Origin of the sequence: Kineosporia sp. NBRC 101677 (assembly GCF_030269265.1) — a bacterium.
Lineage (GTDB): Bacteria > Actinomycetota > Actinomycetes > Actinomycetales > Kineosporiaceae > Kineosporia > Kineosporia rhizophila.
Map to the genome: position 1 here is coordinate 56670 of NZ_BSTA01000010.1, position 57671 is coordinate 114340.

Here is a 57671-nt window from a genome sequence, read left to right on the forward strand (position 1 = left end):
GTCCCCCGTCTGCCCAGCTCGTCCCGCACGAAGACGCCCACGCACCGTTTCTGGACGCGCACGGACTCCGGCAGCTTGCATCGTTATGCTATCTCACCTGGCATTTCCCGCCCGGCAGCCGGAGGAGGCTCATGACCGACGTCGCTGGTGGTCACGGGGTCGCGGCTCTGCGGGCGGCCACCCGCCCGGCGCACGAGCGGCTCGACCGCCTGGTCGACCTGCGCAGCTGGGACCGGGCCACCCACCAGTGGTGGCTGCAGCGCATGCTCGGCCTGCACGAGCCGCTGGAACGCGAGCTCGCGGCCGAGGGGCCGATCGCCCCGGCCCGTCGGCGCAGTACCCAGATCGAGGCCGATCTGCGCAGCCTGGGCCTGACCGCGGCTGCGGTGCGGGCGCTGCCCCGTAGCCCGCTCCCGCCGGCCCCGACCGGCCCCCGGGCCCTGGGGCAGCTCTACGTGCTCGACGGTTCCGCCCTGGGCGGCGCGGTGATCGCCCACCACGCCATCGCGGCCGGAGTGCCGCAGAGCGCCTGCACCAGCCTGGTCCACTCCAAGGCCCGGATCGCCTGCTGGCGGGAGACCCGGCAGCGGCTGGACGATCTCGGCCCCGAGGCGCTGACCCACGCGGTCCGCGCCGCGGTCGAGCTGTTCGCCGTGTTCGAGGCCTGGCTGCACACCCCGGCCCCCGGCCGGCCCACCCTTCCACCGAGGTAAGGCCCTTCCCCGACCGTGAGCGAGCAGATGATCAGCCCGGCCGACCTCGACCAGTGCGCCCAGGAGCCGATCCAGTACCCCGGCTCGGTGCAGCCCCACGGCGTGATGGTGGTCGTGCACCCCGGCCACCAGACCCTGCTGGCCGCCTCGGAGAACCTGGGCCGGTTCCTGCCCGGCGCCGCTGCCACCCCCGGCGTCGGCGCGAGCGAGGTGTTCGGCCCGGATCTGTGGGCCACGATCGCCGAGCGGGTCGCCGACGACGACCTGCTCGAGCCGATCCGCTGGCGGGGCCCGGCCGGCGGCCCCTGGGCCGGGCGCGCGGTCGACGTGCTGGTGCACTTCGCGGGCGAGAACCGGCTGGTGGTCGAGCTGGAGGCGGTGAGCGACGCCTCGCTCGGCCGGTCGGTCTCGCTGTCCGCCACCAACAACCAGATCACCCGGCTGCGGGCCTGCACCACCGCGGAAGAGGTGCTCCAGCGGCTGACCACGGCCGTGCAGCGGGTCACCGGGTTCGACCGGGTGATGGTCTACCGCTTCGACCGGGAGTGGAACGGCGAGGTGATCGCCGAGCACCGCCGTCCCCACCTGGAACCGTTCCTGGGTCTGCGCTACCCCGAGTCGGACATTCCTGCCCAGGCGCGAAAGCTGTACACCCTGAACCGGCTTCGGTTCATCGTCGACTCGCACGCCACCGCCGCCCGGCTCCTGCCGCGCACCCCCGAAGACGGCGGCGGCGAGCTCGACCTGTCGTTCGCACCGCTGCGCAGCGTGTCGCCGGTGCATCTCGAATACCTGCGGGGCATGGGGGTCCGGGCCTCGATGTCGGTCTCGATGATGCGCGAGGGGCGGCTCTGGGGGCTGGTCGCCTGCCACCACTACGACGGCCCGCTGCAGCCCTCGCACGACGAGCGCGCCGCGGCCGACTTCCTCACCCAGGCGGCGATGGAGATCGTCACCACCCGCCAGGCCGGCGCCGACGCGGCCCACCTGGCCGCGGGACAGAGGCGTCTGGAACAGCTGCTGCCGATCCTCGACCAGCCCCAGCTGTCCCCCACCGAGGCCCTGGCGCGGACCGACCTCGGCCCGGTGGCCGCGCTGGCCGACGCCAGCGGGGTGGTCGTGCGGGCCGGTTCGGTGCAGGCCACCTGGGGTGAGGTTCCCGGGCCGGAGGTGGCCGAACGCATCGTGCAGGCGCTGGCCCGCACCGACGGCGTGCCCGCCTTCACCGACGACCTGCGGGGGCTCGGGCTGGGCAGCGACGCGGTGGCCGGGGCCCTGGTGCTGCCGGTCAGCCCCGGGCACTGGGTGCTGTGGCTGAACCGGGCGGTGGAGCGCACCGTGCGCTGGGCCGGCGACCCGGACGACAAGACCATCACGATCCGCGCCGACGGCAGCGCCCGGATCGGGCCGCGCCGTTCGTTCGAGGCCGCCGAGCAGAAGCTGCGCGGCCGCAGTGCCCCCTGGGACTCCTGGAAGGTGCAGGCAGTGACCGCGCTCGGCAGCGCGGCGACCACCCAGCTGCGCCGTTACGAGCGCGACGCGGTGAGCATCGTCGAGGACTTGCACGACTCGCTGCACCCCACCCGTCTGCCCCACCTGACCGGCGTGGACCTGGAAGTGCGTTACGTGCCCGCCCCCGACGGGCGCTTCGCGGGCGACTGGTGGGACTGCTTCGAGCTCCCCGGAGGCAAGCTGGCGCTGGTGGTCGGCGACGTCACCGGTCACGGCAGTGCGGTCACGGCCACCATGACGCAGCTACGTACGGCCCTGCGCGCCTACCTGCTGGAGGGTGCTCCCCCGGCCGAGACCCTGGGCCGGCTCGACGCGCTGGCCCACATGATGTTCCGGCCCACCCTGGCCACCGTGGTCCTGGCCCTGTACGAACCGGCCACCGGCGCGCTGGAGATCGCCCGGGCCGGTCACCCGCACCCGGTGCTGGCCCGCGCCGGAGAGGCCGGGCCGGTGCTGATCGACGCCCGGCTGCCGATCGGCCTGGGTATCGACACCCCGGCGACGTCCTGGTCGGGCACCCTCGAGGAGGGCCAGACGCTGATCCTCTACTCCGACGGGCTCAGCGAAGACCGGGCGCTCTCCCCGGAGGAAGGCATCCAGCGGCTGGCCGGCATCGTGGCCGGAGTCAGCCAGGAGCCGCTCAAGGTGATCGCCGACACGCTCGTCGAGGCCGTGCCCCCGCCGCGTACCGACGACACCACGCTGCTGATCGTCCGCCGCCCCGGCGTTCAGGACCAGACGCAGTAGAGGGCGGCCAGGGCCAGCAGCACGGTCAGCAGGGTGCCGGTCAGCACCGCCCGCGGGTGGTGCACCGGATCGGCCTGGTTGAAGTCGGCCACCCGCTCGCGGTGCCGGGCGCGCTGCGCCAGGCCCAGGGCGGCCGCGGTGACCACCCCGGTCAGGGCCAGGACGATGGCCACCACGATGGTGTCCGGCCGGCCCGCCCGGATCATCAGCAGCGAGACCACGGCGAAGGCCAGGGCGGTGCGGATCCAGGCCAGCGTGGTGCGTTCCACCTGCAGGCCCGGGTCCTCGGAACGGGCCACCGGCTTCAGCCGGTGAGCAGGACGACGCCCACCAGCACCAGCGCCGCGATGCCCACCCCGTAGCCGAGCAGCCCGGCCAGCCCGAGCAGCGGCAGCGGCTCACCCGCCCGCATCGCGCGCTCGCTGGCCCACCAGCGGCGGTAGGCCGCGACGCCGAGGGCGCCGCCCATCAGCAGCAGCAGTGAGCTGATCAGCTCCCGTTCCAGGTCGGGGACGTCGGTCAGGAAGGCGTCCGCACCGATACCGCCGGCGATCAGGCCGAGCGACGTGCGGATCCAGGCCAGGAACGTGCGTTCGTTGGCCAGGGTGAACCGCGGGTCCGGAGCCTTCCCCTCAGAGAGGAGCCTGCGCTCCCAGGAAGGCACCATGAGACCCATGGTCGGCGCTTAACCGTGCGTTCACAAGCCGCCGGACGAGAGTGAGACGGACGCAATTCCATGCCGTTTCGACCGGTTCTGGCTTGCCGACAGGAACACTCGACAAGCTCGGCAAGGGCTCGCGAGCTGCGGCGGGGGCCTTCTGACAGGCTGTGCCCATGCGTCTGGCCATTTTCACCGAGCCCCAGCAGGGCGCCTCGTACCAGGATCTGCTCGCGGTCGCCCAGACCGCGGAGAACGCCGGGTTCGACGGCTTCTTCCGTTCCGACCACTACCTCACCATGGGCGGCGACGGCCGGCCCGGCCCGACCGACGCCTGGGTGACCCTGGCCGGCCTGGCCCTGCAGACCTCCCGCATCCGGCTCGGCACGCTGGTCACCTCGGGCACCTTCCGCTACCCGGGCCCGCTGGCGGTCAGCGTGGCGCAGGTCGACCAGATGAGCGGCGGCCGGGTCGAGCTGGGCCTCGGCGCGGGCTGGTTCGACGCCGAGCACTCCGCCTACGGCATCCCGTTCCCCTCCGTGGGCGAGCGCTTCGACCGCCTGGAGGAGCAGCTCGAGATCATCGACGGCCTGTTCCGCACCCCGGTCGGCGAGACCTACGACTTCACCGGCAAGCACTACCGGTTCGCCGACTCGCCGGCCCTGCCCAAGCCGGCCCAGGAACGCCTGCCGTTCATCGTCGGCGGCAAGGGCGCCAAGCGCACCCCCGCGCTGGCCGCCCGGTTCGCCGCCGAGTTCAACACCCCGTTCGTGAAGCAGGCCGAGGTGGCCCCGCTGTTCCAGCGGGTGCGCGAGGCCTGCGCCGCGGCCGGCCGCACCGACCTGCCGGTCTTCTCCTCGGCCGCGGTGCTGTGCGTGGGCCGCGACGAGGCCGAGGTCAAGCGCCGGGCCGCGGCGATCGGGCGGGACGTGGAGGAGATGCGCGAGAACGGCGGCATCGTCGGCACCCCGGACCAGGCGGTCGAGGCGATCGGCCGGTACGCCGAGGCCGGCGCCACCCGGCTGTTCCTGCAGACCCTCGACCTGTCCGACCTCGACCACGTCGAGCTGGTCGCCTCCGCGGTGGCCCCGCAGCTGGCCTGAGCCCGGTGATCATGCACCTCCGGCCGGCCCGGAGGTGCATGATCACCCGCGGCCGCCTAACATCTCTCCCTCTCGGAGGGTGGGTGGTACGGCGATGAAGTCGGTCCGGCTAGAAAAGGACGGGCCGGTGCGGCACATCGTGCTGGCCGCGCCCAAACGGCGTAATGCGCTGTCCGCCCAGATGCTGGACGAGCTGGCCGAGGCGGTCGCCCGGGTGGCCACCGACGACGCGGCCCGGGCCCTGGTGATCCGGGCCGAGGGCAAGGCGTTCTGCGCCGGGGCCGACATCCACGGCCTGTTCGGCGACCTGAACCGGCCCACCGCGCAGATCCGCGACGACCTCAAGCACATCTACGCCAGCTTCCTCGGGGTGGCCGACCTGCCCATCCCGACCATCGCCGCGGTGCACGGGGTGGCCGTCGGGGCGGGCATCAACATCGCGCTGGCCTGCGACATCGTGATCGCCGGGCGCAACGCCCAGTTCGCCGTCACGTTCGCCGACATCGGTCTGCACCCCGGCGGCGGGGCCAGCTGGTTCCTGACCCGCCGGATGGGCGCCGACCGGGCCCTGGCGGCGATCATCGCGGCCGAGACCATCGACGCCGACAGTGCCCTGCGGCACGGCCTGGTCACCCAGGTCGCCGACGACCCGGCCGAGGTCGCCACCCGGCTCGCCCACCAGGCCGCCTCCCGCGACCCGGGCCTGATCCGCGACGCCAAGCGGGCCGTGCAGATCGCCGAGACCTCGGAACTGCCCGAGGTGCTGGAGTTCGAGTCCTGGGCCCAGGCCGCCACCGTGGGCCGGCCGGACTTCGCCGAGTTCGTGGAGCGCTTCACCAAACGCTGAAGCCCCGGCCGTCCCACCGCCGGCAGCCTTCAGTGAACCTTCATCGGCCGCCTGCACTCTTCATCCCGTCAGCACGAGAACGACGGGCGCAGGAGGAGGCAGACCGTGCCGGTGACCATCAGCAACGCCGCCGAGAACGGCACCACCCGGCTTTCCGGGGCCGAAGGGCCCCGGGCGGGTGACCTGACCGCACACCTGATCGCCACCGACGTCTGGTCCGACCACCTGCTGGTGCGGGCCGGGATCGCGGTGGTGGACGCCCGGCTGGTCACCGTGGGCGGTGGCCTCGGCTCGTTCCTGCTGGCCGACCGGCTGCTGATGGCCGGAGCGCCGGCCGGGGACGTGCGGGTGCTGTCCAACCTGGACGTGCCCTGGCAGACCTACGAGCACCTGGCCCGGGTCTCCCAGGTGCCCACCCCGGAACGCGAGCAGGTGCTCGAGGGCCTGCGGCGTGAGCACGACCGCATCGGATACCCGGAGCTGCTGGCCCGGGGCATGGTGCGGATGGTCCGGCGGCGGCAGGGCGGCGGGTACTTCACCGTGCTCACTCCCCCGGCGGGCACCACGCCCACCCCGCGGGTGGTCTACCGCAGCCAGTTCGTGCACCTCGCACTGGGTTACCCGGGCCTGCGGTTCCTGCCCGACCTGCAGCGCTACCGCGCCGACACCGGTGACCACCACCGGGTGGTCAACGCCTACGAGGGACACGAGCACGTGTACCGCGAGGTGGCGACCCGGCCCTGCACCGTGGTGCTCAGGGGCACCGACCCGGTCGGTGACCGGATCGTGAAAAGGCTTACGGACGATCGTGAGCGCCTGCGTACAGGGGTCCGGATCGTGCGGGCCGGGTTCGGGCGGCCGCGCACCCAGACCGACCGCCGGTTGCACCACCAGTTGCGTCAGGGCACCCAGGAGGGCTGGTACCAGCTCGTGAACGGGGAAGCCCAGCTGCTGCGCCGGCACGGCGACCGACTGTCGATGATGCTCACCCCGGGCGGGCTCGAGCTGGGGTGCGACTTCGTCATCGACTGCACCGGATTGGAGACCGACATCGCCCAGCACCGGGTGTTCGACGACCTGCTCGGGCACAGCGGGGCCCGGCGCAACCCGGTGAACCGGCTGGCGATGGAGCGCAGCTTCGAGGTGCACGGCACCCGCAACGGCATCGGCCGGATCTACGCCAGCGGTGCCGCCACCCTCTCCACCCCCTCTGCTGCCACCGAACCGGACAGCATCACCGGCCTGCAGGCAGCGGCCCAAGAGATCACCCGTGACCTGGTCCGGCAGGGCTTCGCCCGGCGCTCCGGGCCCGGCCGGGCGGCCCGGCAGTGGTGGCGCCGCACCCGCAACCAGCGACCCTGACCAGGAAGGACGAACCGAGATGAACACCATCGAGAGTAGTTGCACGGCAGTCCTTCCCGGTGACGGGCTGGTGCATCGTGGCCCCGGCGCCGTGGTCGTCCTGCCGCACCTGACCGAAGAGCAGCTGCCGCAGGCCCGGACCATCCTGGCCGCCTGCGCCCGGCTGACCGACGACCTCACCGGGCGCACGACGGTGCTCGCCATCGCCGAGATGGCCACCCGTTGCCCCCGGCCGGGCCTGCCCGCTTTCGGGCTGGCCCTGGACACCGACCTGGGTCTGGTCGTGATGCTCCACGACCAGACTGCCGCCGAGATCCACCGGCCCGGCCAGGAGGTGGCGCGACTGAGCGGCACCGACTCGCTGGCCTGGGTGGAGCGGCGATTCACCGGGCGGGTCGACAGTTTCGGACTGTGGACCGGCTCGCACCAGACGTACCCCGGGACGGGATCAGCGGCAATGGAGGGGATTCCGCTGAACCTGTCCCGGGGTACTCTCCCCGGCGCCGGGGTGTTCCTGACGAACGGTGAAGAAGACTCTGCGGAGGCGCCTTTCGCCCACGCCGAGCCGATCGCGCACCAGGCCGTCGTGGTGGAGCAGGACCTGCTGGAGACCGCCGAGCGCCGGGTCGAGATCGCCCGCACCAGCGAACAGCCGGTGCCCCCGCCCTACGCTCCGAGCGCCCCCACCACCTATGCCCGCGTGCCCTACGCCTTTCCGACCCGCGCCGGCACGCCTTCGCCGACCCGAGGGGGACCAGCAGGGCAGCCGGACCCTGCCTCCGGACCGGCGTCGGACGCGGCACCAGGCTGGGCCTCGGACCAGGCCTCGGACCAGGCGTCGGACCAGGCCTCGGACGCCGCACCGGACTGGGCCTCGGACCGAGCCTCGGACCTGACGCCGGACTCGACGCCGGACCTGGCCACCGAGCCTCTGACCCACGACGCCGCACCCGAATCCACTGGCCGGCGCGCCGGACCCGGCGACCTTGAACAGGCCGACTCCTCTGCCCCGGCCGACTTCTCAGCCCTGGCCGGCCCCTCTTCGCCGGCTCATCAGGCTCACCTCACTGACTCCTCCGCGCCGACCCACCAGGCTCACCAGGCTGTCCCAACTGCCCCGGATGACCAGGCCGATCCAGCCGGTTCGGCAGGTCAAGCCGGTGCCGGTCCAGCCGGTGCCGGTCGCGCCGGGGGCCAGGACGCCGACTCCTACCTCCTCGACGACGCCGACCCGGCCGACGACGAGCGCGGCTACGGCTCCCAGCTCCCCTCCACGCCCCACCTCGGCCAGGCGCAACTCCCCATCCAGGCCCACCTCCAGCCGTTCGCCGAGACGGCCGCCGTGCAACAGCCGCGCAAACCAGTTCCCCCTCAGCCTCTTCGCACCCCCGGCGGCGGTGTCTCCGTCCCCCGCCCGAACGTGCCCCCGATCGAAGGAGTGCTCTGCGCGCGCGGGCACTTCACCGACCCCAAGGCCACCTTCTGCGCGATCTGCGGCCTGTCCATGCAGCAGGTCACCCGCCGGATCACCTGGCGGCCCCGGCCCACGCTCGGGGTCCTCGTGCTGGACGACGGCACCTCGGTGACCGTCGACCACGACCTGATCATCGGCCGCGACCCGACCGCGCACCCGGCCGTGGTGGCCGGGGACGCCAAGCCGATGTACCTGAACGACGAGCTCAACGGCGTCTCCCGGGTGCACGCCCGGATCACCCTGGTCGACTGGTCGGTGTGCCTGACCGACGAGGAGTCGGCCAACGGCACCTTCCTGATGGACGCCAACGGCACCCACGCGGTGCACGGCGAGGACGCGGTCGAGCTGGCCGGCGGCTCGGTGATCCGGATCGGCCGCCGGACGCTCACGTTCGACGGGTATCACAGTGCAGGCGAATAATCGGCAAGGGTATGTCGGCTATGTCACGACCACCGATACTCTCCGGAGGGAACCGAGGAGGCAGGAATGAGCGTGCGCCCCAGCCAGCGCGGCAACCGCCGACGCCGCTTCGCCGTTCTCGCGCTCACCCTCTCGGTGCTCGCCGTCGTCTGGAGCACCCAGACTGCCGCCGCGCCGCACCCGGCCGCCCCGGCGTCCACCTACCCCGAGCCCACCGGTGGTCACGACTCGCACGGCAGCAGCGGCAACGCCTCCCCGGCCCCCGGCTCCTCGCCCACCGGCACCGAGCACGACGCCGATGCCCACGTCGACCTGCCGCAGGGCGGGCAGGAGTGGTCCACGCCCGACCTGGTGGCCCAGGGCGCGCTGGTCCGGATCGAGACGGCGGCCGACGTCTACGTCGCGCTGCACCACTTCCACGTCGAGAAGTACAGCTACACCGAGGTCAGCGACCCGCAGGCGGTGGCCACCGGCACCTTCGTCAACGCCCAGGGCCTGGTGATCACCAGCAAGGGCGCCCTGCACGACGACGCCGAGCAGGTCGAGCGGTTCGGCACCTGGGGCGTCAACCGGGCCTTCGTGCAGGCCGAGTTCATGAAGGAGATGCCGGCCGACCCGTTCGCCCGCACCGAGATCACCGAAAGCACCAAGGGCCGGCTGGCCGACACCCCGCCCACCGACCCGGAGATGAACGACCGGCTGCAGAACTGCTACGAGTGGGAGACCTCGCACCACTGCGCGGTCTTCGTGGTCATGCACCAGCGGGTCGTGCCGAGCGTGCAGGACAAGGACAGCACGGCACTGGAAGGGCTGCCCCAGTCCGACGCCCGGGTGGCCGCACTGGCCACCCAGCCCCGCGGGATCACCCCGCTCACGCTGCAGTTGGCCAACCCCGAGCCGGGCAGTAAGTACTGGGTGGTCAGTTCCCGCGGGGTGAACGAGGAGCCGCTGGTCGGCACCGGCACCCTGACCGACTCCGAGCGCGACCCGCTCTCGGCGCAGGACCTGGCCAAGTGGCAGGAGGAGTTCGGCGACCTGGCCGAGGGCTCACCGGTGATCTCCGAGCGCGGTGACCTGGTGGCCTTCCTGGGCACGGCCGAGGGCAGCGACGAACTGGCCGCCGTCTCCTCCTCGCACATGTCCAACGACCTGCGCACCTTCGGCCTGACCCGCGACTCCAGCCCGGTCGACGCCCAGTTCCAGGACGGGCTGGAGCTTTTCGAGGCGGACCAGTTCGCCGCGGCGGTGCCCAAGCTGAAGGTGGCGGCCGAGGCCACCGGCGGGCAGCGGGTGGCCCGCGAGCTGCTGGCCCAGGCCGAGGAGAAGTCCGGCACCGCCGAGGACCTGTCCGACGAGGCCGACGTGCTGGCCGCCACCGGTGAGCCGGCCTCGGGGTGGAGCGGACTGGCGATCGCCGTCTTCGCCGGCCTGGTGGTGCTCGTGCTGATCGGGATCGGTATCGCGGTGGCCACCGTCCGGCGGCGCAGCTGGCCGAGCGACGAGTCGGCGGAGGCCGGCGCATCGGGCCAGGCCAGCGGGTCAAGCACGCTTGGCGGTTCAGGAGGATCTGGCGGATCAGGCAGATCTGACGGGTCAGGCGGGCCTGGCGGGCCTGGCGGGTCGAGCAGGCCCGGTGGCTCAGACGGCCTGGGCGGGCCAGGCGGATCTGGCGGTCCCGGCAGATCAGACGGACCAGGCGGGTCTGGTGAGCGTTCGGTGGGCGAGACCGATCAAGTGGTGGCGTTGGCCGGCAGGCCGGGTTCGGCCGGGCACGGCGCTCCGGCTGGGTACGGCGCTCCGGCCGGACTCACAACTCCGACCGGGCACGCCGCCTCACCCGATCACACCGCTCCGGCCGGGCACGGCACTCCGCCTGGGCGAGGCGCCGTCGGCAACCGCACACCGGACGGGTCGGCGAGCACCTACGTAGGCAACGCCACCGGCGCCCAGCACCAGGCGGGCCGCACCTCGGACCCAACTGGCCGACCCGGCAACCCCTCCGGCGTGTACCCGCCCCTCGGCAACGCGTCTGGTTCAAACCAGCCGGCCGCCCAGGCTCCCGGCACCCAAACGCCCGCCGACAACGGTCCGGGCCCACAGACGTCCGCAAACAACCACCCCGCCGGCCCCCCAAGGTTCGGCGACAATGCCGGGGGCTCACCGGCGTCTTCAAACAGCCAGCGCATCGGCATCCCGACCACCCTGTTCGCCACCGGCACCACCGACCCGAAACCAGACCCGGGCGAAGCACCCACCCTGAAACGCGGCGAAACCCCGCCCATAGCACCGCCGCCACCCCCGGCTCGCCCGTCGGGCGGTTTCTGCCGCCAGTGCGGGGCGCAGCTCTCCCCCGGAGACCGGTTCTGCTACTCCTGCGGCGCACCGTCGGGCTCCCCCGCGAGCAAGGGGTGAGGGCATGGACGCGCGTGGACAGATGATGCTCTCCCCCGGAGACATCCTTGCGGGGTACGAGATCGAGGGGTACATCGCCCGGGGCGGGATGGCGGTGGTCTACCAGGCTCGTGACCTGTCCCTGGGCCGGCGGGTGGCGCTGAAGCTGATCGCGCCGGAACTGGCCGACAACGACAAGTTCCGGCAGCGGTTCATCCGTGAGTCCGAGCTCGCCGCCTCGCTCGACCATCCCAACGTGCTGCCGATCTACGCCGCCGGGGAGTCCGAGGGCCTGCTCTACATCGCCATGCGCTTCGTGGACGGGCAGGACCTGGGCCGGCTGATCGCTGCCCGGGGGCGGCTCGACCCGGCCGACGTGCTGCCGATGTTCACCCAGGTGGCGGCCGCTCTCGACACTGCCCACGCGCACGGCCTGATCCACCGCGACGTCAAGCCGGGCAACATCCTGATTGCCCAGACCCCCGAGAACCACGTCTACTTGACCGATTTCGGCCTCACCAAGCGGTCCACCAGCCTGTCCGGCTTCACCACCGCCGGACACTTCATCGGCACCATCTCCTACGTTGCGCCGGAGCAGATCGGCGGCCAGGAGGTCACCCACGCGGCCGACGTGTACGCCATGGGGTGCGTTCTCTACGAAGCACTTTCCGGCGCACCGCCGTTCCAGCGCGACGACGACGCGGCCATGCTGTGGGCGCACATGTCGGCCGACCCCACGCCGCTGGCCGGTTTCGTGCCGGACATCCCTCCGGCGGTGGACGAGGTGATCGCCCGGGCGATGGCGAAAGACCCCACGCAGCGCACCGTTTCCTGCCGCGCAGTGGTCGCCGAGCTGCGTGAGGCGTTCCGCACCGGCCAGGCCCCTCCGGTCGAGACGTCGTTCGCTCTGGGCCAGCGCCGTCCGCCGGCCGACTCGATGGACGACCAGCCCGGCCTGGACGAGCCCCTGCTCACCCCGCCGGCCCCGATCGTGGTGCCGGCCAACGCGGCCGAGCCCGGCCGCAAGGTGCTGCGCAAGGCCCCCTGGATCATGGCCGCGGTAGCCGTGGTGGCCCTGCTCAGCTCCGCCTTCTTCGCCCTTCCGCGCTGGCTGCAGCCGGATTTCGTGAGCTACCGGGGTGAGGACGAGTCCACCTCCTGGCTTGCCTTCGACCGCCCGTCGGACTGGTCGCTGCACCCGAACCTGAGCAAGACCTGCTTCTGCACGAACCAGTACGGCGCGGTGCTGGAGACCGGTGACTGGGGCAACGTGATCGCGGCGATCAAGAACGACGTCAGCGTGGAGGGCCTGTACGCGGAGCAGACGCCGCGTCTGGACCTGGAGGACGCGAGCGCGGTCAGCCGGCACCTGGACACGTTCCTGGCCGAGAACAAGAAGGAACTGAGCACCCCCGTGCGCACCACGGTGGACAACCGCTCGGCCTGGGCGGTGGAGGGCACGCTGATCGCCAGCAAGGACCCGAAGCTGCGGCTGAGCATCCGCTACCTGATGGTGATGTCGGCCTCCGGCCGCAGCACCGACCACATCGTGATCTTCACCCGCGACCAGGACCGTGAACGGCTCACCGACCGGCTGGACCGGGTGGAGCAGTCGATCCGCCTGCTCGAGAACGGCTGAGCCGGTTCAGGGCTTCTCCGGTTTGACCGCGGTGACGGTGTGCTGCCGGGAGCCGATCCGCTCCGAGGGGGCGCGCAGGAAGAGTGCCGTGTCGCCGACCTGCACGGTACCCCGCAACCGCAGCGCCGCAACGTCTTCCACCCGCGTACCGTCGACCGTCACGCCGTTGGTGGACCCGAGGTCGCGCACCTCGAACCCGTCGGCCGTGCGCACGATGCTGGCGTGGCGGCGTGAGACCAGCGGGTCCCAGTCGATCCGGATCTCGCAGTCGGCCGAGCGCCCGATCACCACCGGCGACCGGTCGAGCATCGGCCGGGCCTTGAGCATGCCCGCCGCATCGAGCCAGACCAGGGTGGGCGCGGTGCTCACCGGCAGCACCGGCGGGGCCGATCCGCCGGCCACCGACTGCCCCACCGAGTCGGCCTGGCGCAGGATCATCGTCTCCAGCTCGCGCAGGGCCGGGCCCGGGTCGAGCCCGCCCTCCTCGGCCAGTACCTCACGGGCGCGGCGGTAGGCGGCCAGCGCCTCGCTCTGCCGGCCGCCCACGTTCAGCGCCAGCATGAGCTGCCCCCACAGGCGTTCCCGCAGGGGCGCGGTGGCCAGCAGTTGCTCGATCCGCTCGGGCAGGTCCGGGGCTCCGCCGCCCTGCAGCTCCGCGTCGAACAGCACCTCGGCCGCGGAGATCCGCAGCTCTGCGTAGTAGGCGCGGCGCCCCTCCAGCGCGGGCACCGGTACGTCGTCGCAGAAGTCGCCCCGCCAGGCCTCCATGGCCACCCGCAGGCGTTTCACCGCCCCCGGGGTGAGATGGGCCCGCAGTGCAGCCAGGGCGTCGTCGAGGGCGGCCGCGTCGGTGGCCACCACCGCGCCGTCGAGCCGGTAGCCGGCCCCCACCCGTTCGAGCGCGGTGCCGTAGGGCGCCAGCAGCGACCGCAGCTGCGAGACGTGCACGTGCAGCGTGTTGGGGGCCGGGTTCTCCACGTCGAAGAACGCGTCTTCGAGCAGGGCACTCGTGCTCACCGTGCGCCCGCCGGCCGCGGCCAGCTGAGCCAGGATGGCCCGCCGGCGCCGGCCCATCACCTTCACCGGGCGCTCGTCCACCCGCAGCTCCAGCGGCCCCAGCAGGCCGATCTGGACGGGCTGGACGGGCTGGACCGGGTGCCCGGTCACAGGTACGGGGCGATCTCGGCGAGGATCAGCTCACGCGGTCTCACGCCCTTGATCCGGGCGGCCTCCTGGCCGGCCCGGAACAGCACCAGCGTGGGCATGGCGGTGACCTGGTAGAGGTCGGCCACCACCGGGTTGTCGTCGACGTCGAGCACCACCACACGCAGCCGCCCGGCCTCGTCGGCGGCGATCTGCTCGAGCACCGGCGCGATCATCTGGCAGGGCGGGCACCAGTCGGCGGAGAACTCGACCAGCACCGGCAGCGGGCTGGCCAGCACATCTGCGGCGAAGGAGGCCTCGGTGGTGGCGGTCAGGGACACATCGCCCACGATAACGCTCAGCGGGCCGGCACAGCCTCCGGCTCCGCGGGCTCCACGGCCTGCTCCCGGTTCGGGGAGGTGCCGTTGACCAGGTACGACCCGGCCAGCACGAGGACGAATCCGAGAACCGTCCAGGCGGTGACCTTCTCGTCGAGGAACACCGCTCCGGCGATCACCGCGACCACCGGGTTGAAGTAGACGATGGTGGTGGCCCGCACCGGGCCGACCTCGCCGATCAGGGCGAACAGCAGCAGGAAGGCGGCGGCGGTGCAGATCACGGTGAGCACGGCCACCGCCACCAGCACCTCGCCCGAGGGCACGGCGGTGGGCAGGCCCGGCCCGAGAAGCACCAGCGGCAGGTAGATCACCGCGGTCACCACCACCCCGGAGGTGACCACCGGCAGGCCCGGCAGGTCGCCCAGGTAGCGCGCCAGGATCACCGGCCCGATCGCGTAACCGACCACCACCACGCCCATCTCGGCCACCGCACCAAGGTCGGAGACGTCCAGGTCGAGCCCGACCAGGGCGCTCACCCCGACGGTGCCGAGCACCAGGCCGAGGGCCCCGCGCCCGCCCAGCCCCTCGGCCTGCCGGGTGAGCAGGGCGATGATCACCCCGACCACCGGCACCGCGGAGATCAGGATGGCGGCGGTGGAGCTGGACAGGGTCTGCTCGGCCCGGTTCAGGAACAGCCAGGGGAAGACGATCTCGGCCACGGCGTAGGCCAGCACGGCCGGCCAGCGGCGCACCAGCTCGGGGATCGCCGCCCGGTCGCGACGGCTGAGCAGGGTCAGGGGCACCAGCAGGAGCGAGGCCAGGCCGGTGCGGGCCAGCACCAGGACCGCGGGCGAGAGCTCCTCCAGCGCGACCTTGATGAACAGGTAGGGGATTCCCCAGGCCAGCCCCAGGCTGACGAAGATGATCAAGGCTCGGCGGCTCATGTCCTCCAGAATGCTCTCGTGCAAATCGTTAAGTCCATCTAGATTTTCTTCATGTCAATCGACAGTCCGGACTTCACGATCGATCTGCGCAAGCTCCGGCTCCTGCGCGAGATCGATCACCGCGGCACGGTCGCCGCGGCGGCCGCAGCCCTGCACCTGACCCCCTCGGCGGTGAGCCAGCAGGTCGCCGGGCTCTCCCGCGAGCTCGGGGTGGCGCTGCTGGAGAAGCAGGGCCGCGGGGTGCGGCTGACCGGGCCCGCGCGGGTCCTGCTGGGGCACGCCTCGGCGATCGCGGCCCAGCTCGAGCGGGCCCGCGCCGACCTGGCCGCGTTCGAGGACGGGTCGGTCGGCGAGGTGCGGGTGGCCACCCTGCCCAGCGCGGTGGCCGCCCTGCTGGGCCCGGCGATGGCCCAGCTGCGCGCCGAGAAGCCCGGTCTGCAGGTGCTTTCCCGGGACAAGGGCCCGACCGGCGCCGTGCGGGCCCTCGACGACGGCGAGGTGGACATCGCGATCACCGTGGACCATCCCGGCTGTCCCCGCCCCGACGACCTGCGCTACACCCGGGTCGACCTGATCACCGACATCCTCGACGTGGTGGTGCACCGTGACCACCCGCTGGCCGGGGCCGCGCAGGTCGACCTGACCCAGCTGGCCCACGACGAGTGGATCTCCGGCGACCCGGACGACGCCTGCTCGGTGATCACCGACAGCGTCTGCTCGGCCGCCGGGTTCCTGCCCGACGTGCGGCACTGGACGATCGAGTACGACGCCCTCGGCGCCCTGGTCGCGGCCGGCATGGGGGTGGGCCTGGTGCCCCGCCTGGCCCAGCCGCTGCGGTTCACCGAGTTGCGCACCATCCCGGTGGCGGGCACCTCGCCGGTCCGGCAGGTGTGCGCGTTCACCCGGGCCGGGGGCACGGCCGGCGCACCGACCCAGGTGGTGCTGAAGAAGCTGAAAGAGGTCGCCGCCGTCCGCCACGACTCCACCCTCGGCACATGGGCCTGACGCCGCGCACGGCGCACCAGAACGTCACCGAACGGCTGCGCGAGGCCATCCTCACCGGCGAGCTCCAGACCGGTACCCATCTGGTGCAGTCCGAGCTGGCCGGCGCCCTGGAGGTCAGCGTCACCCCGGTGCGGGAGGCGTTGCGCGAGCTGGAGAGTCAGGGTCTGGTCGACTCCGGCCCGTTCCGCGGTTCGGCCGTGCACCAGGTGAGCCTGGAAGAACTGCAGGAGATCCACGAACTGCGCCGGCTGCTGATCCCCACCGCCGCGCGGGAGCGGGTCGGCACCGTCACCGACGCCGAGATCGACCAGGCCCGGGCCCTGCTCGGGCAACTGGCCACCGACCTGCCCAACCGGGTCTGGGTGGAGACCGCCCGCACCCTGCGGCGGGTGCTCGAGGGCACTTCCGAGCGACGCAACCTGCGGGCCATCCTGGCCCGGCTCTCCGACATCTCCGAGCTCTACGCCGGGCTCGCGGTGCACACCGAGAACGACCGGCGCAGCGTCCTGGGCGATCACGAGGCCCTGGTGCAGGCCTACTCCGAGCGGGACGCCGAACGCGTGGCCGAGGTCGAGCTACGCCGGCTCGACCAGGCCACCCGCCGAACCGCGGCGGCCCTCAGGCATTCATCGAGAACCCGTTGAGCCGCCGCCACTCCTGGTCCAGTTCGCGGGCCCGGCGCCGGTCCAGCAGCGCCCGGGTGCCGCGGTAGCAGCCCCCGCCCACGACCACCGCGGCGAGCATCAGGCCGACCCCCACGCCCACCGTGTCCAGCCAGACGTGCAGCCTGGTCATCGGGGCGCCGGTCATGTTCCCGGCGTCGTCGACCCAGACCGGCACCAGGTCCCCGGCCCGGGTGGAGCCGGTGACCGCCACGTGCCCGGTGTGCTCCACCGGGCCGGGATAGTTCCAGCTCAGGGTGGCCAGGTGGTTGCGGGCGATCCGGGTCTGGGAGTCGCTGCCGACCACGGTCGCCGAGATCAGCTGCCGCGAGCCCAGTTCCCGGTCGGAGACCGCGGAGAAGTGCTGCCAGGTGCGCAGACTGCCGAACAGGGCGACCGGGACCATCGCGACGACGAGGACGACGGCAGCCAGTCCGGTCCAGGCCTGGATCCGGTCGCTGCGCCGTCGCAGCGGGTTGTGGTCCCGGCCCAGACCCGGCCGGGAAGCCATCGAGAACCTCATACCCCCTATTGAGTCCCTCGAGGGCCGGTTACGCCATCCGGCGGACCGGATCAGGACCGATTCGGGGAGATTTAGGGACGAGTGGCACCCCGGATCCGGCGAAGGTCACCTCAGGCGTCGGAGTCGGGGACGTCGGTGGCCAGTTCGTAGGCGCGCACCGGCGACATCGAGACACCCTGGTAGGTCACCGTGTTCTGGGTGCTGACCGGGACGCAGCCGGACTTGTCGGCGCTGGAGGCGTGCGCGTCGGACAGGGCCTCCTCCCGCTGCGCCTTGGTGATCTTGGGATAGGTGGTGCCCTTGGTCCAGTCCTCGCCCACCACCAGCGTCACCGCGTCGACCTCCTCGTCGGTGGCCAGCAGCGAGGAGGGCATGTTCAGGTCGGCTGCCAGCTGCTCGGCCTGGGCCAGCTGGCGGCTGCCGTTGTAGAGGATCGCGCTGGTGGCCTGGTCGTCACCGGAGGAGGAGTCGGTGGCGGCGATGTACCCCTCGGTCTTCAGCGCCCGGGTGAGCCGCTTGGCCCGGCCGTCCTGCCCGCTGCGGTTGCGTACCTGCACCGAGAAGAAGGTGCTGGTGGTGGCCTGCGGGGTGGGCGAGGCGCTCGAGGTGGCGGTCGACGTGGCCGCGGTCTTGTCCTTGCTCAGCGACCGGTCGGCGATGATCGTGTCGAACAGCTTCTGCGCGGCGTCGGCCGGCACCACCCGGTTCGGGTTCTCCGGATCGGGCACGGTCTGCATCGTGGTGAACGTGATCCGGTCGGTGTCGACCTTGTTGAACTCACCGGCCAGCTCGACCAGGTCCGGGATCCCGCTCAGCTTCTCGTCCACCGTGAGCGCCTTGGTGGCGGCGTTCGCCACACCGTAGAGCTTGGTCGGGTTCAGCAGTGTGCCGCGGTCTTTCAGGGCCCGGATCGCCGCAGAGAGAAAGGCGTGCTGGCCGTAGGTGCGGCCCAGGTCGCTGCCGTCGCCGAAACCGTGCCGGGTACGCACGAACTGCAGCGCCGCCTCCCCCTTGAGGGTGTGCTTGCCCTTCGACAGCTTCAGGTGCGAGTAGGTGTCGTAGACGTTGTTGTCCACACACACCTCCACCCCACCGGTGGCGTCCGACATCGCGATCACCCCGGCGAAGTCGACCAGCACGAAGTGGTCGATGGTGATCCCGGTGAGCTGGTGCACCGCGGCCACCTGACAGCCCGGGCCGTAGTTCAGGCTGGTGTTGATCTGCCCGTAGCGCTCGCCCACGCTCTCGCCGGTGGCCGGGTCGTCGCAGCCGGGCAGGTCGGTCATGGTGTCGCGGGGGATGCTCATCGCGGTGATGTTGGTGCGGTCGGCCGAGACGTGCACCAGCAGTTCGACGTCGGCGTTGGAGTGGGTCTCGTCGCAGGCCCCGCCGAGCTTGCAGTTGGCCTTGGACGAGCGCGAGTCGGTGCCGATCACCAGCACGTTGACCGGGAACCGGCCCTGGTCGTCGGCCTGCTGCACCCCGGCGCTGCCGGTGGTGCCGGTGTACAGCTCCGAGGAGGAGATGTTGGCGTTCAGCCGGGTGTAGAGCACGAAGCCGCCGCCCGCGGTGGCCAGCAGCAGCACGACCAGCGTGTACAGCGTGAAGGTGAGCCAGCGGCCCCGCCGGGCCGCGCCCGTGGAGTGGCGGACCGGCTGCTGCTCGCCGCTCATGAGCGTGGTCTCTGCACTGGCACAACGGGCCACACTAGCCGCGGGGTCCGCGCGCCCGGGCGGGCTGTGCCACAGGTCATACCGGTCACCTGCTACTCCTCGGCAACCGGGGCACGAATTGTTAGCCCGGTTAGCCTACGGTCATGGCGATCCGCTGGACGACCCTGTTCCTGGACTTCGGCAACGACGACTTCGAGGCCGGCTCGCAGTTCTGGAGCCAGGTCACGAACAGCCGCCTCTCCCCCGCGCGCGGTGAGCAGGGCGAGTTCGCCACGCTGCTCCCCGCCGAGGGTGACGCTTGTCTGCGGGTGCAACGACTGCATTCCGGCGCCTCCCGCTGCCACCTCGACCTGCACCTGGATCCGGCCGACCAGGCCCCCACGGCCGCGCGGGCCCGCGACCTCGGTGCGACCCACCTGACCCACGAGCCCGGCCTGGACGTGTTCACCAGTCCGGGCGGGTTCCCGTTCTGCCTGGTGCCGTGGCAGGGCGAGAGCACGGTGCCGGCCGCACACCCGCTGCCCGTACTGCCCGGCCCGGACGAACCGGCCCGTCTGGACCAGCTCTGCCTCGACATCCCGCCCGCGCTCTGGGAGGCGGAGACCACCTTCTGGGCCGGCCTGACCGGCTGGGGGCTGAAGCACTCCGCCGACTCCGAGTTCGCCCGGCTGCACCAGCCCGGCACCCTGCCCCTGAAGCTCCTGCTGCAGCGACTGGACGACCCGGCCCCCGCGGTCACCGCCCACCCGGACTTCGCCGCCGGAGAACGCACGATCGCTGAGGCCCACGCCGCCCTGGGGGCGGTCGTGGGCCCGGTGAACGAGCACTGGACGGTGATGACCGATCCGCGCGGTCGCACCTACTGCCTGACCGAGCGCCGGCCCTGAGACTCACCCCTCGCCGTCGGCGGCCTTCAGCAGGTCGGCGATGACCAGGCGCTTCATCCCGAACATGGCGGTGATCGCGCGGCTACGGCGGCCCTCGTCCGGATCGACGACCAGCTCGTTGAACATCTCCGGCACGATCTGCCAGGACACCCCGAACCGGTCCTTCAGCCAGCCGCACTCCACCTCCTGACCGCCGTCGGCCAGCAGGCCGAACCAGTAGTGGTCGACCTCGGCCTGGTCGGCGCACAGCACCACCAGCGAGATCGCCTCGGTGAAGGGGAACTGCGGGCCACCGTTGATGGCGTTGAACCACTGGCCGTCGAGCAGGAAGTCGATGGCCATCACGCCCTCGGTGGGGCCGTGCTGGTTCTCCGGCCCGTAGTACGAGGTCCGCACCGTGCGCGAGCCGGGGAAGATCTTCGAGTAGAAGGCCACCGCCTCCTCGGCGTTGCCGTCGAACCACAGGCTGGGCTGGATGGTGGGCATCGTGAGCTCCTTCCGGTTCCGGTCGTCCCGACCAGGAGAAGACGCCGGCCGGCCGGCGAACTCATCGGCCGCGAGGTCAGCCGATCTGCAGCTCGCCCATCGGGTCCCAGCCGGTGCGCCCGGACCCCAGGTCGGAGAAGATGATCTTCGGGGTGGCCGCCAGCATCGGCCGCATCTTCTCCAGACCGGGCCGGAAGTGCGGGGCGGCCACGTGCGCGGCCCCCGCGTCGGCGTCGGCGAAACCCTCGGTGAGCACGTACTCGTTCGGGTCCTCGGCGTTGCGGGCCCAGAGGTACCACAGGCAGCCGGGCTCGGCCCGGACGGCCTCGGTGTCCTCCCGCAGCTCGTCGAGGAAGGTGTCCGCGTACTCGGGCTTCACCGGGAAGCGCACCGTGATGACGATCATGGAGGCGATTTTAGGACGGGTGTGCTCGAGTCGGCGGGCAGCGGCGCCGGACGGCGAACTCTGGACAGAACGGACCCAGATGTCCATACTCACCGGCAGAGGCTTATCGAATTTCGATATGCCCGTGAGTGGGGGGAGCACGACATGCGCCTGGGGGCCTTCGTCATCGAGCGGGATCCGGTCTACGTCGGAACCCGCTCTCTGCAGATCATCTCGCACACACTGGCCCTGGTCGGCGTGATCGCCCTGGGCGCCTCGGCCGTGCTGCTGGGCGCCTCGGTGTTCCGGTCCCACCAGTCCATCGACCTGCCGGTGCAGCTGCAGGACACCGCGGTGGTGGCCCGGGTGGGCGACTTCGTCACCCAGAACGCCCGTACCCGGGCCGAACTCGCGGTCTCGGACGGCGAACTGGCCCTGAAGGTCATCGATCCGCCGCGCCTGGAGATCTTGCTGGGTAACGCCGGCCCGATCCTGCTGGGGCTGGCGATCGGTATCAGCGCGTTCCTGCTGCGGCCGGTGCTGCTGTCGGTCGCCAACGCGCAGCCGTTCCGGCCGGGCAACGCCCGGCGGCTGGCCCACGTGGCCGTGGTCACCACCTGCGCCGCCGTCCTGGTGCCCGTGTCCCCGGCCCTGACCACCATGTTCGCTCTGGACCGGCTCGGGCTCACCGGGGGCAGGGAGGGAGGCGACAGCCCCTTCGTGTTCGGCGTCTCCTTCTCGCTCACCCTGGTCATCGTGCTGCCGGTGGTCCTGCTGGTGCTGGCCGAGGCCTTCCGGCAGGGCGAGAAGCTGCACCGCGACGTCGAAGGCCTGGTGTGAGCCCGGCCGAGTCCGAAGTGGTCTGCCACCTGGACCGGTTGCTCGAGGCCCGCCGGATGACCCTGACCGAACTGTCCGCGCGGGCCGGGGTCACCGTGGTCAACCTGTCGGTGCTGAAGAACAACCGGGCCCGGGCCATCCGGTTCTCCACCCTCACGGCGATCTGCGACGTCCTCGGCTGCGAACCGGGTGACCTGCTGTCGGTGCGGCCGCTCGGGGAACCGCTCAAGGAGCCGTGACCGGCTGCCGATCTGCAGGGGTACCGCCGGAGGAACGGGTCTTCGGCGAAGCCTCTGGAGGGCACCATGTCGGTCGCCGAAATCATCCAGGCCTTCGGCTGGATCCCGGTGTGCTGGCTCTTGGCCGTGCACATCCTCATCCGTCTGGGCCGCCTGCCCCGCTACGGCGCCGCCGTCCGCGTGGCCGGCTACGTCGCCGCGCTCACCATCGTGGCCGCTGCCGTGTCCACCCGGATGTGGCCGATAGCGGTGCTCGGCCTGCTCTTCATGCGGACCGAGCTCCTGGGCCACCGTCACGCCGACGAGCGGGACGACAACCGGCTGATGACCATGTTCGAGCGGTTCCGCCGCTCCGCCCCGGACACCGGCGGAGAACCGGGTGTCCCCCGCGCCCGCAGGCCCCTGCACGAGGGTGAGGAACTGGTCGACGACGTCCGGATCCACCACGGCTCCGGCACCCCCGCCCACCTGCCCGGCCGGACCGCGGCGTCGGCGGCCACGCTGCGCGCCCGCACGGTGCCCCCCAGCCACGCCAAGGACGACCCGGACTTCGTGCCCGCCTCGGTCGGTCTGCGCGAACCCCACCACGACCACCAGGAGGAGAACCGCAGCGGTATGCGCTTCCTGTCCTCGGCCAAGCACTTCACCGACCTGGTGCTGAAGGTGGAGATCATCGCAGTGGTGGTGGTCGCCCTGGTGCTGTTCGGGGTGTGGGCCGAGGGTCAGCGCCGCGAGTTCACCCGCACCACCAACTCCAACGTCTGCGAGATGTCGTTCAGCTGCTAGGTCCTAGGACTGCTCGGAAGAGGCCGACAGGTAGTCGAACACCGGGTGCGGGTGCATCAGGAAGTCGTGGTGGGAGATGTTCCAGGCGTAGGCGCCGGCCATCCGGAACACCAGCACGTCGCCGATCCGTAGGTCGCGCACCGCGACCCCGGCGGCGAGCTGGTCCTTCGGGGTGCACAGCTGCCCGACCACGGTGAGCGCGTCATCGTTCACCGGCTCGCCGGTGCGCTGCGGGCCGGGCAGCGCGACCACCGGCTGGCTGTGCCCCTTGGTGGCCGGGGTGCGCAGGTGGTGGGTACCGCCCCGGGCGATCGCGTACGCCTGGCCGCGGGTGTACTTCAGGTCGAGCACGTCGCTGACGTAGTAGCCGGCGTGCACGCTGACCGCCCGGCCCGGCTCGACCCGCAGCACCACCGCGTCGCGACCGGCCGTCTGGGTGACCTCGGCCAGGCCCTTGGCGTAGACCAGCCAGTCGAAGTGGTGCCCCGGTGCGGTGTAGTCGACCGACATCCCGCCGCCCAGGTTCACCTCGGGCGCGCTCAGGCCGGGCAGCCGGTCGCGCAGCCACCACAGCGCCCAGGCCAGCACCCGCTTGTCCAGCGCCAGCTTCTGCTCCGCGTCCAGGCCGGAGGCCAGGTGCACGTGGATGCCCCGCACCCGCACCCCGCTGCCGGCCGCCCCCGCGTCCCGGGCGGTCCGGGCCGCCTCGGCCAGCGACTCCTCGTCCATCCCGAACGGCCCGCTCATGCTCAGCGCCGCGCCGTCCACGCCGAACGGCAGGTTGGCCCGCAGCAGCACGTCCACCGGGCGACGCCCGGCCAGGGCGATCACCCGGTTCAGCTCGCGCAGGCTCTCCACGTGCAGTCGCCACACGCCCCGCCGGATCGCGGACACCAGCTCGCGGTCGGTCTTGCCCGGACCGCCGAACGCCACCCTGGCCCCGGGCAGCGTGTCCATCACGTGCTCCAGCTCGCCGCCCGAGGCCACCTCGATGCCGTCGGTCAGCGGGGCCAGCACCCGCAGCAGCTGCGGGTCGGGGTTGGCCTTGGCCGCGTAGAGGAACTCCACCCCGGCTCCGGCGAGGGCCTCGCGGATCTGCCGGGCCTGCATCTGCAGGGCGGGCAGGTCGTAGAGATATGCCGGAAGCCGATTCTCCGCAGCCAGGGCCAGCGCCCGTTCGCGCACGGCCGCGGGGAGCACATTGTCACGCATCCGCCGATTGTCGCCGAACCCGGACCCGCCCGGCGCCGCCTTCACCCGCTGGGGACATGAAGGTGACATGAACGACAGTACGGGTCGCCGCAGGTCACTCTGGGAGACAGAAGGGTCGCGCAGGGGTCGCGCACCGAGCGGGGAAAGGGATATCTTCGGAAATTGATTCTGCATTCTTGATTGAATTCAAAGAATGCCATCCGACAGGCCAGATTGTAATTATCGGAGGATGAATTGTCAAAGCGCGACGGTGGCTCCCGGGCCCCGGCCGACGACGACCCGGCCGAACCGGCCGACCCGGCTGACCTGGCTGACCTGGCTGCCGTGGCTGAGGAGCAGGACTACGTGTCGATGCTCTACGCCCACGTCGACGACCTCCGTGACAGCCTGGCCGCCCGGCAGACCCGGGCGCTGGCCGCGGCCGCCGGCACCCGTCAGGCCCGGGTCGAGCGGGAGGCCTTCGTGCACCTCTACGGCGGCCGGCTGACCCAGCTCAACGCCGCCGAGAACGCGCTCTGCTTCGGCCGTCTCGACCTCGACGACAGCGACCGGCCGCGCTACGTCGGGCGGATCGGCCTGCACGAGCCCGACCAGGACTCCGAGCCCCTGCTGGTCGACTGGCGGGCCCCCGTCGCCCGGCCGTTCTACCTGGCCACCGCCCTGCAACCCGACGGGGTGCGTCGGCGGCGGCACATCCGCACGGTGGGCCGCCGGGTGGTGCACCTGCACGACGAGAACCTCACCGGCGCTGCGCCGGACGCGGCCGGTCCTGACTCCATCACCAGCGAGTCGGCGCTGATGGTGGCCCTCGACCGGGCCCGGACGGGCCGGATGAGCGACATCGTCGAGACGGTGCAGGCCGAGCAGGACCGGATCATCCGCTCCGACCTGTCCGGGGTGCTGGTGGTGCAGGGCGGGCCGGGCACCGGCAAGACGGCGGTGGCCCTGCACCGGGCCGCCTACCTGCTCTACCACCACCGCGAACAGCTCGAGCGCCGCGGCGTCCTGATCATCGGCCCGAACACCACGTTCCTGCGCTACATCGCCGAGGTGCTGCCCGCGCTCGGTGAGACCGGCGTGCTGCTGGCCACCACCGGTGACCTGTTCCCGGGTGTGAGCCCCACCCTCACCGAGCCCGGCGCGGTCACCGCGCTGAAGGGCCAGCTGCTGATGGCCGAGGTGGTGGCCGGCGCGGTCGCCGACCGCCAGTGGGTGCCCGAGGACGACGACGAGATGGTCGCGATCCGCCACGACGGTCAGCTGCTGCGCCTCGACCGGCAGGCCTGCCTGGCCCTGCGCGAGCGGGTGCGGGGCAGCCGGCTGCTGCACAACGAGGCCCGGCCGCTGGTGCGCCGGCTGCTGGTGAAGGAGTTCGCCCGGCTCTGGGCCGAGGCGGTGGGCGAGGACCCGCTGGGCGGCGAGAACCTGCTCGGGCCGGAGGATCTGGCGATCGTGCACCGTGAGCTGGATGAGAACGACGACGTGGACGGGGTGGTCGACTGGCTCTGGCCGGCCCTCACCCCCACCCGGCTGCTGCGTGATCTGTTCGCCTCCCCGCGCCGCATCCGGGCCGCCGCCGCGCAGGTCGGGCTCACCCAGACCGAGCAGGACTGGCTGGTCCGCGAGGGCAACGGCTGGTCCGAGGCCGACGTACCGCTGCTCGACGAGGCCGCCGAACTGCTGGGCCGCGACGACTCGGCGGCCCGGCGCCTGGCCGGTGAGCTGCAGACCGCCAACCTGGAGTACGCGCAGGGGGTGCTCGACGTGCTGCGCGGCTCGGAGTCCGGCGACTTCGAGGACGAGGAGAGCGAGATCCTGGCCGCGTTCGACCTGATCGACGCCGAGACCCTGCTCGGCCGGCAGGAGGAGGCCGACCACCGCACCGCCGCCGAGCGGGCCGCCACCGACCGCACCTGGCGGTTCGGGCACATCGTGGTCGACGAGGCCCAGGAGGTCTCACCGATGGCCTGGCGGCTGCTGCTGCGGCGGGGGCGCTCGATGACCCTGGTCGGCGACGTGGCCCAGGCCAGCGAGCCGGCCGGCGCCGGTTCGTGGCGTCAGGCCCTCGGGCCGCACGTCGGCGACCGCTGGCGGCTGGAGGAACTCTCGGTCAACTACCGCATGCCGGCGCCGATCGCCGAGGTCGCCGCCGGGGTGCTCAGGGCGCTGGATCCCGATCTGCCCAGCCCCGAGGCGGTGCGCCTCGACGGGGCCCGGCCGTGGAGTCACCGGAGCACCGACATCTTCGCCCAGCTACCCGATCTGGTCGGCGGTGAACTCGAAAAGCTCGACCCGGAGCGGCGTCTGGCGGTGGTGGCGGCTCCTGACCAGTCTGCCCAGGTGTTCGCCGCACTGGAGAAGGAACTGCGCGAACCGGTGGCCCGGGGTGAGGATCCGGACGAGACGGGCACTTCCGGGCCGGCCCGGGTCGTGGTCCTGGAGCCCCGCGAGACGAAGGGTCTGGAGTTCGACGCGGTCATCGTGGTCGAACCCGAACGCATCCTCGCCGCCTCTCCCCGCGGCCTGAGCGACCTCTACGTGGCGGTCACGCGGGCCACCCAGCGCCTCGGCGTGGTCCACTGCGCCGAACTGCCGCAGTCGCTGGCCGCCTTACGGCCGCAGTAGAACCCGACCAGAACGAAATTGAGGACGCTTGTGGGCCAGGCCCACAAGCGTCCTCAATTTGTGCTTCTACTCGGTTTCTTCGTCAGCGGTACGCACCGCGATCGGGGTGCCGTTCTCGATCGTGCGCGACACCGTGCAGGTACGGTCGTGGGAGGCCTTGATCGCGCGGGGTAGCAGCATCCGCGCCGCGTCACCGGCCTCGCCCTCGGGGAAGCGCACGTCGAAGGTCAGGACGATGTCCTCCAAGTGGTTCTCGCCGTTCTCCCGCACGTAGCGGGCGTCCACCCGGGCCGAGAAGTTGTCGGCCGGCGACCGCCGCCCGGTGACCACGTCGACGTCCACCGCGGAGCAGCCGGCGATCGCGGCCAGCAGGAGCTCCACCGGGGAGAACCCGTCCGCGTCGTTACTGCCGAAGCGCAGCGTGTTGCCGCGCTTGTTGGTGGCCAGGTAAACGCCCTCCTCGACACGTTCGAGGGTCACCGAGCGGTTGTCGTCCTTCTGTTCAGCCATCCGGCGAGCATCGCACGAGCCGCTACTGCACCGCCGCGCGGCCCGCCTCCAGCCGGGCGATCGGCACCCGGAAGGGGGAGCAGGACACGTAGTCGATGCCGACCTTGTGGAAGAAGTGGATCGACTCCGGGTCGCCGCCGTGTTCTCCGCACACCCCCAGCTTCAGGTCGGGGCGGGTGCGGCGGCCGTCGGTGGAGGCGATCTGGATCAGCCGGCCCACCCCGTCCACGTCCAGGCTCTCGAACGGGGAGACCATGAACACGCCCCGGTCGAGGTAGGTGGCGAAGAACCCGCCCTCAACGTCGTCGCGGGAGAAGCCCCAGGTGGTCTGGGTGAGGTCGTTGGTGCCGAAGGAGAAGAACTCGGCCGCCTCGGCGACCCGGGTGGCGGTCAGCGCGGCCCGCGGCAGCTCGATCATCGTGCCGATCGGGATGTCCAGCTCCACCCCCTTCTCCTGCTGCACGGCGGCCAGGATCTGGTCGGCCTCGTCGCGGATCAGGAACAGCTCCATCACCGACCCGACCAGCGGGATCATGATCTCGACCCGCGGGGTGCGGCCCTCGGCCCGCAGGCCGGCCGCGGCCTCGCTGATCGCCCGCACCTGCAGCGCGAACAGTCCGGGCAGCACCAGGCCCAGCCGGACCCCGCGCAGGCCCAGCATCGGGTTCGACTCGTGCAGCTTCTCCACCGCGGCGAGCAGGCGCTCCTCGTCCGGGTCGGCATCGCCGGCGGCCCGGTCCAGCGCCACCTTGACCGTGAGTTCGGTCCGGTCGGGCAGGAACTCGTGCAGCGGCGGGTCGAGCAGCCGGATCGTCACCGGCAGGTCGTCCATGGCGGTGAGCAGCTCGACGAAGTCGTCGCGCTGCAGCGGCAGCAGCTCGTCGTACACCGCCTGCCGGTCGGCCGCGTCGGAGGCCAGGATCAGCCGCTCGATCAGCACCCGCCGCTCCCCCAGGAACATGTGCTCGGTGCGGCACAGCCCGATCCCCTGCGCGCCGAGATCCCTGGCCCGGGTGGCGTCCTCGGCGTTGTCGGCGTTGGTGCGCACCCGCAGCCGCCGGATCGAGTCGGCGTGAGAGAGCAGCCGGTCCACCGAGCGGACCAGCTCGGCGGTGTCCTCGTCGACGTCCTGCAGCGCGGCCTCCAGGCCGCTCTCCAGGTAGGTGGCCACCGGGGATGAGACCACCGGTACCTCACCGGCGAACACCTCCCCGGTGCTGCCGTCGATGCTGATCATGTCGCCCTCGTTCAGCGCATGGCCGTTCACCTTGGCGGTGCGGGCGCCCGCGTCCACGTCGAGCTCGGCGAACCCGCAGACGCAGGTCTTGCCCATGCCCCGGGCGACCACGGCGGCGTGACTGGTCTTGCCCCCGCGCGAGGTCAGCACACCCTTGGCCGCGATCATCCCGCCCAGGTCGTCGGGGTTGGTCTCGCGGCGCACCAGGATCACGTCCTGGCCCTCGGCGGCGGCCTTCTCGGCCGTCTTCGAGTCGAACACGATGTGCCCGGTGGCCGCCCCCGGCGAGGCCGCCATCCCGGTGCCCAGGTGCTCCTTCTCGGCCGCGGCGTCGAACCGCGGGAACATCAGCTGGGCCAGCTGCGACCCGTCGACCCGCTGCAGCGCCTCGTCCATCGTGATCAGGTTCTCGTCGACCAGCTGGGTGGCGATCCGGAAGGCAGCCGCGGCCGTGCGTTTCCCCACCCGGGTCTGCAGCATCCAGAGCTTGCTGCGCTCGATCGTGAACTCGATGTCGCACAGGTCGCGGTAGTGCGTCTCCAGCCGCCGCATCACCTGCAGCAACTGCTTGTAGGAGGACGGGTCGACGTCCTTCAGGTCGGCCAGGCTGAGGGTGTTGCGGATACCCGAGACCACGTCCTCGCCCTGCGCGTTCACCAGGTAGTCGCCGTAGACCCCGCCGTGCCCGGAGGCCGGGTCGCGGGTGAAGGCGACTCCGGTGCCCGAGGTCTCGCCCATGTTGCCGAACACCATGGTGCAGATGTTGACCGCCGTGCCCAGGTCCTGCGGGATCCGCTCGCGGCGCCGGTACAGCCGGGCCCGCTCGGTGTTCCAGGAGTCGAAGACGGCGCGGATCGCCATGTCCAGCTGCTCACGCGGATGCTGCGGGAACTCGTCCCCGCTCTCCGTCGCGATCACCGACTTGAACGTGTTGACCAGGGTTTTCAGGCTCTCCACGTCCAGCTCGACGTCGGTGTCCACGCCCTGGGCGGTCTTGGCCTCCTCCAGCGCCCGGGCGAAGATCTCCCCGTCGATCTCCAGCACCGTCTTGCCGAACATCTGCAGCAGCCGGCGGTAGGAGTCCCAGGCGAAGCGCTCGTCGCCGCTCTCCTCGGCCAGGCCCTTGACACTGGCGTCGTTCAGCCCGACATTGAGCACCGTCTCCATCATGCCGGGCATCGAGTGCATCGCGCCGGAGCGCACACTCACCAACAGCGGGTCGTGCCGGTCGCCCAGCCGACGGCCCAGGTCGTCCTCCAGCCGGCGCAGTGCCATCGTCACCTGCACCCGTAACTCGCCCGGCTCGGTCCCCGCCGCCAAGTAGGAACGGCAGGCCTCGGTGGTGATCGTGAAGCCCGGGGGAACCGGGAGCCCGAGGTTGGTCATCTCGGCCAGGTTGGCGCCCTTGCCGCCGAGAAGCTCCCGCTGCTCCTTGTTGCCTTCCGAGAACGCGTACACGTACTGGGTCATCGATCCATCACGCCTTTCCGCCGGGCAAAGCTGGAGAATCGGATTCCGCAAAGGCCGAGGGTAGGCAGGAAAAACTTGTCCGGACAGGGGGTGCCGGATCGGCGGCCGGGCTGGTTGCGCGGGCCTGACCTGCGGCTTCACCACCTGCTGGCGGGTGGGCGACGATGCGCCCGGCGGTCAGGCGAAGGCCGCTTCGGACACGTCGCCCAGGAACTCGACCAGGTTGTTGCCGTAGCTGCGCGGGTCGATGATGCGCAGCACCAGGCAGAACTCGCGGCCAGGTGGGTAGGTGGCCGCGAGACGGCGGCTCTCCCGGGCGAGAAAGCGCGCCCCCGCGTGATTGGCAGCGGCAGTCTGCCCCAGGATCAGGAACAGGGGCTTACGGGCCTGGTCGGCCCCGCGGTACAGCCGGGCCACCAGCACGACCACCGACTCGCCCTGCCGGTAGGGGTAGCGCTGCGCCCCGACCCGCAGTTCCGGATCGCCGTTCCCGTCTTCTCCCTCACCCACGCCGGGCAGGAACTGGCGCAGGTGGGCGGCGGTGCGGTCGTTGGAACTGGGCCCGCCCACGCAGAACTCGGTCTGCTCGCCCAGCCCGCCGCGGGCCGACTGGTACATGTGGAAGTCCGGCTCCGCGTCGCAGCTCTTCACGATCACGGCCAGCTCGACCATCGCCGCCACGTCACCCCGGCTGACGCTGCGCTCGCGACCCCAGGTGTCCCGGCCCACCACCACCGTGGCCCGTTGCCCGGTGCCGAGGCCGAAGAACCGCCGCACCCGGGCCCGGCGCCGGTACCGGCCGAGCACCCCGGCCAGCCACAGGGCCCCGCCGAAGAGTGCGCTCGCGACCAGGTTGACGGCCAGATCCCCCACGACAAGTGACTTTAACGCCACCTCTGGCCCCTTGCCCCACTTCGACCTGATTCCGAGGATGGGTGACATGCCGTACCCGGAGCGTGTCGCCCACATCGCAGCCCTGGCCTTCGACGGGCGCCGGTTCCGGCCCGAGGGCGCCACGGTGCTCGTCGAGGCCGGCTCGATCCTCTCGGTCGAGCCTGGTCAGCGACCGGTGCCGGAGGGGTTCGCGGTGCGCCGGCACGAGGACGCCACCCTGCTGCCCGGGCTGATCGACACCCACGTGCACCTGATCGCCGACGGGAAGGACGGGGCGCTCGGCCGCGATCCGGGCCGCAGCGCCGAGGAGCGCGAGCAGGTGGTGCGCGAGTCGCTGCGGGCTCACGTGCGGGCCGGGGTGACCACCGTGCGCGATCTGGGCGACAACCGCTGGTCGGTCCTGCAGCGCACGGCGGCCTGGGACGAGCCCACGGTGATCGCTTCCGGGCCCCCCATCACCACGCCGGGCGGGCACTGCGCGGCCATGGGCGGGGAGGCCGCCGGGCCGGAACAACTGCTGGCCGCCGTGGACGAACGGGCCCGGCGGGGCGCCGACCTGGTGAAGATCGTGGTGAGCGGCGGGGCCATGACGCCCGGCTCCGACCTGCTCTCGCTGCAGTACTCCTTGGAAGACGTGGCGCTGGTGGTGAAACGGGCCGCCGACCACGGCCTCCGGGTGGCCACGCACGCCCACTCGCTGGACGCCGTGCAACTCTCCATCGACGCCGGCGTGCAGAACATCGAGCACTGCACCTGCCTGACCAGCCATGGCGTGCAGACACCCCCCGACCTAGCGGCCCGCCTGCGGGACAACGGCATCCACATCGGCCCGACCTTCGGCCGCATCCCCGGCAGCCGGCCCTCGGCCCAGGCGCTGGAGGTCACCCGGCGCACCGGCCTGGTGCCGGAACACCGGTTTGCCCAGGTCGAGAAGCTGCACCGGGAGGGCGTTCTGGTGATCAGCGGATCGGACGGCGGCATTCACGCGGCCAAGCCGCACGGCATCGTGGCCCTCGCGGTGGCCGAACTGGTGGCGGCCGGGATCGCGACAGACGACGCTCTCGCGACCGCCACCTCGGTGTCCGCGCAGGCGTGCGGGCTGGAACGGACGAAGGGGCGGCTGGCCGCCGGGGCGGACGCGGACCTGCTGGTGGTGCAGGGCGACCCCCGGGCCGACATCGCGGCGCTGACCAGGGTGCTGACGGTGGTGAAGGGCGGGGTCGAGCTGTCTACGGACGCCGCAGGACGATGACCGAGTTGATCACGTCGTTCAGCGGGTGCAGCACCCCGAGCTGTTCCCAGCCCTGCAGTTCGCCGGCGCCCACCGCCGGGTAGAGCAGCCGCCGCAGACCGGCCGCGCTGCGCACCAGCAGCACCGCGCCCGGGCGCAGACGCTGCCACAGCGAGCCGAGGATGGCTTGTTTGGACTTGGCGTCCAGCCCGGCCAGCGCTCCCAGCACCACCACGTCGGCCTCGGCCACCCCTGCGAACTCGGACGCCTCAGCCCGGTGGAACCGCACGCCCCCAGCCGCTGCCCCAGGGTCTGCCCCGGTGTTTGCCCCGAGCAGGGCCGCCACGCAGGCCGAGCCGAGGGCGACCGCTTCGGCCGAGTGGTCGACCAGGTCGATCGGCACCCCCAGTTCTTCGTAGAGACAGACCGCGCTGAGCGGGAGCGGACCGGCCCCGAGGAAGCAGATCCGCCGGGCGGCCAGGGGTTCGGTGCCGAAGCAGCGCAGCAGGTTGATCTCGAGGCGGGTGAGGTCGCGGTAGTTGTCCAGGTAGGGGAAGCCCTCGAGCTCGTCGCGCGGCTTGTCGGCCGCCACGATGCGGCGGGCCCAGTGCGTCTCCATCAGGTACTCGCCCCGGGCGCAGATCTCGTGCAGGCCGGGCAGTTCGGCGGCGATCCGCTCGTGCTGCAGCACCCTGACGGCCTGGGCCGAGAGGTCTCCCCCGTGCTCGCTGCTCAGCCCGACCAGCTCGGTGAAGAGCCGGTCGACGTCGGCCGAGGGCTCCAGACCGGGCTGCCGGCCCAGCTTCTCGTAGATCTCGGCGACCCGGACCGCCAACTGCTCCACCTCGGCGGCCGGCCCATGCTCGTCGCCAGGCGCGACCTCGCGTATCTCGAGCCCTTCGACGCGGTGGACCCTGGCGCTCCGGTCAGCGCTGTCCGGGACGATCGCGACCCCGGCTTCGGCCCCCTGGACAAACGGCTCGCGACTCACCGCCGACCGGCCACCGCACCCAGGCGGCCGGCACCAGCCTGGCGAAGGCTCTGGCGGCTCAGTTCGGCCACGTCGATCTCGAAGTGCACGGTGTTGAACGGGTCGGGCCGGGTGTCGAGCACCTCGAGGGTGGGCATCGAGCGCCAGAACGCCTCGGCCCCGGGCACTCCCGCATCGGTGTGCAGGTACACCGTCTCGTATCCGCCCGCCCCGACCGCCCAGGCCGTGGCCTCGGCCACCAGACGCCGGGCCAGACCCCGCCGCCGGGCCTCCGGGCGCACCCAGACCCGAACCAGCTGGCAGACCTCGGGCCGGTTGTAGCGGGCGCTGAGCCAGGGCGGGTTGGGCGGGGTGGCCAGCCTGCACGGGCGCACCGCGGTGGTGGCCAGCACCCGGTCATCGCCGTCCGGCGAACCCGGCTCGACGGCCACGAACAGCGCGGCCCGCGGGTCGTGCAGGTAGGTGGCCGCCAGGTCGTCGATGTCGCGGTGCCAGCGTTCCTGGTAGCCGCCCATGTCGCGCTCGAGCACCTCGCGCATGCAGGCCACCGCGCCAGCCAGGTCCGCGGTCGTCGCCCGCCGGATCTCCACCTCGTCCATCTCCCTGTCCCCCGTCGTCGATCTGGTCATTTCAGGTCCGGGCGTCAGACGATAGCCGATTCTTTGATAATGACTCTCATTCACCCGGCAGTAACCAGGCCGCTACCGGTCTCGGACATCGGCGCGAAGAGCGCGCTGCACCGGTCCAGCACGTGCCGCACCGCCGGGCTGGCCGACATCGAGTCGCGCCAGATCAGCTCGATGACCCGGGTCGGCACCGGCCCGGAGACCTCGACCGCGACCACTTCCGGCGGCAGCGCGCCCCGGCCCAGCCGGGGCACCAGGGCCACCGCCTGCCCCTGCGCGACCAGCTGCACCTGGGAGGCGAACTCGCTGAACCAGAAGCGCACCCGGGGCGGCCGGGCGAACCCGGCGAACATGTAGAGGAACCAGCCGTGGCAGATCGTGCCCACCGGCGTCGAGGCCCACGGCTCGTCCACCAGATCGGCCGGAGTCACCCGGCCGGCCCGGGCCAGCGGGTGCCCGGCGTGCACCAGCAGGTCGGCCGTGTCGAAGCCGACCAGCTGCCGGGCCACGAAGTCGGGCGAGTGCAGCGGCACGCCCACCCAGTGGTGCACCAGGCCCACGTCGGCCTGGCCGGTGGCCACCGTCTCCACCGCCTCCCGGGGCTCCTGCTCGAACACCTCCGGCACCAGGTCGGGGCTGGTCCGGGCCAGATCGGCCAGCAGCGGCGCGACCAGGCCGCGCACGGCCGTGGAGAACGCCACCACCTGCAGCGGGCCGACCGGTTCGCCCCGGTCGCCGCCCAGGCCGGCGGTGGCCGCCTCGACCTGGCGCAGGATGCCGTGCCCGTGCCGGACCAGGTTGCGGCCCTCACCGGTGAGCACCACGCCCCGCCCGACCCGCTCCAGCAGCACCGTGCCGAGCGCCTTCTCGAGGCGCTTGATCTGCTGGGACACCGCCGAGGGGGTGTAGCCACCGGCCGCCGCGGCGGCCGCGACCGTTCCGTGCACCTCGACCGCGATCAGCGAACGCAGGGCCACCAGATCCATCATGAAGCAAAGCTACCGATTCTCCGGCAACAGAAGTCGATGGACGTGAATGGTCGGCGGCCTCAGGCTGGGCCCGTGACCACTCGCGACTCGCTGCTGGCCGTGCTCGTCACGGTGATCTGGGGCATGAACTTCGTCGTCATCGACGAGGGTCTGGCCGGTTTCCCCCCGCTCCTCTTCGTTGCTCTGCGGTTCGTGGTGGTGCTGTTCCCCGCGGTGTTCCTGCTGCCCCGCCCGGATCTGCCCTGGAGCACCCTGCTGCTGATCGGCACCTTCCTCAGCCTGGGCCAGTTCGCCCTGCTCTACGCCTCGCTGCACGCCGGGATGCCGGCCGGTCTGGCCAGCCTGGTGCTACAGACGCAGGTCGTGGCCACGGTGGTGATCGCCGCCGGGGTGCTGCACGAACGGCCCAGTGTGCGCGCCGCCTGCGGGGTGGCGCTGGGTGCGGCCGGGCTCGCGGTGGTGGCGCTCGGCCGTTCCGCCGAGACCCCGCTGATCGGTCTGGCCCTGTGCGTGCTGGCCGCCCTGAGCTGGGCGTTCGGCAACGTGCTGAGCCGCCGGGCCGCGGTGAAGTCGGGGCTCTCGCTCACCGTCTGGTCGGCCGTGGTGGTGCCGGTGCCGATGATCGGCCTGTCGCTGCTGCTCGACGGGCCGCAGGCGGTCGGGCACGCGCTCACCCACATCACCTGGGGCAACATCGCCTCCACGATCTACACCGCGGTGCTGGCCTCGCTGGTCGGGTACGGCATCTGGAACACCCTGCTGGCCCGCTACCAGGCCGCCCAGGTGGTGCCGTTCACCCTGCTGGTGCCGGTGGTCGGAGTGATCACGGCCTGGCTGGTGCAGCACGAGCGCCCCGGCCCGCTGGAACTTCTGGGCGGTCTGATCCTGCTGCTGGGCGTGGCGGTGGTGGCGATCCGCCGTCCGTTCGCCCGGGCGGGTGAACGGGCGGGGGAGCCTCAGCCCGCGGGTGTCCTCCCGGAGGATGACGCCGGTACCCAGGTGCACCCGAGTTCAGCCCGGGGGCTGACGCTTTGAGCCTCCCTGCCGACGGAAGCTGGAGCGTGGGAACAGCCGATCCCACGATCCAGTCGCCGGCACCAGGAGGAGACCGTCATGTCCGTAGAGCTCGTGGCCCTCGTCCCGGGCGCAGCCGTCCTGCTCGCCTGTGTCTCCGGGCGCTGGCTGGCGAACCGCAACCGATCTGAGGACGTTTTCGAGGACGGAGCGCCCAACCGTCCGTTGGTGGGGGCGGTCACTTCGGAAGACCTGGCCGGCCTCCCCCTGGTCGCGCCGGAGCGGGCCGGCTACGGCACCGCCAGCCGTCTGCTCGTCCTGGCCGCGCAGGAACGTTCCCGCGCAGGCTCACGTAACCTGACCGTCCCGGCCCGCGACCACCGCGAAGGTGGTTCCCAGGCCGCCTGACCGATCGATTGGCCTGATGAGCGACCTGACCTTCCGCCGCGCAACCCTCTCCGACGTCCCCGCCATCGTCGGCCTGCTGGCCGACGACCGGTTCGGGGCCACCCGCGAGAGCCCGGACGACCTGGACCTCTACCGGGCGGCCTTCGCCCGGGTCGACGCCGACCCCCAGCAACTACAGGTGGTCGGCGAACGGGACGGGGTGCTGCTGGCCACCGCCCAGGTCACGTTCATTCCCGGCATCTCCCGGCGCGGAGCCACCCGGGCCATCGTCGAGGCGGTGCGGGTGGCCGGCACCGAGCGCGGCGCCGGCCTCGGCTCGGCGCTGATGCGGTGGATCCTCGACGAGTGCCGGGCCCGGGGCTGCGACCTGGTGCAGCTCACCTCGGCGGTGGAACGCCAAGACGCGCACCGCTTCTACCGCCGGCTCGGATTCGTCCAGTCCCACGCGGGTTTCAAATATCAGCTGTGAGCCGGCCCGCCTCCAGCCGCAGCACCTGGTCCACCTGGTCCAGCCCTTCGTCGCGGTGCGTCACCAGCAGCACCGACCGGCCCTCCGAGGCCTGCAGCAGGTCGTCCAGCACGGCCTCGGCGGTCTCCACGTCGAGGCTCTCGGCGGGCTCGTCGAGCACCAGGACCGGCCGATCGGCCAGCAACGCCCGGGCCAGGGCGAGCCGACGGCGTTCCCCGGCCGACATCGTGGCCCCCCGCTCGCCCAGCCAGGTGTCCAGCCCGTCCGGCTGAGCGGCGAGCCAGCTGCCCAGGCGGGCACGGTCCAGGGCGACGCGGAGTTCGGCGTCGGCGGCGTCGGGCCTGGCCAGGCGCAGGTTCTCCCGCAGGGTGCTGGCGAACACGTGGTCGTCGTCGGACACCAGGCCCACGCTCTGGCGCACCTGGTCCCCGGCCAGGGTGCGATAGTTCCGCTCGCCCAGCCCCACCTCGCCGGCCCGGGGGTCGAGGAATTTGAGGACGACGCCGGCGAGGGTGGACTTGCCACAACCGGAAGGTCCCTGGACGGCAAGGCGACGGCCTGGGCCCAGATCGAGGCCGAGCCCATCGAGAACCGGTGCCGCCTGGGGGTTCCAGCCTGCTGTCACGTCGGTGAGCCGCAGGTCGGCAGCAGCACCGGACGGCGCCGCCTCCACCGGATCCACGCTGGGAAGTGGGGTCTGCAGCACCTCGTCGAGGCGCCGCCGGGCGATCCGCCCTCTCGTGCGGGCGTTCACGGCCTCGGGCAGCGTGGCCGTCACATCGCCCAGGGCCAGCGCGCCCAGCACCAGCACCCCGGCCTGCTCCAGGCTCAGGCTGTCCAGCCCGCCCAGACCCGTGGTCACGAACATGACCCCGGCCACCGCCAGTCCTGCTCCGGCCATCCGCAGAGATTCGGCCAAGACGTTGCGGCGCACCTGGTTCCGGTCCACGTCCGCGGCCCGGCGACCCGCCAGCTCGACCGGCTTCACCCCGGCCTGCTGAGCTCCCAGAGCGTTGACGTCCTCGGCGCCGGACAGGACTTCCACAACGGTTTGTGAGTACCCCGCCTTGGCCTGCGCGCTCTGATCGGCACGGCGATCGGCCCCGGCGGCGGCCACGATCGGCGCCACTACGGCCGCCAGCGCAAGACCGGGCAGCGCAGCCAGGGCTGCGGCCGGACTGATGATGGCGGCGACGATCAGAGAGATGATCAGCGTTGCCGCCGCGACGATCGCCGGACGGCGCCAGCGCAGCATGCTGTCGCCCACCGCGTCGACGTCGTCCACCAGTCGGGTCAGCAGGTCGCCGCGCCGAGGAAGAGCAGGACCGGGAACGCGGGGGATCAGGTCGGCATAGACCCGCGCCCGCAGCTTGCCCAGGTCGGCCAGAGCAACGTCATGGGCGACGAGACGATCCAGATAGCTGAACAGCGGTCGGGTGACGGCGAACAAACGGACGCCTACCACGGCAACACTCAGAGTGAGTACCGGCGGCTGTCCCGAGGCCTTGGTCAGCAGCCAGGCCGCGACGGCGGTAAGGGCCACTCCGGAAAGGGAAGAGAGCGTTCCCAGCAGCACGGCCAGGTTCATGGAGGCGGTGCGCAATCGGGCCGGCACCCAGGGCCGCGCAGGCCGGGCCTCAGCCCAGGCGCGGCCGAAACCAGGCAGCCCGGCGTCGTTCTCCCAGGACGAGGCGCGTTGCGGACTCCGCTGCACCGGAACCCGGGCCGCCCCCGCGCCGGCGGCCGACACCGCGACCTCGGCCAGCACCTCGAGCGCGGCCGACATTCCCCCGGGCGCAATGCCCCAGAGCTGAGTCACCTCGTCCGCCGCCGCGATCGCGGCCGGACGGTGAGCCACCATGACGATCGAATCCCCCGCCTCGACCCGGCGACGCAGACCGGCCAGCACTGCCAGTTCCGTCTCCTCGTCCAGGTGCGCAGTAGGCTCGTCGAGCAGAATGACCGGCCGTCGACCGCCCTCCACGAACACTCGTTCAGCCTGAACCAGGGTGCGGGCCAGGGCGATGCGCTGCCGCTGTCCGGCGCTCAGATCCCGGCCGTCCTCAGCCAGATCGGTGGACAGCCCGAGGGGAAGCGACGTGATCCACTCCAGCGCAGCCGAATCCCGCAGCACCGCCTCGATCACCTCGTTCGGGGCGCTCGGCCAGGCCGCGGTCACGGCCTCGCGCAGGGTGCGGGCGAGCGGGAAGGTGGGGCGCTGGGGAAGGTAGACCATGGGCACGACGCTGCGCACCGAGCCCGCCGAGGGCTGCCGCACTCCGGCCAGAACCCTGAGCAGGGTGGTCTTCCCAACGCCGGAAGGCCCGGTGATCGCCGTGATCTGCCCTTGAAGCACCCACAGCCCGACTCCGGAGAGCACCGGTTCCGCCCGGCCGGGCACCGGCACCGTCAAGCCCTCGGCCAACAGCGCGACCCCAGCCGGCAGAGCACCCGCGGTGACGGTCGGGGTCACCGGCTCAGGAGCAGTCAGGAGGACGGATGCCTCGTCGAGAATGGCGACGGCATCGGCACTCTCGTGGAAGCGTGCGCCCAGCTCCCGCACCGGCCGATAAGCCTCAGGGGCGATCAGGATGGCGACCAACGCCGTCTTCAAACTCAGATCTCCGGCCGCCACCCGCAGACCGGCCTCCACCGCGACCAGGCCGACCGAGAGCGTCGCCACCAGATCCAGCGCGGTGCCGGACAGGAAGGCGATGCGCAGGACCCGCACGGTGGCGGCGCGGTGCTGCTCCCCCACCTCGCCCAGCACCTCGACCTGACGTTCGGCGCGGCGATACGCCCGCAGCGTGACCAGGCCCTGCACGACATCCAGGAAATGCGCTGAGAGCCGGGACATCAGTTGCCACTGCTGGGCCGACCGTCGCTCGGTCAGCCAGCCCACCAGCGCGGCGAACAGCGGGATCAGGGGCAGCGTGACCACCACGATCACCGCCGACCGCGGGTCCAGCAGCACCAGCAACGCGATCACCGCCGGCGGCAGCAGCACTGCCGGGACGACCGCCGGCAGGTACCGGGTGACGTACTTCTCCAGCGTGTCGACCCCGTTGGTGGCCAGCGCCGAGATCGACCCCGGTCCGGCCTCGGCCAGACGGTCGGGCGCCATCTCCAGGGCCGCACCGACCAACTTCGTCCCGAAAGCCACCCGCGCCCGGCCCGCGGCCCGCGCCGTCAGGATCTGCTCGGCCGCCCGCAACCCGCTGCGGGCCACCGTGACCCCGACGAAAGCCGCCACCGGCGTCCACAGTTCGTCGTCCGAGGCGAACCCGGCGACCACCCAGGCCGCGGTCAGCAACTGCCCGATCAGCGCCACCGCACCCAGCGCGGCGAGCGTGCCCAGCACCAGGGCCTCCCGGCGCAGGCCGGGCACGAAGGCGAAGACCCGGGTGTCCACCGGTCCTTGGGGCCTGGTCATGCCGGGGTCGCGACCCGGTCGCTGCTGATCCGGCGGCGGAAGATCCAGTACGAGAACGCCTGGTAGGCGAACACCGCCGGCAGGATGAACAGACCGGCCCAGCTGACCAGCTCGATCGCGAAGTCCGAGACCACCGCCTTTTCCATGGTCACCGACCAGGCCGGGTCGAGGGTGCTGGGCAGCAGGGTGGGAGCGTGCCAGGCCAGCGCGAGAGTGGTTGCCAGAGCGATGATCAGGGCGCCACCGGCGAAGGCCAGACCTTCCCGGCGGAAGTAGGCGGCCAGCATGGCCAGCAACGCCGGCAGGGTGATCAGCACGATCACCACCTGCCCGGTCAGGGCCGAGACCACCAGCGCGCCGGCGGCCAGCACACCCGCGGTGCGGATGGCCAGCGGGCGCGACCACTGGCGCAGCGGGCCGGTGGTTCGCAGGCTCAGGAACAGCGCACCCATCAGCACCGCCATCGCCACCGCCCCGGCCGCCCCGGCCGCGGCCGGCCAGGTCAGCAACGGGGAGAGGCTGCGGCTCCAGCCCGAGCCCATCACCTCACCGTCGGCGTTGATCGCCAGCCCCTCGGCCAGCACCGCGAACGAGGCGCCCCACAGCGCCACCACCAGCAGCGACGAGGCGGCCATGACCTGGTCGCAGCGCTGCTTCCAGCGCTCCTCCCCCTCGCCGTGGTACTTGCCGCGGAACTCCAGGGCCACCCCGCGGGCGGCCAGGCCGAGCAGGATCAGCACCATCGGCAGGTACAGGCCGGACAGCATGGCCGCGTACCACTCCGGGAAGATCGCGAACATCAGGCCGATCGCGGCGACCAGCCAGACCTCGTTGCCGTCCCAGGTCGGGGCGATCGTGCGCACCGCCGCGTCCCGCTCGGGCAGCGGGCGCCGGGCCAGGCCGACGATCATCCCGACCCCGAAGTCGAACCCCTCCAGCACGAAGAACAGCACCCAGGCGACGACGATCACGCCGAACCAGATCACGGGCAGGTCCATCAGAAGTCTCTTCTCCCAGACGGGTTTCGATCAGTACGTGAGGACGAGGCGCTCGCCCGAGTCACGATCGGCTTCTCGATCAGGTTCTGGATCGGTGCTCGAGTGGTGGCCGGGCTCTTCGGGCCCGGCTCCCGGCCCGGAGCGCACGAGGCGGCACATCAGCCGCACCCAGACCACGGCGAGCACGCCGTAGACCACGGTGAAACCGACGAGCGAGAGGACGATCTCGGTCCCGGTGACCCCGGCGCTCACCCCTTGCTCGGTGCGGAACAGCCCGAAGGCCAGCCAGGGCTGCCGGGCGGTCTCGGTGAAGATCCAGCCGATCGCGTTGGCGGCCAGGGGCATCAGGCCGATCACCGCGGGGACCATGACCATCACCGGGCGCAGCCGGGGGTGGTGCAGGAACGCCGGCAGGTCCCGGTCCTTGCGGGTGGCCAGCAGGTAGAGCGCGGCCAGCCCGGCGGCGGCCATGCCCACGCCGATCATCAGCCGGAACGACCAGAACGCGACCGGCACCCAGGGGATGTAGTTGGCCTCGCCGTACTGCTGGGTGTACTGCGCCTGCAGGTCGTTGATGCCCTGCACGGTGCCGTGGAAGTCGTGGGTGGCCAGGAAGGACAGCAGGCCCGGGATGTCGATCTTGATCGAGGGCTCGCTCTCGCCCGGCCCGGCGTAGGAGAACAGCGAGAACGGTGCGCCGCTGGTGGTGCTGTACAGCGCCTCGGCGGCGGCCATCTTCATCGGCTGCACCTCGGTGATCACCACCCCGAGCCGGTCGCCGGTGATCGCCGTGCCGATCCCGGCCAGCACCATCGTCCAGGCGCCGACCTTGCCCATCACCCGCACGGCGGCGCGGTCCACCCCGCTGGAGTGCGGCCTGCGCAGCTGATTCCACACCGAGATGGCCAGCAGCAGGGCCCCGCCGGTCATCAGCGCACCGGTGGCGGCGTGCGGGTAGGCGGCCAGGTTGAGCTCGTTGAACAGGAGGCTGGAGAAGTCGTGCAGCTGGGCCCGGCCGGTCTCGGCGTCGATCGAGTAGCCGATCGGGTTCTGCATGAACGAGTTGGCCGACAGGATGACGAAGGCCGAGAGCTGGGTGCCGATCGCGACCACCCAGATGGTGGCCAGGTGCAGCCCGCGCGGCAGCCGGTCCCAGCCGAAGAACCACAGCCCCAGGAAGGTCGCCTCGAGGAAGAAGGCGAGCATGCCCTCGATCGCCAGGGTCGGGCCGAACACGTCGCCGTAGAAGCGGGCGAAGCTGCTCCAGTTCAGGCCGAACTGGAATTCCTGCACCAGGCCGGTGACCACCCCGACGGCGAAGGTGATCAGCAGCAGCTGCCCGGTGAGCACGGTGACCCGTTTCAGGTCGTCCCGGCCGGTGCGCAGCCAGGCGGTGTGGAACAGCGCCGTGAGCAGGGAGAGGCTGATCGACAGGGGCACGAAGAGGTAGTGGTAGATGGTCGTCACCGCGAACTGCAGCCGCGCGAGGTCGGTGACGTCCAGAGGCCAGTCCATGGTTTTCGTGCCCTTCGGCCGAGGTGGGACGGGACGATGAGCCCTACGACTCATCTACGACAGAGTGTAGTACGACTCAGCGTCGTACTACAGCCGGGCGTACTACAGCCGCACGTATTAGGATGGGCGGGTGAGCCTGGGTCATCTCGAACGCGACGTCATGGACTGTCTGTGGTCCGCACCGGCCCCGATGACGGTGCGGGACGTGCACGCGGCCCTGGGCGAGCAGCGCGAGGTGGCCTACACCACGGTGATGACAGTGCTGCAGCGGCTGGCCAAGAAGGGCCTGGCCCGACAGACCAAAGACGGCAAGGCGCACCTGTACTCGGCCGCCGAGTCGAAGGAGCAGATGGCCGCCGAGCTGATGATGGACGCGCTGGGCGACGTCGGCGGGGCGCAGGCCCGGCAGGCGGCACTGCTGCACTTCGTCGGCCGCATGTCAGCCAACGAGGCCGAGCTGCTCAAGGCCGCCCTGAGCGCCGGCGGCTCGCCGGAACGCGCTCCGTGACCCGACTGTGAGCCCCGCGGTCGGGCTCTGGCTGCTGGCGATCACGCTGACCTGGCCGGTGCCGGCCGTTCTGGCCCGCGCCCGTCGGCTCCTCACCGTGCCCCGGGCCGCGGTCGTGCTCTGGCAGGCCGTGGCGGTGGCCGCTCTGCTGGCGGTCTTCGGCGCCTCGTTGGCCACGATCCAGGCCCTGGTCACCGGCCTGCTCACCGCCGACGGGGGCAGGCTCACCGGTGTCGGCGAACTGCGGCCGACCGGCGTCCTGCACCTTTCCATCGCGGTCGGGCTGATCGCTCTGACGGTATTCGCCCTCGTGCGGCTCAATTTCGCCGGCGTGCAGGTGGCCCGGCGGTTGCGCCGGCACCGCCGGCGGCATCGCGACCTGGTCGATCTGCTGTCCACCACCGGCGGCGAGAACGTGCGCGTGCTCGACAGCGGCGAGCGGGCCTACGCCTACTGTCTGCCCGGCCGCGACTCCCGCGTCATCATCAGTGACGCGGCCCTGCGCGATCTCACGCCCGAGCAGGTCGCCGCGGTGATCGAGCACGAGCGCGCCCACCTGCGGGCCCGGCACGACCTGCTGCTGGAGTTCTTCACGGTGTTGTACGAGGCGGCCGGGCGGCGGGCCGGTACCGAGGCCGCCCTGATCCAGACTGCGGTGTTGGTCGAGTTGCTGGCCGACGATGCGGCCCGGCGGCTGTACGGGCCCCAGCCCCTGATCGCTGCACTGGCCACGATGGGCAACAGCACAGCGCTGGAGAACCCGGCCACCCCGAAGTCGTCGCACACTCCGGCGCCCGAAGCGGCGGCCGGACCCAGCGACGAGGTGGTCGGTATCGGCGTGCTGCCCCGGCTGCGAAGACTGGTCGATGCGCCGGTCTCGGTGGCCCCACCCGGCCTGGCGGTGGCGGTGTACCTGCTGGCGCTCGCCCTGATCACCGTGCCCACGGTGGCGTTGGCGTTGCCGTGGCTGACCAGCACCTACGAGATCATTCGCTGACTCGGCCCGCAGCGGACCGGCCGGTTCTTCATCCATTCGCGCACGGCCTGTTATCGCAGGGCGGGCACGACAGGTATGCCTGAGGGCATATGCCGGTCTGTCTTTGGGCCGCCCGACCACCCCGCCGACTGCTGCCGTCCGCCAGATCCCGCCGCGCCCGTCCGTTCCTAGGCTCTTCGACATGATCGAAGTCGAGAACCTGCGCAAGGAGTACGGCGCCAAGGTCGCCGTCGAGGACCTGACCTTCACCGTGCCCTCCGGCACGGTCACCGGCTTCCTCGGCCCCAACGGCGCCGGCAAGTCGACCACGATGCGGATGATCGCCGGCCTGGACACCCCCACCCGCGGCCAGGTGCGGGTGAACGGTGCCGACTACCGCCACGCCGCCGCGCCGATGGCCGAGCTGGGCATCCTGCTCGAGGCCAAGGCCGTGCACACCGGCCGCTCGGCCCGGAACCACCTGCTGGCCCTGGCCGTCACCAACGGGATCCCGGCCCGCCGGGTGGACGAGGTGATCGAGATGGTCGGGCTGCACCAGGTCGCGGCCAAGCGGGTCGGCGGTTTCTCGCTGGGCATGGGCCAGCGGCTCGGCGTGGCCACCGCCCTGCTCGGCGACCCGCGCGTGGTGATCCTGGACGAGCCGGTCAACGGGCTCGACCCCGAGGGCGTGCTGTGGATCCGCAACCTGCTCAAGGCGCTGGCCGAGGAGGGCCGCACGGTGTTCGTCTCCTCGCACCTGATGAGCGAGATGGCGCTGACCGCGACCCGGCTGGTCGTGGTGGGCAAGGGCCGGCTGGTGGCCGACACCACGGTGGCCGAGTTCGTCGCCCAGGCGGCCGGCAGCGGGGTGCTCGTGCGCACCCCAGAGGCCGTCAGGCTGCGTGAGGTGCTGCTGCGCCCGGGCGTCACCGTGACCAGCGAGGCCGAGGGCCTGCTGGAGGTCAGCGGTCTGAGCGCCGAGGAGATCGGCGACGCGGCCTGGAAGGCGAACCTGCCGCTGCACGAGCTGACCAACCGCACCGCGTCCCTGGAGGACGCCTTCATGCAGATGACCCACGACGCCGTGGAGTACCGCAACCAGCCGATCGCCAAGGAGGCCGCCGCGTGAGCACCTCGACCACCACCCAAGACACCTCGCAGGCGACCGAGCCGACCGGGGCCGCACCGACGTCCTCAATCAGCAAGGCCCCCCAGATCCGGGTGACCCAGGCGCGGGTGATCCACTCCGAGTGGATCAAGTTCCGCACGGTGCGCTCCACCGTGTGGACGCTGTTCACCGCGGTGTTCCTGCTGATCGGGATCAGCGCGCTGATCGCCGCGGTCACGATGAACCAGTGGGACACCATGGACCCGGACGTCCAGGCCACCCTGGACCCGATCGGCGCGGCCACCTCGGGCAGCACGTTCGCCCAGCTCGCCCTGAGCGTCCTCGCGGTGCTGATGATCACCGGCGAGTACACCACCGGGATGATCCGGGCCAGCCTGACCGTGGTGCCCCGGCGGCTGCCGGTGTTCTGGGCCAAGCTGATCGTGTTCTCGGTGGTCACCTTCGTGGTCAGCCTGGTGTCCTCGTTCGTGGCCTTCTTCCTGACCCAGGCCATCCTCTCGGCCAAGGACTTCGGCGCCTCGATCAGCGACGAGCACGCGCTGCGGGCGGTCTTCGGCCTGGCCCTCTACCTGACCGTGGCGGGCGTGATCTCGATGGCCATCGGTGCCCTGCTGCGCTCCACCGCCCCGGCGATCTTCACCATGGTCGCGGTGTTCCTGGTGATCCCACCGGTGCTCTCGCTGCTGCCCGCCTCGGTCTCCGAGGACATCCTGAAGTACCTGCCCAACTACGCGGGCTCGGCGATGTTCACGGTGGGGGCGGAGAACTCCCTCTCCCCCGGCGGCGGTCTGCTGGTGTTCTGCCTCTACGCCGTCGTCCTGATCGCCGCCGCCGCGTGGCGGATGCGTAAGGCAGACGTCTGATCCGTCCATCAGGATGAGCCCCATGAACGTGTCGGACGTGCAGGACGTGCGAGACGTGCACGCCCCCGTCGGACGTCTGCTCGCGCGCACCCGCCGCGAGTGGACGTCCGACGTGCTGCTCACCCTGCTGGTGATGGCGACGGTGGTGCTGCGCTCCGACGTACCCCCGGTCAGCGACACCGCCGCCGCGATCGAGATGTTCCTGGTGCTCCCGCTGGTGCTGCGCCGGGTCTTCCCCAGCACCGTCTTCGTGGTGCTGCTGGTCCTGTTCGGCACGCTCCCCCTCTGGTCGACGGTGAGCGGGCCGAACCTGGCCGTACTGGTGGCCCTCTACACAGTGGCGGCCAACCAGTCCCGGGTCCGGGCCAGTGTCGCGGCGCTGGCCCTGGACATCACCTACGTGGTGCTGGTGAGTGCGTCCCCCCGCGTCAACTGGGTGGACGCGCTGCTGGTGTGCACCGCCGCCACTGCCGCCGCCCTTGCGTTGGGGCTGTGGATCGGCACCCGCCGCAGCTATCTGGCCGAGCTCCGCGACCGGGCCGAGCGGCTGGAACGCGAACGCGACCAGCAGCACGAACTGGCCGTGGCCACCGAACGGGCCCGGATGACCCGCGAGATGCACGACATCGTGGCGCACCACCTGACCGTGGTGGTGGCGTTGAGCGATGCGGCTGCCCGTACGGCGCCCAGGTCGCCGGAACAGGCGGCCGAGGTGATGCGCCAGGTCTCCGCCACCGGGCGGCAGGCACTGGCCGAGACCCGGCGGGTGCTCAACGGCAGCAACGGAAGCTCGGAGGGCGAGGGGGACGGGCGGGCGCCGGTTCCCGACCTGCGCGGGATCGATGATCTGCTGGAAGGCGTGAGGACGGCCGGGTTGCCGGTGTCGTACCAGGTCGCCGGGGATCCGGGGAAGGTCGCGATCGAGCCGGGGGTGCAGCTGACGGTGTATCGGCTGGTGCAGGAGGCGTTGACGAACACGATGAAGCACGCCGGCGCGGGGGCGACGGCGACCGTGCGGCTGGAGTACGGGGACAGCAGAATTGCGGTCGAGATAACGGACGACGGTGGTGGGCGCCGGGCTGCGGCGGCACCTTCGCGGGGTCCTGGGAGAGGGCTGACGGGTATGCGCGAGCGGGTTCACGCCTACGGCGGCGAGGTGGACTCCGGGCCTCGGCACCCGGCCGGCTGGCGGGTCTCGGCCCGGATCGCGGCCGGGCCGCAGGGGGCGTCGTGATCAGTGTGCTGCTGGTCGACGACCAGCAACTGCTGCGGATGGGCTTCCGGATGATCCTCGACGCGGAAGACGACCTGACCGTGGTCGGCGAGGCGGCGGACGGCCGGGCCGGTGTGACGATGGCCGCCGCCCTGAAACCGGACATCGTGCTGATGGACGTGAGAATGCCGGGGATGGACGGGATCTCGGCCACCGAGGCGATCCTGAAGGCGGACCCGCAGGCCCGGGTGCTGATCCTGACCACCTTCGACGTGGACGAGTACGTGTACGCCGGGCTGCGCGCCGGGGCCAGCGGCTTCCTGCTCAAGGACGCCCCGACCGACGAGCTGATCTCGGCGATCCGCACGGTCGCGGGCGGCGAGTCGGTGCTGGCCCCGACCACCACCACGCGGCTGATCAGCCGGCTGGTCACCCTGTTGCCGACGAGCTCGCCCGGTTCACCCGGTGACGGCCCGGGCCGGGCCGAGGCGGTGCTGGCCGAGCTGACCGATCGCGAGCGTCAGGTCTTCCTCCTGGTCGCCGCCGCCCGCTCGAACCGGGAGATCGCCGCCGAGCTCCACCTCTCCGAGGGCACGGTGAAGATCCACGTGGGGCGGATCCTGAACAAGCTGGGTCTGCGCGACCGGGTGCAGGCGGTGGTGCTGGCCTACGAGTCGGGTCTGGTCGTTCCCGACCGCTCCTGATCTGCGTCGTCCGGGTGTCACCCCCGGGCCGGCCGGGGTGATGGGGCGACTACGCTTCGTAGCGCGCAGTCGCGGGCCGGGAAATCTGGCAACCCTTCGCCTCGCATATTCGGGGAATTCCCCAAAAGCACCGTTCGGTCTTTGACGCAGAGTCGGCGAAGCACTTTCCCGTTCATCACACCCGTCACTCAAGACGACAGGTGTTGCACTCGCGACGCATCCGCACCCACTTCGGATTTCCAGTGGAATGTAATTAAGGCGGTCCACGTCCGCATTTGATCGGGCATTTATCAATCCCGTTGAACTTCAAGCTCGTACGAAACATCAGGTTATCGCAGACGTCACGTTTCCCTGCCGGCACCCCCGCCTGCCTGCGGCGATGCCAGAACGACGTTCTGTCGACCAATTCCGCCGTTTCACTGTTCAGCGGCGCGAAGGACTGGTTAAGTACATCCCGCCGCGACTACTCCTTTACGCACAGCTACGAACCAGAGGCTGCTTCTCTGGTACATTCCCGGCCCCCGGCCGGGCAGTGGGACGAAATCTTCTCGACGGGCGGATCCAGGCCTCGGCGGGATCCGCACCAAGCCACGGAGGAACCGTTGACAGCGGTCCAGCACGAGCCGGCGCAGCTCGGCTCCGGTCGCCCGGCTGCTCCCGCCCCTGGGGAGCCGGCCTTCCCGGAGCCTCGTCACCAGGCAGGCCCTTCCAGTGGCGGCCGACGGGCCGGCGGCAGCACGGTCGGCCGGCGCGTGGCGCGCATCCTGGCCCTGCCCGCCGCCGTGATTCTCCTTCTGCTGGGCCTGCTCTCGGCGCAGCAGATCGGCAGCTACCGGGACGCGGCCGCCACCTCCGACGCGGTCCGCCTCTCGCTCGAGGTGCAGAAGCTGGTCAGCGCACTGCAGACCGAGCGCGGCGTGACCGCGGCGGTGCAGGGCGGCAACGGCAGCTTCACCCCCGAGCTGGCCCCGGCCCGCACCCAGGTCGACGCCCAGCGCGGCGTGGTGCAGAACCTGCTCGACGACGGCGACGCCGAGCAGGCCCGGGTCGACGCGGCGCTCAGCCAGCTCGACGGCCTCTCCGCCATCCGGGCCACCACCGACGCCGGTGAGAGCGTCAAGAGTGCCGAGCGTGCAGCCACTTTCGAGTACTACAGCGCCCGGATCGGGGCCCTCGCCGACGTCGACCTCGGACTGGCCAACAGCGGCGACACCGAGCTGCGCCGGGGGCTGACCGCCTTCCGCTCGCTGCAGCAGGCGATCGAGGGAATGTCGGCCGAACGGGCCTTCCTCAACGGCGTGTACTCGGCCGGCGGTTTCAGCGGCGACGAGTTCGTCCGGCTGGCCGACCTGCGGGCCGGGTACCAGTACTCGCTCGACGAGTTCGCCGAGCACGCCACCGCCGAGCAGAGCCGTTCGCTGGCCTTCATCTTCTCCACCGGCGCGGCCCAGGTGGTGCAGGCCTTCGAGCAGACCGCGCTGGAGGCCGGAGACGGCCGGCACCTGAACGTGAACCCGCAGTCGTGGTGGTCCGGCATGGGCACCCTGCTGGCCGACGCCGACCAGCTCGAGCAGCACGTCGGCTCGCAGATCCAGCTGCGGGCGCACGACCTGCAGCAGGAGGCCGCCCAGCGGATCGTGCTGCTGCTGGCCGGCGTGGTGGTCTGCCTGGCCGGCTCGGTCTACCTGTCGGCGCTGGCCTCGCTGTCGATCACCCGGCCGCTGGCCGCGCTCGCCGCCGAGGCCGACGACCTGGCCGCCGAGCGTCTGCCGGAGGCGGTCCGGCGGGCCCAGACCGCCGACCCGGACGCACCCCCGCAGCGGCCCGCGCCAGTGGCCGTCCCGCCCCGGGCCACCGACGAGATCCGTTCCGTGGCAACCGCCCTCGACCGGCTTCAGGGCGCCGCCTACGACCTGGCCACCGAGCAGGCGGTGCAGCGGCGCGACACCATCGAGTCGCTGGCCAACCTGGGGCGCCGCAACCAGAACCTGATCCGCCGCCAGCTCGGCTTCATCACCTCCCTCGAACGCGAGGAGGTCGACCCGAACGCGCTGGCCAACCTGTTCGAGCTGGACCACCTGGCCACCCGCATGCGGCGCAACGCGGCCAGCCTGCTGGTGCTGGTCGACGCCTCCCGCCCGCGCACCTGGTCGCAGGCGGTCCCGGTGGCCGACGTGATCCGGGCCGCGGTGTCCGAGGTGGAGGAGTACCGCCGGGTGGCGCTGCGCCGGGTGGACGAGGCGAACGTGATGGGCGGGGCGGTCGGCTCGGTCGCGCACCTGCTCTCCGAGCTGATCGAGAACGGCCTGACCTTCTCCCCGCCGGACAGCGAGGTCGAGGTGCAGGGCCGGCGGATCGCCGACGGCTACCTGATCGCGATCACCGACCAGGGCGTCGGGATGAACCCGGAAGAACTGCGGATCGCCAACAGCCGGCTGCGCGGTGAGGGTGACTTCATCGCCGCCCCGACCCGGTTCCTCGGTCACTTCGTGGTGGGCAAGCTGGCCCGGGACAGCGGGGTGCAGGTCGAGCTGCTGCCCTCGCCGGTCACCGGGGTGACGGCCCGGATCACCCTGCCCGCCTCGCTGCTGGCCGCCTCGCTCTCGGTGCAGGTGCAGTCGCTGGAGGCCCTGCAGGAGGGCCCCTCGGCCGGTGGCGAGCAGGCCCAGCTGCTGGCGCTGCCCCGGCTGAACGGCCGGGACCGGCTCGACCGGCTCGACCGGCTGGACCGACTCGACCGGCTGGAGGAGCTGGAAGGGCTGGAACAGGTGCCCGACGACGCGCGGGAACTGCTCGACACGAACGCCGGCTTCGCACCCCCCGCACCGGGCAGTCACGAGGTGCTCGAGCCGGACCACCAGGGCATGGCCGGGCCGATCCGCCGCGATCCGGGGAACTCGTTCCCGGGCGGCACCTACTCGGGCACCCCGCGCCCGGGCCACCGCGCCCCCGAACCGGGCACCCTTCCGGGCGGGATCGGGATCGGCCCGCTGGACGACCTGGGCGAGATCCACGACGCCCAGGTGCGCGAGGTCACCTCGGACGTGTCGCACCCCTCCGGGGTCGACCTGCCGGTGATCGAGCCCGAGATCGACCAGCCCCCGGCAGCCTCCACCAATCCCCCGGCCAACCTGCCCCACCCGGCCCACCCGGCTCATCGGGTCGAGACCGACCCGAACGGCCTGGCCCTGGGCCGTACCGCCGGTCTCGCCGGGTCCGAGCAGCTGGCCGGGACCCCGCGCTGGGCCAAGCCCGGAGACCTGTTCGCCCGGCAGTTCGGCTCCCGCGGTCCGGACGAGAAGCCGGAGAAGCTCGACAAGGCGGCCAAGGACGAGGCCCGCCGCCGGCGCGACGCTCCCGACAAGTTCACCGACCTGCGCACCCCCGCGGCCGGGATCGCCCGCCCTCCGGGCTCGCTGACCCGTCGCGACGCCCGGGGCAGTGTTTCCGGCGGTGCTCCCAGCAGTACTCCGGGCACGGGCGGCCTCACCATCGAGGCTGAGCGCACCCAGAACGGGCTGCGCAAGCGGGTGCCCCGTAACCAGCGCCAGGGCTCGCGCCGGGTCATCGATCTGGACGCCCGTACCGACTCCTCGGCTTCCGAGGCCAGGTCGCCACAGGTGATGGCCGACTCCCCCGCCGACGTCAGTGCCCGCCTGACCGCCCTCCGCGCCGGGATGCGCCGTGGGCAGTCCGGCGGTGACCGAGCAGAGCACCGGGTCACGAGTGCAGAGGAGTCAGCTGGGATGAGCTGGGACGAGCGAGGAATGAGCGAACAATGAGCGTCCACACCCATACCGACCGGCACCAGTTCGGCTGGCTGCTGGGCAATTTCGTGCACCAGACCGACGGGGTGCGGGAGGCGGTGGCCGTGTCCTCGGACGGGCTGCTGATCGCCAGCTCCGACGGCCTGAGCCGGACCGAGGCCGACCACCTGGCCGCGATCGTCTCCAGTCTGTCCAGCCTCGGCCGTTCGGCCGCCCGGAGGTACGACTTCGACGGGCTCAAGCTGGTGATGATCGAGATGAACCGCGGATTCCTGCTGGTCTCGGCGATCGCCGGCGGTAGCTGCCTCGGGGTGGTCGCCGAGGGCGACTGCGACCTGGGCCTGATCGGCTACGAGATCGCCTCGCTGGCGGAGCGTTTCGGTCCGCTGCTGACGCCCGCGCTGATCTCCGAGTCCCGGCAGCATCTGCCGCAATGACCGGGCCACGGGGGCAGACCGGCCGGCGGGCCGCCGGTCCGGGCGGCGCCGACGAGGAGTTCGACCCGGCCGACGACATGGTGATCCGCCCCTTCCTGCTCACCGGCGGGCGGACCCGCCCGGTCCAGGAGGGCCTGCGGGTGGAGACCCTGATCCACGCCCGGCCCCGCAGCGCCACCGCGGTGCTGCGGTTCGAGCACCAGCAGATCGTCCAGCTCTGCCGCGAGCCCACCTCGCTGGCCGAGATCTCGGCCGCGCTGCGGGTGCCCTTCGGGGTGGCCCGGGTGCTGGTGTCCGACCTGGTGGCCGACGGATCGGTGGTCGTCACCGAACGCGAAGAGCTGTCGATACAGCTGATCGAGAGGATCCGCGATCGTGTCCGCGCTCTATGACCGGCCCGCCCGCACGGTGGCCCCGGTATCCGTGAAGATCGTGATCAGCGGCGGTTTCGGCGTCGGCAAGACCACCTTCGTCGGCTCGATCTCGGAGATCGAACCGCTGCTGACCGAGGCCGACATGACCGACGAGTCGGTCGGCGTGGACAACCGGGACCCGGTGCCGGGGAAGGTCACCACCACGGTGGCCCTCGACTTCGGCCGGATCAGCCTGGACGAGACGCTGCGGCTGTACCTGTTCGGCACGCCGGGCCAGGACCGGTACGCCTTCCTCTGGGACGACCTGGTGGAGGGGGCGCTCGGCGCGGTGGTGCTGCTGGACACCCAGCGGATCGAGGACTGCTTCCCGGCGATCGACTACTTCGAGGAGCACCGCGTGCCGTTCCTGGTGGCGGTCAACCACTTCCAGGGCACCCGCCACTTCGAGCTGCGTGAGGTACGCGAGGCCCTCGGGGTGGACGACCTGGTCCCCCTGGTGCCGTGCGACGCGCGCCGGCGCGAGTCGGTCAAGGGTGTGCTGGTCGCGCTGACGGAAGAGGTTCTGGCCCGGCGCCTGGCCGAGCAGGCCGCCGTCTACTGACGTCTACTGACTTGCTCTGTTCCTCACCGGACGACCGCAGCGTCGGCGCTCGCAAACGTCCTTAGTTCTCGTCTGCTCCAACCATGCAAGGAGACAGTTGTGACTCGACGGGCCGTCCTGGCCGCCGGAGCGGCGTTGCTGGCCATCAGTGCCTGCGGCTCCCCCGCGCCCGATCTGGTGGCCGCGCCCGGGGTACGGCCGACGGACTGCGGAACGGTGACGCTGGCCGAGAACCCGTGGGTGGGTTACGCGGCCAACCTCGCCGTGATCAGCTACCTGGCCCGCAACGAGCTGGGCTGCCAGGTGGAGGTCCGGGCCGAGGCGGAGGCCGAGTCGTGGCAGCACCTGGCCGACGGCACGGTCGACGCGATCCTGGAGAACTGGGGGCACGACGACCTCAAGAAGAAGTACATCGACAACGAGAAGGTCGCCGTCGAGGCCGGGCTGACCGGCAACCGGGGTGCGATCGGCTGGTACGTGCCGCCGTGGCTGGCCGAGGAGCACCCGGACATCACCAACTGGCGCAACCTGAACAAGTACACCGACCTGTTCCGCACCGCCGAGAGCGGCAGCCAGGGCCAGTTCCTGGCCGGTGACCCCTCGTACGTGACCAACGACAAGGCGCTGATCAAGAACCTCGGGCTGGACTTCAAGGTGGTCTACCTCGGCGACGAGGACAAGCTGATCGAGGCCTTCCGGGCGGCCGAGCGCGACCGCGAGCCGATGATCGGCTACTTCTACTCGCCGCAGTGGCTGCTGTCGGAGATCGAGCTGGTCAACATCAAGCTGCCGGCCTACACGCCGGGCTGCGACGCCGACCCGGACGCGGTGCGCTGCGACTACCAGCCGTACGACCTGGACAAGATCCAGAACCGGGAGTTCGCCTACTCCGGGAGCCCGGCCGCCACCCTGATCCAGCGGTTCCGCTGGTCCGACGCCGACCAGAACCAGGTGGCGCGGGACCTGAACGCCGGGGTGGAACCCGACGAGGCGGCGAAGCGCTGGCTCGACGCGAACGAGAAGACCTGGAGGGCATGGGTACCCACCGGGAGCTGACCGGACGGGCTGCCCGTCGGTACTCCCCCGAGATGTCCCGCGAGCCCATGACTTTGCGCAGACTTGCCCTCTGACCTGCGACGACACGCCTTCGCCGGGTGGTGGGGCTTCTCACACCGCGAGCACCGGATGTCGCGATCGGCTGACCGGCACGTCCGGGAATGAGTAGGGTGACTTAGCGCTCGCATGATGCCGGGCCCACAGATCACCGAAGCCCGTCCCATGGCCGAGCGAAGGCAGAGAGGTCTAGCCGCGACATGCCACGTCCGAGCGTTTCGGATCAGGATCAGCATCCCCGCAGTCGAAGAGAGATGCGGGAGCTGGAGCGCCAGAAGGCAACCGCCCCGGAGCCCCCGGCACCACCGAACCCCCCGGTGCCAGAGGCAACTCCGGACGAGCGAGGCCACGGCCGCCGCGCGGCAACCCCTCCCGCCACATCATCACCACGTTCCGCTGCCGACCCGGCACCCTCCGTATCATCGCAGACGCCGGACCCTTTCGGACCCCGGGGTCTGGTTCCCGACGCCGGACAACCTGTTTCGGGCTATGCACCCTCGGTCATCTCTACCGTAACGGAAGACTCCCGTCCAGGTGGGTGGAACCCGGAGCGCAACCCGGAGCGGCCGCAGGAGTGGGTGCAGGACCGCCCCTCCTCACGCGTCGCGCCCAGTGGGCACCGCCGGTCCGAGCCCAGCCGGCCGGACTCCGCCGACGCGTGGGCCCCGCCGTCCTCGTTCCAGAGTCAGCCCGGGCAGTACGGGCGAGCGTCCGATCCCAGGTCCGACCCCAGGTCCGACCCCAGGTCAGATTCCGGCCCCTTCGGACGTCCGCCCGTGACTCCGCCGCCCGGTGGCTACTACAGCCCTTCCGCGGTGACCCCGCCGTCGATCCCCATTCCGATCGCGCCTTCGCACGGTCCCACGCCCCAGCTCCCCGGCCCCGAGGCGCCCGGTCGTCCCCTGCCCGGGCTCCCTGGCCGCCCGGGCACCCCGGCCAACGGCGGGCCCCGCATGCGCGACCACGGCACCCCGACCGGCTTCACGCCCCCCGGCCTGGACCGGCCGGGCTTCGACCGGCCGGCGGGCGAGCGACCCGACGGCCGGTGGGACGGCCCCCTGTCCGGTTCGCGCCCCGCAGCGCCACCTCTACCTGACGCCCCGCAGAACCGCTCGCAGGGTGGGCCCTACACGCCTACCCCGCCGGGCTCCCTGCTGGGCGGTGGCTTCACGGAGTCCCGCTCCTCCGGTGGTGCGCCCCTCGACGACCCGTTCCCCGGTTCCCGCGACACCTCCCGTCGGGGACCTGGCAGCGGCGACTCCGGCCCGTTCGCTCCCGGCCGGGACAGCTCCCGCCGGGGCAACGGAGACTCGGGCCCCTTCCCTGCTTCCCGCGACACCTCTCGCCGCGGGCCTGGCACCGGTGACTCGGGCCCCTTCCCGGCCTCGCGCGAAGAGACGCGCCGTGCCCCGGCCGGCAATGACCCGTTCCCGCCGTCCCGTCGCGGCCCGGGCTCAAGTGACTCAGGACCGTTCCCGGCGTCCCGTGAAGATTCGCGGCGTGGCCCCGGCGGCAACGACGACCCGTTCCTGTCGTCCCGCAGCGGCCCCCTGCCCAATGACCCCACCCGCCGCGGACCCGGCACGGGTGACTCCGGACCGTTCCCCTCCCGCGAATCTCGCGAAGACTCCCGGCGCAGGCCGGGCCTGGGCGACTCGGGGCCCTTCCCGTCCCGCGACGAGACGCGCCGGGCGCCCGGCAGCGGCGACTCGGGTCCGTTCCCGGCCTCCCGGCAGGACGCGCACCGCAACGAGACCCCCACCCGTCGTGAATCGGCGCCCGACGACCTGCCCAGCAGCTCCCGCAGCCGCCGTTCGGCCAAGAGCGACGACCGGGCCCCGGAAGGCGACGGCACCACGCCGCCCCCCGGCTTTGCACCCCGCGGAAGGTTCGGCCGCAACGTCGACCTGCCCCGTGGCGAACGTGGCGAACGTGGCGAGCGGGCCGACGCCACTACACCGGCTCCCCCGCGTCCCGACTCGGGCCCGCAGGGACTGCTCGACCGTGAGCCACGCCGCCCCAGCGGCCTCGGTGAGCGCGGTGAGCGCGGCGAGCGGCCCGAACGCAGCGGTCCGCGGATCGGCGGCGGCACCCGCCCGGGCTCGGCCAGTCGCAACAACACTCCCCCCGGCAACCGAGGCATCGGTCCCCGCCCGCAGCAGGCGCCCCAGCAGGGCCTGCGCCCGGTCAAGAAGACCTGGCGCGACTGGCGTCCCAACCAGATCGTGTTGCGCCGTAACCAGGTGCTCACCCTGGGCCTGGTCACCGTGCTGGTGGCGCTGATCGCGGTGGCGGGCGTGTACCGGTCGATGACCGCACCCGACTCGGCCCCGGTGTCGGGCACCACGGCCGGCGGCCCCGAAGAGGAGGAGACCACCGCCACCGCCTCGACCGTCCAGTCGCTGAAGGGCCGGATGGGTGCCTACACCGGCACCGACGCCCAGGCCTACCGCGAGTTCGAGGACTGGTGGGGCATGGACCTGAAGTACGTGGTCGACTTCGGCGAGCGCGACACCTGGGACCAGATCTCCAACCCCTCACGGGTGCTCGACGAGTGGGACGACGGCAAGTACCGGCTCGTCATGGCCGTGCCGATGCTGCCCACCGAGCTCCTCCCGGCCGGCGTGGAGGTCTGGGACGAGGCCGCGATGCCGACCAAGAAGCAGGAGATGGCCAAGGGCGCCGAGGGCGCCTACGACTCCTACTTCACCCAGCTCGGCGAGAACCTGGTGGCGGCCAACCAGAGCGACGCCATCCTGCGGATCGGCTGGGAGATGAACATCGAGTCGTGGATGTGGGGCATCGACGACCCGAAGCCCTACCGCGAGTACTTCCAGCAGATCGTCAAGACCATGCGGGCCGTGCCCGGGGCGAAGTTCGAGTTCGACTTCAACGTCAACAACGGCTACAACCCCAACCCGGCCGACAAGTACTACCCCGGTGACAAGTTCGTCGACTACATCGGGATCGACGTCTACGACCTGCACCAGGGCAACTACCCCTACGGCAAGAAGTGCAACGCCGCCTGCAAGGAGGCCAAGCAGGAGCGGGCCTGGACCGAGAACATCTACGGCGGCACCACCGGCCTGGGCTTCTGGACGCAGTTCGCGGCCGACCACAAGAAGCCGGTCTCGATCCCGGAGTGGGGGCTGTGGGACCGCTACAAGGACCACACCGGCGGCCTCGACAACCCGAACTTCATCCGTTACATGCACGACTACCTGACCCGGAAGTCGAACAACGTGGCCTACGCCAACTACTTCGAGTTCAACTCCGACCAGGGTGAGCACAGCCTGATCAAGTCGTTCCCGAACGGGGCCAAGGTGTTCAAGGAGCTGTTCGGGCCGGCCAAGAAGTAGATCTTCAGCGTCACTACTCCGTCACTTTTCGTCACCACCGGCCGGGTCGTCGCACCCGGCCGGTCCGGTTTTGATCACGCCTTTACGTTTCCTAAGCATTACGCTGGGCAATCAGCAATCCATCAGGCGAGTTGCCCGAAGGGGCAGCAGCGGGCACGAGCCGTTACGGTGCACGCTTAAATCCGCATGAGCTTGGCCACACCCGGTCACTGTTGATCACAACCCGCC

Annotated in this window: 50 protein-coding genes; 31 read left to right on the forward strand and 19 right to left on the reverse strand. The window is 71.6% G+C overall.

What is annotated here, in order from left to right; all coding sequences use genetic code 11:
• Positions 1-131: 131 nt before the first annotated feature.
• On the forward strand, positions 132-713 hold the full coding sequence (locus QSK18_RS26250) for a biliverdin-producing heme oxygenase (protein ID WP_232813069.1): 582 nt from the start codon (positions 132-134) through the stop codon (positions 711-713).
• Between the two features lie 15 nt (positions 714-728).
• Positions 729-2972, forward strand: coding sequence for a SpoIIE family protein phosphatase (locus QSK18_RS26255; protein WP_285624441.1), 2244 nt, complete (start codon positions 729-731; stop codon positions 2970-2972).
• On the opposite strand, the gene QSK18_RS26260 is transcribed toward QSK18_RS26255, so the two are convergent.
• Together QSK18_RS26260 and QSK18_RS26265 are read right to left on the reverse strand one after the other, a co-directional pair.
• Positions 2954-3271: a DUF202 domain-containing protein gene (locus QSK18_RS26260; protein WP_232813071.1), complete on the reverse strand. Its 318-nt coding sequence runs from the start codon at positions 3269-3271 to the stop codon at positions 2954-2956. The genes QSK18_RS26255 and QSK18_RS26260 overlap by 19 nt on opposite strands.
• 5 nt (positions 3272-3276) lie before the next feature.
• Entirely contained in the window at positions 3277-3639 is a 363-nt protein-coding gene (locus QSK18_RS26265; protein ID WP_232813072.1) for a YidH family protein, read from the reverse strand.
• 167 nt (positions 3640-3806) lie between these two features.
• Between QSK18_RS26265 and QSK18_RS26270 the strand changes: the two genes are divergently transcribed.
• The 6 genes from QSK18_RS26270 (at position 3807) to QSK18_RS26295 (ending at position 12866) form a co-directional block, all read left to right on the forward strand.
• Positions 3807-4733 (forward strand): LLM class F420-dependent oxidoreductase, encoded by a 927-nt coding sequence (locus tag QSK18_RS26270; protein ID WP_232813073.1) that lies wholly within the window; start codon positions 3807-3809, stop codon positions 4731-4733.
• Between the two features lie 94 nt (positions 4734-4827).
• Entirely contained in the window at positions 4828-5580 is a 753-nt protein-coding gene (locus tag QSK18_RS26275; RefSeq protein ID WP_269810708.1) for an enoyl-CoA hydratase, read from the forward strand.
• A 105-nt stretch (positions 5581-5685) separates the two neighbouring features.
• Positions 5686-6942: an FAD/NAD(P)-binding protein gene (locus tag QSK18_RS26280; RefSeq protein WP_285624449.1), complete on the forward strand. Its 1257-nt coding sequence runs from the start codon at positions 5686-5688 to the stop codon at positions 6940-6942.
• Between the two features lie 19 nt (positions 6943-6961).
• The gene (locus QSK18_RS26285) at positions 6962-8836 is read left to right on the forward strand and encodes an FHA domain-containing protein (protein WP_285624452.1); all 1875 of its coding nucleotides are present in this window, start codon (positions 6962-6964) and stop codon (positions 8834-8836) included.
• A gap of 66 nt (positions 8837-8902) precedes the next feature.
• Positions 8903-11248 carry a zinc ribbon domain-containing protein gene (locus QSK18_RS26290; RefSeq protein ID WP_285624455.1) on the forward strand — a complete coding sequence of 782 codons (2346 nt, stop codon included), beginning with the start codon at positions 8903-8905 and terminating at the stop codon, positions 11246-11248.
• Positions 11249-11252: 4 nt separating this feature from the next.
• Positions 11253-12866, forward strand: coding sequence for a serine/threonine-protein kinase (locus QSK18_RS26295; protein ID WP_232813077.1), 1614 nt, complete (start codon positions 11253-11255; stop codon positions 12864-12866).
• 6 nt (positions 12867-12872) lie between these two features.
• On the opposite strand, the gene QSK18_RS26300 is transcribed toward QSK18_RS26295, so the two are convergent.
• From QSK18_RS26300 to QSK18_RS26310, 3 genes are read right to left on the reverse strand one after another with little or no spacing between them, the layout of a single operon-like run.
• Positions 12873-14033 (reverse strand): BTAD domain-containing putative transcriptional regulator, encoded by a 1161-nt coding sequence (locus QSK18_RS26300; protein WP_285624458.1) that lies wholly within the window; start codon positions 14031-14033, stop codon positions 12873-12875.
• The gene (locus tag QSK18_RS26305) at positions 14030-14350 is read right to left on the reverse strand and encodes a thioredoxin family protein (protein WP_232813079.1); all 321 of its coding nucleotides are present in this window, start codon (positions 14348-14350) and stop codon (positions 14030-14032) included. The genes QSK18_RS26300 and QSK18_RS26305 overlap by 4 nt, the downstream gene beginning before the upstream one ends.
• A 17-nt stretch (positions 14351-14367) precedes the next feature.
• Positions 14368-15291 carry a DMT family transporter gene (locus QSK18_RS26310; RefSeq protein WP_285624463.1) on the reverse strand — a complete coding sequence of 308 codons (924 nt, stop codon included), beginning with the start codon at positions 15289-15291 and terminating at the stop codon, positions 14368-14370.
• 51 nt (positions 15292-15342) lie between these two features.
• Here QSK18_RS26310 and QSK18_RS26315 point away from each other — a divergent pair, with 51 nt between their 5' ends.
• Both QSK18_RS26315 and QSK18_RS26320 read left to right on the forward strand, forming a co-directional pair.
• Positions 15343-16296 carry a LysR family transcriptional regulator gene (locus QSK18_RS26315; RefSeq protein WP_232813081.1) on the forward strand — a complete coding sequence of 318 codons (954 nt, stop codon included), beginning with the start codon at positions 15343-15345 and terminating at the stop codon, positions 16294-16296.
• Positions 16287-16940 carry a GntR family transcriptional regulator gene (locus QSK18_RS26320; RefSeq protein WP_232813082.1) on the forward strand — a complete coding sequence of 218 codons (654 nt, stop codon included), beginning with the start codon at positions 16287-16289 and terminating at the stop codon, positions 16938-16940. Before QSK18_RS26315 ends, QSK18_RS26320 begins: the two co-directional genes overlap by 10 nt.
• On the opposite strand, the gene QSK18_RS26325 is transcribed toward QSK18_RS26320, so the two are convergent.
• Both QSK18_RS26325 and QSK18_RS26330 read right to left on the reverse strand, forming a co-directional pair.
• Positions 16915-17469, reverse strand: a complete 555-nt coding sequence (locus QSK18_RS26325; protein ID WP_232813083.1) for an Rv1733c family protein — start codon at positions 17467-17469, stop codon at positions 16915-16917. The genes QSK18_RS26320 and QSK18_RS26325 overlap by 26 nt on opposite strands.
• A gap of 122 nt (positions 17470-17591) precedes the next feature.
• Positions 17592-19154 carry an LCP family protein gene (locus tag QSK18_RS26330; protein WP_285624470.1) on the reverse strand — a complete coding sequence of 521 codons (1563 nt, stop codon included), beginning with the start codon at positions 19152-19154 and terminating at the stop codon, positions 17592-17594.
• A gap of 143 nt (positions 19155-19297) precedes the next feature.
• Between QSK18_RS26330 and QSK18_RS26335 the strand changes: the two genes are divergently transcribed.
• The gene (locus QSK18_RS26335) at positions 19298-20041 is read left to right on the forward strand and encodes a VOC family protein (protein WP_285624473.1); all 744 of its coding nucleotides are present in this window, start codon (positions 19298-19300) and stop codon (positions 20039-20041) included.
• A gap of 3 nt (positions 20042-20044) precedes the next feature.
• Here the strand turns inward: QSK18_RS26335 and QSK18_RS26340 are convergent, their stop codons facing one another.
• A complete protein-coding gene (locus QSK18_RS26340; protein WP_232813086.1) occupies positions 20045-20527 on the reverse strand; it encodes a VOC family protein in 483 nt (160 codons plus the stop codon).
• Positions 20528-20603: 76 nt separating this feature from the next.
• On the reverse strand, positions 20604-20933 hold the full coding sequence (locus QSK18_RS26345; protein WP_285624476.1) for a putative quinol monooxygenase: 330 nt from the start codon (positions 20931-20933) through the stop codon (positions 20604-20606).
• Between the two features lie 144 nt (positions 20934-21077).
• On the opposite strand from QSK18_RS26345, the gene QSK18_RS26350 reads away from it, so the two are divergent.
• The 3 genes from QSK18_RS26350 (at position 21078) to QSK18_RS26360 (ending at position 22777) form a co-directional block, all read left to right on the forward strand.
• Positions 21078-21752 carry a DUF2975 domain-containing protein gene (locus QSK18_RS26350; protein ID WP_285624479.1) on the forward strand — a complete coding sequence of 225 codons (675 nt, stop codon included), beginning with the start codon at positions 21078-21080 and terminating at the stop codon, positions 21750-21752.
• Entirely contained in the window at positions 21749-21991 is a 243-nt protein-coding gene (locus QSK18_RS26355; protein WP_285624482.1) for a helix-turn-helix domain-containing protein, read from the forward strand. Before QSK18_RS26350 ends, QSK18_RS26355 begins: the two co-directional genes overlap by 4 nt.
• Before the next feature lie 66 nt (positions 21992-22057).
• Positions 22058-22777: a hypothetical protein gene (locus tag QSK18_RS26360; protein ID WP_232813089.1), complete on the forward strand. Its 720-nt coding sequence runs from the start codon at positions 22058-22060 to the stop codon at positions 22775-22777.
• Between the two features lie 3 nt (positions 22778-22780).
• Here QSK18_RS26360 and QSK18_RS26365 read toward each other — a convergent pair whose 3' ends face one another.
• Complete coding sequence (locus QSK18_RS26365) at positions 22781-23989, reverse strand: type III PLP-dependent enzyme domain-containing protein (RefSeq protein ID WP_232813090.1); 1209 nt, start codon at positions 23987-23989, stop codon at positions 22781-22783.
• A 324-nt stretch (positions 23990-24313) separates the two neighbouring features.
• Here QSK18_RS26365 and QSK18_RS26370 point away from each other — a divergent pair, with 324 nt between their 5' ends.
• Entirely contained in the window at positions 24314-26614 is a 2301-nt protein-coding gene (locus QSK18_RS26370) for a HelD family protein (protein ID WP_502894270.1), read from the forward strand.
• Between the two features lie 66 nt (positions 26615-26680).
• Here QSK18_RS26370 and QSK18_RS26375 read toward each other — a convergent pair whose 3' ends face one another.
• The 3 genes from QSK18_RS26375 to QSK18_RS26385 all read right to left on the reverse strand — a co-directional run bounded on the left by QSK18_RS26375 (position 26681) and on the right by QSK18_RS26385 (position 30704).
• On the reverse strand, positions 26681-27124 hold the full coding sequence (locus tag QSK18_RS26375) for an OsmC family protein (protein WP_232813092.1): 444 nt from the start codon (positions 27122-27124) through the stop codon (positions 26681-26683).
• Between the two features lie 22 nt (positions 27125-27146).
• Complete coding sequence (gene ppdK / locus QSK18_RS26380; protein ID WP_232813093.1) at positions 27147-29831, reverse strand: pyruvate, phosphate dikinase; 2685 nt, start codon at positions 29829-29831, stop codon at positions 27147-27149.
• A gap of 177 nt (positions 29832-30008) precedes the next feature.
• Positions 30009-30704: a hypothetical protein gene (locus QSK18_RS26385; protein WP_232813094.1), complete on the reverse strand. Its 696-nt coding sequence runs from the start codon at positions 30702-30704 to the stop codon at positions 30009-30011.
• A gap of 67 nt (positions 30705-30771) precedes the next feature.
• Here QSK18_RS26385 and QSK18_RS26390 point away from each other — a divergent pair, with 67 nt between their 5' ends.
• Complete coding sequence (locus QSK18_RS26390) at positions 30772-31977, forward strand: amidohydrolase family protein (RefSeq protein WP_285624493.1); 1206 nt, start codon at positions 30772-30774, stop codon at positions 31975-31977.
• Here QSK18_RS26390 and QSK18_RS26395 read toward each other — a convergent pair.
• The 3 genes from QSK18_RS26395 to QSK18_RS26405 form a co-directional block, all read right to left on the reverse strand.
• Entirely contained in the window at positions 31955-32947 is a 993-nt protein-coding gene (locus tag QSK18_RS26395; RefSeq protein WP_285624496.1) for a nicotianamine synthase family protein, read from the reverse strand. The two genes, QSK18_RS26390 and QSK18_RS26395, sit on opposite strands and share 23 nt — an antisense overlap.
• Positions 32944-33546, reverse strand: a complete 603-nt coding sequence (locus QSK18_RS26400; protein ID WP_285624501.1) for a GNAT family N-acetyltransferase — start codon at positions 33544-33546, stop codon at positions 32944-32946. The genes QSK18_RS26395 and QSK18_RS26400 overlap by 4 nt, the downstream gene beginning before the upstream one ends.
• Positions 33547-33626: 80 nt before the next feature.
• Positions 33627-34562 carry a LysR family transcriptional regulator gene (locus QSK18_RS26405; protein WP_285624504.1) on the reverse strand — a complete coding sequence of 312 codons (936 nt, stop codon included), beginning with the start codon at positions 34560-34562 and terminating at the stop codon, positions 33627-33629.
• A 72-nt stretch (positions 34563-34634) separates the two neighbouring features.
• Between QSK18_RS26405 and QSK18_RS26410 the strand changes: the two genes are divergently transcribed.
• From QSK18_RS26410 to QSK18_RS26420, 3 genes are all read left to right on the forward strand, one after another.
• Positions 34635-35597, forward strand: a complete 963-nt coding sequence (locus tag QSK18_RS26410) for an EamA family transporter (protein WP_232813099.1) — start codon at positions 34635-34637, stop codon at positions 35595-35597.
• Between the two features lie 78 nt (positions 35598-35675).
• A complete protein-coding gene (locus QSK18_RS26415; RefSeq protein ID WP_285624509.1) occupies positions 35676-35984 on the forward strand; it encodes a hypothetical protein in 309 nt (102 codons plus the stop codon).
• A 16-nt stretch (positions 35985-36000) separates the two neighbouring features.
• A complete protein-coding gene (locus QSK18_RS26420; RefSeq protein ID WP_232813101.1) occupies positions 36001-36453 on the forward strand; it encodes a GNAT family N-acetyltransferase in 453 nt (150 codons plus the stop codon).
• On the opposite strand, the gene cydC is transcribed toward QSK18_RS26420, so the two are convergent.
• From cydC to QSK18_RS26435, 3 genes are read right to left on the reverse strand one after another with little or no spacing between them, the layout of a single operon-like run.
• Complete coding sequence (gene cydC / locus QSK18_RS26425; RefSeq protein WP_285624513.1) at positions 36437-39886, reverse strand: thiol reductant ABC exporter subunit CydC; 3450 nt, start codon at positions 39884-39886, stop codon at positions 36437-36439. The two genes, QSK18_RS26420 and cydC, sit on opposite strands and share 17 nt — an antisense overlap.
• On the reverse strand, positions 39883-40884 hold the full coding sequence (gene cydB / locus QSK18_RS26430) for a cytochrome d ubiquinol oxidase subunit II (protein WP_232813103.1): 1002 nt from the start codon (positions 40882-40884) through the stop codon (positions 39883-39885). Before cydB ends, cydC begins: the two co-directional genes overlap by 4 nt.
• 30 nt (positions 40885-40914) lie before the next feature.
• Positions 40915-42387, reverse strand: coding sequence for a cytochrome ubiquinol oxidase subunit I (locus tag QSK18_RS26435; protein ID WP_502894271.1), 1473 nt, complete (start codon positions 42385-42387; stop codon positions 40915-40917).
• A gap of 142 nt (positions 42388-42529) precedes the next feature.
• Between QSK18_RS26435 and QSK18_RS26440 the strand changes: the two genes are divergently transcribed.
• The 12 genes from QSK18_RS26440 (at position 42530) to QSK18_RS26495 (ending at position 57443) form a co-directional block, all read left to right on the forward strand.
• Positions 42530-42907, forward strand: coding sequence for a BlaI/MecI/CopY family transcriptional regulator (locus QSK18_RS26440; RefSeq protein ID WP_285624521.1), 378 nt, complete (start codon positions 42530-42532; stop codon positions 42905-42907).
• A gap of 7 nt (positions 42908-42914) precedes the next feature.
• Entirely contained in the window at positions 42915-43904 is a 990-nt protein-coding gene (locus QSK18_RS26445) for a M56 family metallopeptidase (protein WP_285624524.1), read from the forward strand.
• 181 nt (positions 43905-44085) lie between these two features.
• Positions 44086-45012 carry an ABC transporter ATP-binding protein gene (locus QSK18_RS26450; RefSeq protein ID WP_232813107.1) on the forward strand — a complete coding sequence of 309 codons (927 nt, stop codon included), beginning with the start codon at positions 44086-44088 and terminating at the stop codon, positions 45010-45012.
• Positions 45009-45875 (forward strand): ABC transporter permease, encoded by an 867-nt coding sequence (locus QSK18_RS26455; RefSeq protein ID WP_232813108.1) that lies wholly within the window; start codon positions 45009-45011, stop codon positions 45873-45875. Before QSK18_RS26450 ends, QSK18_RS26455 begins: the two co-directional genes overlap by 4 nt.
• A 22-nt stretch (positions 45876-45897) precedes the next feature.
• Positions 45898-47109 carry a sensor histidine kinase gene (locus QSK18_RS26460; protein WP_232813109.1) on the forward strand — a complete coding sequence of 404 codons (1212 nt, stop codon included), beginning with the start codon at positions 45898-45900 and terminating at the stop codon, positions 47107-47109.
• The gene (locus QSK18_RS26465) at positions 47106-47792 is read left to right on the forward strand and encodes a response regulator (protein ID WP_232813110.1); all 687 of its coding nucleotides are present in this window, start codon (positions 47106-47108) and stop codon (positions 47790-47792) included. Before QSK18_RS26460 ends, QSK18_RS26465 begins: the two co-directional genes overlap by 4 nt.
• Before the next feature lie 752 nt (positions 47793-48544).
• A complete protein-coding gene (locus tag QSK18_RS26470) occupies positions 48545-51574 on the forward strand; it encodes a sensor histidine kinase (protein ID WP_285624533.1) in 3030 nt (1009 codons plus the stop codon).
• A complete protein-coding gene (locus QSK18_RS26475) occupies positions 51571-51996 on the forward strand; it encodes a roadblock/LC7 domain-containing protein (RefSeq protein ID WP_232813111.1) in 426 nt (141 codons plus the stop codon). The genes QSK18_RS26470 and QSK18_RS26475 overlap by 4 nt, the downstream gene beginning before the upstream one ends.
• Positions 51993-52388 carry a DUF742 domain-containing protein gene (locus QSK18_RS26480; RefSeq protein ID WP_232813112.1) on the forward strand — a complete coding sequence of 132 codons (396 nt, stop codon included), beginning with the start codon at positions 51993-51995 and terminating at the stop codon, positions 52386-52388. Before QSK18_RS26475 ends, QSK18_RS26480 begins: the two co-directional genes overlap by 4 nt.
• On the forward strand, positions 52372-52971 hold the full coding sequence (locus tag QSK18_RS26485) for a GTP-binding protein (protein ID WP_232813113.1): 600 nt from the start codon (positions 52372-52374) through the stop codon (positions 52969-52971). The genes QSK18_RS26480 and QSK18_RS26485 overlap by 17 nt, the downstream gene beginning before the upstream one ends.
• A gap of 99 nt (positions 52972-53070) precedes the next feature.
• Entirely contained in the window at positions 53071-54027 is a 957-nt protein-coding gene (locus QSK18_RS26490) for a glycine betaine ABC transporter substrate-binding protein (protein WP_285624540.1), read from the forward strand.
• 833 nt (positions 54028-54860) lie between these two features.
• Positions 54861-57443, forward strand: a complete 2583-nt coding sequence (locus tag QSK18_RS26495) for a glycoside hydrolase family 26 protein (RefSeq protein WP_285624543.1) — start codon at positions 54861-54863, stop codon at positions 57441-57443.
• Positions 57444-57671: the final 228 nt, after the last annotated feature.

Coding starts and splice junctions, on each gene's coding strand:
- QSK18_RS26250 (WP_232813069.1), top strand. CDS start 132: ATGACCGACGTCGCTGGTGGTCACGGGGTCGCGGCTCTGCGGGCGGCC.
- QSK18_RS26265 (WP_232813072.1), bottom strand. CDS start 3,639: ATGGTGCCTTCCTGGGAGCGCAGGCTCCTCTCTGAGGGGAAGGCTCCG.
- QSK18_RS26270 (WP_232813073.1), top strand. CDS start 3,807: ATGCGTCTGGCCATTTTCACCGAGCCCCAGCAGGGCGCCTCGTACCAG.
- QSK18_RS26275 (WP_269810708.1), top strand. CDS start 4,828: ATGAAGTCGGTCCGGCTAGAAAAGGACGGGCCGGTGCGGCACATCGTG.
- QSK18_RS26285 (WP_285624452.1), top strand. CDS start 6,962: ATGAACACCATCGAGAGTAGTTGCACGGCAGTCCTTCCCGGTGACGGG.
- QSK18_RS26290 (WP_285624455.1), top strand. CDS start 8,903: ATGAGCGTGCGCCCCAGCCAGCGCGGCAACCGCCGACGCCGCTTCGCC.
- QSK18_RS26295 (WP_232813077.1), top strand. CDS start 11,253: ATGGACGCGCGTGGACAGATGATGCTCTCCCCCGGAGACATCCTTGCG.
- QSK18_RS26310 (WP_285624463.1), bottom strand. CDS start 15,291: ATGAGCCGCCGAGCCTTGATCATCTTCGTCAGCCTGGGGCTGGCCTGG.
- QSK18_RS26315 (WP_232813081.1), top strand. CDS start 15,343: ATGTCAATCGACAGTCCGGACTTCACGATCGATCTGCGCAAGCTCCGG.
- QSK18_RS26320 (WP_232813082.1), top strand. CDS start 16,287: ATGGGCCTGACGCCGCGCACGGCGCACCAGAACGTCACCGAACGGCTG.
- QSK18_RS26325 (WP_232813083.1), bottom strand. CDS start 17,469: ATGGCTTCCCGGCCGGGTCTGGGCCGGGACCACAACCCGCTGCGACGG.
- QSK18_RS26330 (WP_285624470.1), bottom strand. CDS start 19,154: ATGAGCGGCGAGCAGCAGCCGGTCCGCCACTCCACGGGCGCGGCCCGG.
- QSK18_RS26335 (WP_285624473.1), top strand. CDS start 19,298: ATGGCGATCCGCTGGACGACCCTGTTCCTGGACTTCGGCAACGACGAC.
- QSK18_RS26340 (WP_232813086.1), bottom strand. CDS start 20,527: ATGCCCACCATCCAGCCCAGCCTGTGGTTCGACGGCAACGCCGAGGAG.
- QSK18_RS26345 (WP_285624476.1), bottom strand. CDS start 20,933: ATGATCGTCATCACGGTGCGCTTCCCGGTGAAGCCCGAGTACGCGGAC.
- QSK18_RS26350 (WP_285624479.1), top strand. CDS start 21,078: ATGCGCCTGGGGGCCTTCGTCATCGAGCGGGATCCGGTCTACGTCGGA.
- QSK18_RS26360 (WP_232813089.1), top strand. CDS start 22,058: ATGTCGGTCGCCGAAATCATCCAGGCCTTCGGCTGGATCCCGGTGTGC.
- QSK18_RS26365 (WP_232813090.1), bottom strand. CDS start 23,989: ATGCGTGACAATGTGCTCCCCGCGGCCGTGCGCGAACGGGCGCTGGCC.
- QSK18_RS26375 (WP_232813092.1), bottom strand. CDS start 27,124: ATGGCTGAACAGAAGGACGACAACCGCTCGGTGACCCTCGAACGTGTC.
- ppdK (WP_232813093.1), bottom strand. CDS start 29,831: ATGACCCAGTACGTGTACGCGTTCTCGGAAGGCAACAAGGAGCAGCGG.
- QSK18_RS26390 (WP_285624493.1), top strand. CDS start 30,772: ATGCCGTACCCGGAGCGTGTCGCCCACATCGCAGCCCTGGCCTTCGAC.
- QSK18_RS26400 (WP_285624501.1), bottom strand. CDS start 33,546: ATGGACGAGGTGGAGATCCGGCGGGCGACGACCGCGGACCTGGCTGGC.
- QSK18_RS26405 (WP_285624504.1), bottom strand. CDS start 34,562: ATGATGGATCTGGTGGCCCTGCGTTCGCTGATCGCGGTCGAGGTGCAC.
- QSK18_RS26415 (WP_285624509.1), top strand. CDS start 35,676: ATGTCCGTAGAGCTCGTGGCCCTCGTCCCGGGCGCAGCCGTCCTGCTC.
- QSK18_RS26420 (WP_232813101.1), top strand. CDS start 36,001: ATGAGCGACCTGACCTTCCGCCGCGCAACCCTCTCCGACGTCCCCGCC.
- cydC (WP_285624513.1), bottom strand. CDS start 39,886: ATGACCAGGCCCCAAGGACCGGTGGACACCCGGGTCTTCGCCTTCGTG.
- cydB (WP_232813103.1), bottom strand. CDS start 40,884: ATGGACCTGCCCGTGATCTGGTTCGGCGTGATCGTCGTCGCCTGGGTG.
- QSK18_RS26450 (WP_232813107.1), top strand. CDS start 44,086: ATGATCGAAGTCGAGAACCTGCGCAAGGAGTACGGCGCCAAGGTCGCC.
- QSK18_RS26460 (WP_232813109.1), top strand. CDS start 45,898: ATGAACGTGTCGGACGTGCAGGACGTGCGAGACGTGCACGCCCCCGTC.
- QSK18_RS26475 (WP_232813111.1), top strand. CDS start 51,571: ATGAGCGTCCACACCCATACCGACCGGCACCAGTTCGGCTGGCTGCTG.
- QSK18_RS26480 (WP_232813112.1), top strand. CDS start 51,993: ATGACCGGGCCACGGGGGCAGACCGGCCGGCGGGCCGCCGGTCCGGGC.